The organism is Pseudarthrobacter oxydans, assembly GCF_013314975.1.
Taxonomy (GTDB): Bacteria; Actinomycetota; Actinomycetes; order Actinomycetales; family Micrococcaceae; genus Arthrobacter; species Arthrobacter oxydans.
This window is the reverse complement of sequence record NZ_JABTYH010000011.1, coordinates 56476-110542: the sequence shown is the minus strand read 5'-3', so window position 1 is coordinate 110542 and position 54067 is coordinate 56476. Positions and strand designations below refer to the sequence as shown.

The window sequence follows — 54067 nt, the reverse complement described above, 5'->3', positions numbered from 1 at the left end:
GGCGTGCCGCCTGCAGGGAGGAACCACCGTGGCAGACCAGCATCCAGGAAAACCGCGCAGGCTGCGGACCTCGGTGAGGGGCCCGCTGATGTTCTCCGCGTTCTGGGCCGTGATCGCTTTCCTTGCCGTTGTCATCTTCGCTTCCGGCGGCAGCGCCCGTGCCCCCCGCTTTGACCTGGCCTTCACTGCGGCCGGCATCGCATTCATCGTCACGCTGGTGGTGGCGGCGATGCTCGCCATGAGCCACAAGGAGAATGCGGAGCATCTGGGCAAAGGCTCCGGCGTGAACCTCAGTTCAGCCCGGAAGCCGTCCCACGGCTTCGGCGCAGCTCCGGGCCCGCAGGACCCGCCGGCCGACGGCACGGACACCCGGGGCAGCCACTAGCCGGTGGCCGCCTGCCGCGCCCGGTAGGCGGCGACGTGCGCGCGGTTGGCGCAGTTGCCGGTATCGCAGTAGCGCTTCGACCTGTTCCGGCTGAGGTCGAGGACGGCAGCATCACAATCCTCCGCCTCGCAGGTCCGCATCCGGTCCATCTCCTTGCCGCGGATGACGTCCGCCAGGGCCATTGCGGCCTCGGTGCTCATCCTGTACACCAGCGGAGCCTCCGGCGTGGTGGCGTGCAGGTGCCAGTCCCAGTCGTCGTGCTTGACCAGCTGGGGCAAGGCGCGTGCCTCCCGCAAGAGGCGGTTTACCGTCTCCACCGCGGCATCTTCATCTGCCGTCCACAGCTCGGAAAGCTCGTGGCGCAGTCGGTGGACGCTTTCCAGCTCATCCCCGTCCCGGGTGCGGGACCCACTGAAGCCCTCGGCTGCCAGGAAGCGGTCCAGGTCCGCTTGGGTGGCAAGGCCCTCGCTCCCGTTCGCAGCTGAATTGACCAGGTTCACCACGGTCCGCAGTGCCACCTCAGTGTCAGGGGCAAAAACCATCTTGACTCCTTACAGCGCCGTCCCGTACTGTCATGACCATAACCCATTTTACTCCTGACAGGAGGCGACCAATGTCCGCTGCACGCCGCGCGCCCGACCGTCTGCCCGTGGCCAGGCGCGGCTTCCTCGCCTCCGGCCTGGGCATCGCACTCTTCTCCTCCGCGGTCTTCGGCCTTTCCGGGTCCTTCGCCAAGGCACTCCTGGAATCGGGATGGACTCCGGGGGCGGCTGTTACGGCGCGGCTCACCGGCGCAGCCCTGATCCTCGCCGTGCCCGCCATCCCCGCACTGAGGGGCCGCTGGCATCAACTGCCGGGCAACTGGGTGACCATCGCGCTGTTCGGGCTGATCGGCGTCGCAGCCTGCCAGCTTTTCTACTTCAACGCAGTCGCGAGGCTGTCGGTAGGCGTGGCGCTGCTCCTCGAATACCTTGCCCCGGTGATCATTGTGCTCTGGCTGTGGGCCGCCAGCCGGAAGCGGCCGCGGCTGCTGACCTTTGGCGGGACGCTGCTGTCCCTCGCCGGCCTGGTCCTGGTCCTGGACCTGACCGGCGCCGTCAAGATCGATGTTGTTGGCGTCCTCTGGGGCATGGCCGCCGCCGTGTGCCTTGCCATCTACTTCTTCATCACCGCAAAGGAGAATGACACACTCCCGCCCATCGTGCTGGCCTCGGGCGGGCTGTTTGTCGGTGCCGCCGTGATGTGGCTTGCGGCTGCCACCGGCCTGCTGCCCATGGCATTCAGCACGGCCGACACCAGGCTGGGACCCTGGATCACGCCCTGGTGGGTGTCACTGGCGGGGCTTGTGGTCCTGGCGACAGTGCTGGCCTACGTCTCCGGCATCATGGCCGCACGGGCGCTGGGCTCCAAGGTGGCGTCGTTCGTGTCGCTGACCGAGGTCCTCTTCGCCGTCGTGTGGGCGTGGCTGCTGCTCGGCGAACTGCCCGGGGCCATCCAGCTCCTGGGCGGCGTCCTGATCGTTGGGGGTGTAGTCCTGGTCCGGCTCGATGAGCTGCGGGGTCCGGCTGCCGGCCGCGCAACACGCGGGGAGGAGCCGCCCGGCCAGGAACTGCCCAGGGCAGCGTCGCCGCTGGAACACGCGAACGACGTCGAACCCGTCCCTTAGCGTGTACGGCACCGGGCGGACAGGACCTTAAACGCGCCGGGTCCGGACACCCCCTGGGTGTCCGGACCCGACTGACGGACCGTGCGCAGTGCGCAGGGACTAGTTGGAGGCCTGCTCCTGCTGTTCGGCGTTGCGCTTGGCCTTGGTGCCGGCTTCCCTGAGCGCGTCGGCAACCTTGGTCAGCATGGTGGTGTGGGTACCGGACCATTCGTCGCGGAACTTTTCCGCGTCCGGGCCCTTCCAGTTGGTGCTCTGCAGAAGGCTGTTGAGATTGGACTTCTGGTTGTCGATCTCGGTTGCACCTGCCTGAAGCTTGCTGCCCAGCTGACGAAGCTGCTGAACGTCTGCACCCCAAATAGCCATCAGTTTCTCCTCATAGAATCGTGGACCCGAACCAGGTCGGCATCCCCCTCGGCCCCCCGGCTCATCCGGAAGATCCATTGCCTAAAACCTACCCCGGCCGCTGAGGCAGCGTCGATGGGCAGCCCTGCCCATGCCGGACTCCCCATGGCCGGTGCTTGCGCGAACCGCTCCGAAGGGGGTCGATCCCAGGCGTTCCAGAGCCTAGCATGGCTGTATGTGCCGGAATATCCGAACCCTCCACAACTTCGAACCGCACGCCACCTCGGAGGAAGTGCACGCCGCCGCACTGCAGTACGTGCGCAAGATCAGCGGCAGCACCAAGCCGTCCAAGGCCAACCAGGAAGCCTTTGATGAGGCCGTCCACGAGATCGCCCACATCACCCAGCACCTCTTGGACGCCCTGGTTTCGCAGGCTCCGCCCAAGGACCGGGAAGCCGAGGCAGCCAAGGCCAGGGCGCGGGCAGCCGTACGTTACGGCGCCGCCTGAGCGCAAAGGCCGCGTCGCGCGGTCTAGCTGGCCGGCGGCTGCTTGCCGAAGCTCCGCAGGCGCAGCGAGTTGGCCACCACCAGGACCGAGCTGGCGGCCATGGCGGCCCCGGCGATCATCGGGTTGAGCAGGCCCAGGGCAGCCACCGGGATGCCCACGGCGTTGTAGAAGAATGCCCAGAAGAGGTTGGTCTTGATGGTGGCCAGGGTCCTGCGAGAGAGTTCGATTGCCTGCGCCACCTGGGCAAGGTTATTGCCCATCACCGTCAGGTCCGCGGCTTCGATGGCCACGTCCGTGCCGGAACCCATCGCAATGCCCAGGTCAGCCTGGGCCAGTGCGGCAGCGTCATTCACGCCGTCTCCGGCCATGGCCACGGTGGCACCGCCGGCCTGGAGCCTGCGCACCGCCTCCACTTTCCCTTCGGGCAGGACCCCCGCGTAGACGTCTTCCTTGGCTATGCCGACGGCGGCCGCCACCTGGGCTGCAACGGCCGCGTTGTCACCGGTGAGCAGGATGGGGCGCAGGCCCAGCCGCTTCAGGTGCGCAATGGCGGCGGCGGAACCGTCCTTGAGGGTGTCCCGGAGGCTGATGATGCCGGCAACAAGGCCGTCCACGGCAACCCAGATAGCGGTGGCGCCGGAGGCTTCCGCAGCTGCCAGTGAGGCCTGCTGCTCCTGCGGGATGGTGATGTTGTTCTGCTCCAGCCAGCCTGTCCGGCCCGCCAGGACCACCCTGCCCTCGACGGTGCCGGTAACGCCGCCGCCGGGCGCGGAACGGAAGCCTTCCACGGCAGGGAGGGTGCCGTCGTCGTCCGCTGTGGGCAATCCCGTGGTATCCGCACGGGCCGCGGCAGTGATGGCCCTGGCCACCGGGTGCTCAGACGCTGCCTCCACGGCCCCCGCCACGCGCAGCACCTCGCCTTCCCCGAAGTTCCCGAAGGCAACCGTCGCGTCCACGGCGAGAACGCCGGTGGTCACGGTCCCGGTCTTGTCCAGCAAAATGGTGTCAACGGTGCGGGTGTCCTCCAGAACCTGCGGCCCTTTGATGAGGATGCCCAGCTGGGCGCCGCGCCCCGTTCCCGTCAGCAGGCCAACCGGGGTGGCGAGGCCCAGCGCGCACGGGCAGGCAATCACCAGGACGGCGACGGCGGCGGTGAACGCCGAGCGGAGGTCGTCGCTGCCCACGTCCGGTCCCGTGAAGAGGAGCCAGAGGACGAACGTGAGCGCGGCAATGGCCAGGACCACCGGAACAAAGACTGAACTGATGCGGTCAGCGAGGCGGGCGATGGGTGCCTTGCCGGTCTGCGCCTGCGACACGAGCCGTGCCATTTGGGCAAGGGTCGTCTCGGAGCCAACGCGGGTTGCACGCACCAGCAGGCGGCCCGAGGTGTTGATGGTGGCGCCCGTGACACGGCTTCCCGGGCCTACCTCCACGGGCACCGATTCGCCGGTCACCAGTGAAGCGTCCACGGCCGAGTCCCCATCCGTCACCACGCCGTCGGTGGCGATCTTTTCGCCGGGGCGGACCACCAGGACATCATCCACCTGCAGGAGGTCGGCCCGGATGCGCTGTTCCTTGCCGTCACGGAGGACGGTGGCATCCTTGGCGCCCAGGTTCAGGAGTGCATGCAGGGCATCGCCGGCCTTTTGCTTGGCATTGGCCTCAAGGAAGCGGCCCAGGAGCAGGAACGTGGTGACGACGGCGGCCACCTCAAAGTAGAGGCCGCCGGTTTCCATGCCTTCCATCCCCGGATGTTCAGTCATGCGGGGATCCGCAAACAGCTGCCACGCGGAGAACAGGTACGCCGCCGTCACACCGATGGACACCAGCGTGTCCATGGTGGACGCGAGGTGGCGGGCGTTGACCGCCGCGGCCCGGTGGAACGGCCACGCTGCCCACGTCACCACAGGCAGGGCCAGGAGGGCTGCCACCCAGCCCCAGTGCGGGAACTGGGCTGCCGGCACCATCGAGATGACGAAAACGGGGACTGTCAGAACCGCGGCAAGGATCAGGCGGGGGCGAAGCTTCGCTGCGGGCAGGTCCCCGGTTTCACCTGCAGGGCCTTGGCCCTGCTTGAGTGGCTGGCGGACGGTTGCCTTGTACCCCGCGGCTTCCACTGTTGCCGTGATCTGCTCGTCAGTGATGCCTGCCGGAACCGTCACGTGGGCTGATTCCAGGGGCAGGTTGACCGAGGCCTGCACGCCGTCGAGCTTGCCAAGTTTCTTCTCCACCCGGTTGACGCAGGAGGCGCAGGTCATGCCCTCGATGTCGAGTTCCACCACCCGGGTGGCGGGCCGGCGGAGGAGTTCCTGGTTGCTCATGGGGTTCCCTGCTTCAGTGGCGTTCTTAGGCTTCGTTGGCGACGACGAGGTAGCCGGCTTCGGCGACCGCTTCCCCGATCTCTGAAGGGGACAGCTCCGAGCTGGAGGTGATGGTCACTGTGGAGATGCCTCCGGCGTTCAGTTCCACCGACACCTCTTCGACGCCGGCCAGCGCTTCGAGTTCTTCGCTGACCGCCGAAACGCAGTGGCCGCAGGTCATTCCCGAGACGCTGACCCGTGTGGTGGTGGGGGAGGTGGTGCTCATGGCTGCTCCTTCAGGTTTGCCGGCGGTAACCGGCGCTTGTTGGGTAGGTTCTTTGTCAGCGGAGCAGCCGGCCGATGGCGTCGGCGGCTTCCTTGACCTTGGCGTCGATAGCGTCGGCACGGGCTGCCGGGTCCGGTTCGGAAGCCGCGCCCACTACGCAGTGGCCGATGTGCTCTTCCACCAGGCCAAGGCTGACGGCGTGCAGGGCCTTGGTGACGGCCGCAACCTGGGTGAGGATGTCAATGCAGTACTTGTCCTCATCCACCATGCGCGCGATCCCGCGGACCTGGCCCTCGATGCGCTTGAGCCGGCGGAGGTAGGCCTCCTTGTTGCCCGTATAGCCGTGCGGCGGCTGCAGGTCCGCAGTGTGTCCGCTGACTGCTTCTTCGATTCCGCTCATGACCACACCATATACCCCCTTGGGGTATACCCACAAGTACCCCTGGGGGGTATATAGTACTCGGGGCGTCTTCCCAACCCGGGCACAAAAAAGCTCCGGAGTGCGTTATTGGGGGATACGCACTCCGGAGCAGCTTTTGGGCAATACCCGGGTTCCATCCTGCTGGAACCCGTCTTGCTTGAATCAGCTTACTGGCTGGTAGTCCGGTCCGCCAGCACCCCGAATAAGTACTTTCGCTTTAGTTTCACGGCCGGTCGTCGTGGGCAGGCATCCGGTAGGGAACTATGAGGACAGGCCTGCTCTGGTGGTGCGTGAGCCAGGCACCCACGGACCCGCTGAGGGCTTCTGCCAGGCGATGGGAGAAGCCACGCTCAGAGGTTCCCACGATGATCATCGGCGCGTCGTTTTCGGCTGCGAGCCGGGCGAGGGCGCGGGCGGGATCCCCGGCGAGGGTCTGCAGGGTCCATTCCGCCGCCGCAGTACCGGGCGGGACGCCGGCCACCGCCGCTTCGATTGCGGACTTGAGTTCCAGCGCCACGGCACCGATGTTTGCGTCGTCCGTGTCGGGGTGCAGGGAGAGCCGGTGGGCGGGCCGCGCAGGGTCCCAGTCCACCAGGAAGCTGGCCTCGTCCACATAGGCGCAGAGCAACCGCGTCCCCAGGCGGGCGGCGAGTGAGACGGCGGTCTGCAGGACCTCAACGTGCTGTCCGGGTGCGATGCCCACCACCAGGGGAGGGTTGCTGTTCATCTGTTCCGGGCTCATAGCTTATTTTCAGCCTCCTTGAATGCTCTTGGATAGGGCGGGTGGAGAGCGCGTGCCTTTCGGGCCGTCAGGGAATGGCGGGCGAGGCCGTGACAACCACGTTTTTTCCCCACGGGTCCTCCGTGTAGCAGCTGATCAGGACCAGCCGGTTCGGCACGATCTCCCAAACGGGGCTGTCCTTGAGGGTGGCCTTGAGGTACGTGGTGACGGTGTCCACCTGGTAGGCGATGGTGCCGGCAGCCGTGTCCACCTCAAACCGGTCACCCACTGCTGCCGCTGAACTCAGGTGGTTGAAGGGTGCCTCCGCGCCGTCCCAGCTGTGTCCGATGACGTAGGTGGTGTTGGCCGAACCGTGGCCGGGGGTGCCGAAGGGCGCCAGCCAGTAGCCGTCCTTGGTTTCGGGCGGCACAACGGTCTGTTTGGCCCGGGCGTCGCTGTCCAGGTCCAGGCGGTGGACAGGGACGTCGAAGCCGGCGGACGGGTACCGGATACGGAGCGGCTCGGCGGCTTCGGGCAGCAGGGGGGCCGGGGCAGGACTGGCGGTGGAGTCGAAAGGCGCGGCGGTTCCTTCCGCTGGACCCGTAACCGCGATGGGCGCCGGGTCCGTGGCCGGGACGCCGGCGGCGGTTGGCTTCGCCGCCGTTATGGACCCCTGCGCGCTGCCACCAGGGGCTGAGTGCGTCAGGAGCGGTGCGCCGAAGCTGATGGACAGGAACGCCAGGATGCCGCACATGAGAATGGCCAGGTCCCCACGGTTCCAGCGCCGCGGTGCGCGCTTCGCGCCCACTGCGTGCCGGCTGGGGACCTTGGCCATGGTGCTCCTCGATATTTTGACGAAGGGAGGAATAGACGAGAGGAGGGAAGGCGCCCCGCCGGGCACTGGCGGGACGCCTTCCCTGTCAAGGGCCGCGGCCCGGTCCGTGCTCACCGAGCCACGAGCCGGGGGCTGCGGTGTGGCTGTGTCAGCCGGCCGGGGTGAACGGACGGGACCGGCGGCGGAGAGCCACTGCCGCTCCCGCTGCCGCCAACGCTCCCAGCCCGGCCAGCCATGACGGAATGCTGCCGGAACCACCGACGGCGGTCTGGGCGTTGTACCCCTGGTTGGTACCGAGGCTGGTGGCCCCCGTTACAGCGGTTGGCTGCTGGACGGCTGCCCGCGGAGCAGGCGCAACAGGTGCCGCTGCCTGCGGAGCCGCACCGGGCGCTGCTGCCGGCGGAACCACCACGGACTGTTCGGCAGCAGGAGTCAGCGCGGGTGCCTCCCCGGCGGGTGTCTGAACAACCGGTGTTTCCACCACCGGCGTCTCTACAACCGGTGTTTCCACCACCGGCGTCTCCACAACCGGTGTTTCCACCACCGGCTCCTCCTCAGCCGGCTCCTCCGGCAGTGTTTCGCCCGGCGGCAACGCCGCGCACTTCTCGACGTAGAGAAGTTTTCCGGCGTTGGTCCAGTTCTTGCCGGGCGACTCGGAGGTAGGCGGAATGATGTCCAGCGGGTGCTGGTCGTGGCCATTCAGGCCGTTGATGTTGAATTCCAGCGGCGTCCAGCTGCTTCCGTCGCTGTGGCAGACGATGACTCTTTCAGGCGCTGCCATGGCCGGTGCCGTAACGCTGAGCAGGCCCAGTCCCACGACCCCCACAGTCACAAAGGTACGTTTCATTGTTTTCTCCCCAGGTTTGAATGGTGAAACGGACCATGATGAGGAGGCCAGCACTTGCGCCGAATGCCCCAGCAACACGGTCAGCTTGCTTGAGTTTTCAGGCTAGGGGTGGGGGCTGGAGGCGGTCCTGAGTAGGGGGTACTCGTCTTTTCCGGCGACCGGACGATGCGGTTACTTGCGGGTACCCGCATCATCGGGGTCGCCCTGCACTGGCTACCTGCCTCCCGCGGGTGTATCTTGTCCGCGCATCCGCCCGGGCCTAACGTTGGAACATACGAAAGGTGCATGAAGTCATGGAAATCTACATGTGGTGGCTGGACCTGGACCTGGCAAGCAAGGAATGGCTGCGGGAAAACCTTCGGGCCGAGGAGTTGCCCCTTCCGGTGCTCCAGGGGATTGCGGAAGCGGGCGGCCCCCATCCGGACAATCCAGCGGCCGTCCTGACCCCGGCCGACTGGGACTTTATCGAAACCCAGTCGGAGTTCGTGGACTAGGATTCGGCAGGCCCGCGGTGACACAAAATAACCATTGCGGGCTGCTGTGCTCGGTGGTTGCATGGTGGGCATGGCAACCGCAGAGAGTTTTGTCTTAGCGATCGGGACCAAAAAGGGCCTCTGGCTGGCCACCAGCAGTGACAGGCAACAATGGTCTTTCACTGGCCCGCACTTCCTCATGAGTGAGATCCCCAGCATCGGCATAGACACCCGGGAGGGCCGGACCCGGATCATGGTGGGCGTCCGCAGTGAGCATTGGGGGCCCACCGTTGCGCACTCCGATGACCTGGGTGCCACCTGGTCTGAGCCCGAGCAGGGCGCCGTCAGGTTTCCGGAGGACACGGGTGCCGCGCTGGAGCGCATCTGGCAGATTTATCCGGACGCGGAGGAACGTCCGGGCGTCGTCTGGGCGGGAGCGGAGCCCATTTCCGTGTGGAAATCCACCGATGGCGGTGAACACTTTGAACTGAACCGCGGGCTGTGGGACCATCCCCACCGCAGCGAGTGGGGCGCGGGCTACGGCGGTGCCGCCGCGCACTCCATCGTGGTCCATCCGGCCGGGGAGACGGTGCACGTGGCCATGAGCACGGGAGGCGTCTACCGGTCGCTCGACGGCGGCACCTCCTGGGAGCCGCGCAACCGCGGCATTTCGGCCTACTTCATGCCCGACCCCAACCCGGAGTTCGGGCAGTGCGTCCACAAGATCGCAGCGGATGCCGCCGTCGACGGCCGCCTCTACGCCCAGAACCACCACGGCGTCTACCGCACGGATGACAACGCGGACAGCTGGAACTCCATCGCGGAGGGACTGCCGGCGGATTTCGGCTTTGTGATGCTCACCCATCCCCGCCGGGAGGGCACGGCGTGGGTCATCCCCCTGAAAGCGGACGGCGAACGCATTCCGCCGGACGGCGAGCTGGCCGTCCACCGCACGGACGACGCCGGGTCCACTTGGAAAAGGCTCAGCAACGGCTTGCCCGCCGGGGAATACAACAGCGTCCTGCGCGATGCTGCCTCGGTGGACACAGCGGAGCCGGCCGGGGTCTATTTTGGGACGCGCGGCGGCTCGGTCTACGCGAGTGCGGACGAAGGGGCGACATTCCGGGAGGTTGTGTCCCATCTCCCGGATGTGCTCTGTGTCCGGGCAGCCGTGATCTCAGGTGCCTGACAGCAGCGTGCGGGAAATCAGGGTGGTGCTTCCCAGCGTCCTGCAGCCGCTGGCCGGCGGGCAGTCCGTCCTGACTGCGCCCGCCGACGGGCCGGTTTCGGTGGGAAAGCTCCTCGATGCGGTGACCTCGGACTTCGCAGTGCTGGCCCGGCGGCTCCGTGACGAGACCGGCGCGCTGCGGCGCTTCGTGAATGTGTACGTCGGCGGGGACGAGGTGCGGCGGTTGCAGGGCCTGGAAACCGAGGTGGCTCCAGGCCAGGAAGTACTGGTCATCCAGTCGGTAGCCGGGGGTTGAACGGCTATGGTGCCGAAGGTTCCGGTGCGGCGGGCAGCCCTTGCTGGCTACACCCGGGCCGCGGATCCCGACAGTTTCAGGCGAGCCGCCAGACGCTGCATTCGTCCGTATTGATCGCTTTGCGCAGGCCGGTGAGCCGGTCCAGGATCCAGACCACGCCGATGCCGGGCGCGGTTTCCTGGACACTTCCGCGGCGGATCACAACGTCGTCGTAGGAAGGGCCCACGGAGAGGCGGGCTTCGATCTCGTCGCCGCGGTGGAGCTGGTCCAGGGCGCGGACTCGTGTCACATGTGGTGTCGCTTTCTGCTTCATGGCGGGGCCTCCTGGCTGGGGCTGGTGCCGGCTCTTGCCTGCAGAATCCAGTGTGCCGGGGCAATGTTGCGCCCGCGTTTCCCCGCGGTTAGGCGCGGGTTAGTTCTTCGCGCCGGAGCTGTTTCCCGAACCGAATTTCCCGGGCACCACGGCAGAACAGGCGGGCAGGGCCCGACGGCGGTGCGGCCTTAAGGGGCCCTACGGCAGTTCCACGCTGGCGCGGTATGCCGCCAGGAAGGTGGAGATGCGGTGCACAGCCTCCCGGATGTCCAGGACGGACGGAAGGATCACGAACCGGAAGTGGTCCGGCGTCGGCCAGTTGAACGCGGAACCGTGCGAGACGAGGATCTTCTGGTCCTTCAGCAGGTCCAGGACAAACTGTTCGTCGCTGCTGATGGGGTAGAGCTCCGGATCGAGGCGGGGGAACAGGTACATGGCGCCCGCCGCGGGGACACACGTCACGCCCGGTATCTCGGTCAGGAGCTGGTAGGCGAGATCGCGCTGTTCACGGAGCCTGCCTCCGGGCCGCACCAGGGCGTCGATGCTCTGGTAGCCGCCAAGGCAGGTCTGGATGGCATGCTGGGCCGGAACGTTGGGGCACAGCCGCAGGGAGGCCAGCAGTTCCAGTCCTTCCCGGTAGGCGGCGGTGGCGGCAAGTGGCCCGGTGACGGCAACCCAGCCTGCCCGGTAGCCGGGCATGCGGTACGCCTTGGACAGCCCGCTGAACGTCAGGCAGCAGACGTCCTCGGCCACGGCCGCGGTGTGGATATGCTGGGCCTCCTCATACAGCACCTTCTCGTAGATCTCGTCCGAGAACAGGACCAGGTGGTGTTTCCGGGCCAAGGCCGCGAACTGCTCCAGGATGTGCCGCGGATAGACGGCGCCCGTGGGGTTGTTGGGGTTGATGATCACAATCCCCTTGGTGCGGCTGGTGATCTTGGCCTCCACGTCGGCCATGTCCGGCCACCAGTTCTCCCCTTCGTCGCAGAGGTAGTGCACCGGCTTGCCCCCTGTCAGCGTGACCGCGGCGGTCCACAGCGGGTAATCCGGTGCCGGCACCAGGATCTCGTCGCCGTTTTCCATAAACGCCTGCAGGCACATGGAAATGAGTTCGCTGACGCCGTTGCCGATGAAGATGTCCTCCACCCCGATCTGCATCAGGCCGCGCGTCTGGTAGTACTGCGAGATGGCGGTCCGCGCTGAGAAGATCCCCTTCGAGTCGCTGTATCCCTGGGCGCCCCTCAGGTGGTGAATCATGTCCACCACCACGGACTCCGGCGTTTCCAGGCCGAACGGCGCGGTGTCCCCAAGGTTCATCTTGAGGATCCGGTGCCCTTCCGCCTCCATGGCCTTGGCGGCCTGGAGGATGGGTCCGCGGAGTTCGTACCGGACGTTTTGGAGCTTGCTGGAGTGCTGCATGGGGCGCATGGTTGATTTTTTCACACCCGGACGGCGACGGCGTCCCGTCTACGGTCCGGGCGCCTGGCCGTGGTGCGGTTCCGGCACAGTTGCGTGGTGCTTCAAGGCTGCCTGCTGCCTACCGCCGGCGGTCCCGGCGCACGCCGCGGACGCCGAGGGTGATCCCACCGGCCACGAGCACAGCACCGATGCCCTGCAGGCCCGGGGAATCATCGGCGCCGCCGAGCACGAAGACGGCCCCGCCGAGCACCACGACGAGCAGCGGGACCACCCACCTCATGGTGCCAGCCTGTCGCCTTTGCGGTGGAGGCGGTACCAGCGGTAGCCGTAACGTTCCAGTTCAACGGCGAAGCCGCCGTCGGGATCCAGGGTGATGTTGTCGCCGTCGAACAGGTCCAGCAGGGTGGCGTCCCGGAACGCATTCGCTGGCCCGTCCTCCGGGCCCACTGTGCCGTTAACCGTCACGGGGGCCTCCCCGAAGTTGTGCAGCAGCACCAGTGTGCCGCCGTCCGAACTGCAGGTGTGGGCAAGGACTGCAGGCTCTGGCTGGTCGATGATGGCGAACTCGCCCCAGCCCAGCTCCGCCGATTCGCGGTAGCGGCGGATCAGCGTGACCATGAAGTTGAACAGCGAGCCGGGATCCCTCTTCGCGGCCGCGGCGTTGACGTGCTCGGGACCGTATTCTCCCCGGGCCAGCGGCGCCACCAGGTCCGATACCTTGGCCGTGGAGAAGCCGGCGTTCTTTTCGCCGTTCCACTGCATGGGGGTGCGCACGGAAGCCCGGCCTTTCTGCCGGAGGTCCTCTCCCATGCCGATCTCCTCCCCATAAAAGAGCACCGGAGTGCCCGGCAGGGCGAACATCAGCGAGTACACCATGCGGATGCGCCCTGCGTCGCCGCCAAGCATCGGGGGAAGGCGGCGGCGCAGGCCGCGGCCATAGATCTGCATGTTCTTCTCTGGCCCAAACGCGGAAAAGACCTCTTCCCGCTCACCGTCGCTGAGCTTGTCCAGAGTGAGTTCGTCGTGGTTCCGCACGAACATGGCCCACTGGTTGTCCGGGTGCAGCGGCGGCCTGCCCTTCAGCGTCTCCGCCAGTGGACGGGCGTCCTGGCGTGCCAGCGACAGATAGATGTGCTGCATGGACATGAAGTCGAACTGCATGTTGAGTTCGTTCCCGTCCGGACCGCCGAAGTACTCAAGCTGCTCCTTGTACGGCAGGTTCACCTCGCCCAGGAGGATGGCGCTGCCGTTGCGCCGGCTCACGAAGCTGCGCAGTGCGGCCAGGTACTCATGCGGATCCAGGTTCGCGGCCTCGTCCTTGGGCTGGCCGCGGGTCTCCAGGAAGAAGGGCACCGCGTCCAGGCGGAAGCCGTCCAGGCCCAGTTCCAGCCACAGGCCCATCGCCTTGGCAATCTCGTTCCGGACGGAGGGATTGGTGACATCCAGGTCCGGCTGGTGCTTGGCGAACATGTGCAGGTACCACTCGCCGGTGGCTTCATCCTTTTCCCACAGAGAGTCCTCCTCGCCAGGGAACACCACCTCCGAGGAGGTGTCCGGGGGAGTGTCGCTCCGCCACACGTAGTAGTCGCGGTATTTGTTGTCCTTGGATTTCCTGGCCTCGACAAACCAAGGGTGCTGGTCCGAGGTGTGGTTCACCACGAAGTCGGCGATGACGCGCATTCCACGGTCCTTGGCCGCCCGGATGAACTCCACAACGTCCCCCATGGTGCCCAGCCGGGGATCCACGGCGAAGAAGTCCGTCACGTCGTACCCGTCGTCGCGGTCCGGGGAGGGGTAGAACGGCATGAGCCAGATGCAGGTCACGCCCAGTGCGGCGAGGTAGTCCACGCGCTGGGTCAGTCCGGCAAAATCGCCGGTGCCATCGCCGTCGTCGTCAAAGAACGTCTCCACGTCCAGGCAGTACACCACGGCGTTCTTCCACCACAGGTCCGAAGTTTCGGCGAGCCTCATGCGGGTGCCTGCGCCGGCGCCTGGACCTTCGAGCCCTGCAGCTGCGGAAGGACATCTGCTGCAAACGCATCAATGAACGGGGCCTGCTCCTGCCCCACGAAGTGCAGGTAGAGCTCGTCGAAGCCCAGGGCCGCGTACGCCCCCAGCCACTCGGCGTGCTGGTCCAGGCTTGCCGAGACGTTGACCGCCTTCCGGACCTGGTCCTCGCCGATGTGCCCGCTCACGCCGTCGAAATGCCCGGCCGTGGGAAGGTCCCACGGGACCGGCGGGGCGAAGGTGTTGGTCCGCCACTGGTCCAGCGCAATGGCTGCCGCGTCCTGTTCACGGGGGGCCCAGGACAGGTGCACCTGCAGCGCGGTCCTGCCGCGGCCGCCGTTGTCCCGGTATGCCGCCAGCATGTCCTTGAGCTTGCCGGCCGGCTGGTTGATGGTGACCAGGCCGTCCGCCCAGGCTGCAGAGCGGCGGGCGGTCTCCACACTGATGGCCGGTGCGATAATCGGCGGCGGGGAGTCCGGCACGTCCCAGATCCGGGCCTGTTCAACGGTGACAAGGCCGTGGTGGGTGACCTCCTCACCGCGATGCAGCCGGCGGATCACCTCAACGCACTCCTCCAGCCGGCGCTGCCGTGTTTCCTTCGGCGGCCAGGCGTCACCGGTGACGTGCTCATTCATGTTCTCGCCGCTCCCGGTGGCCATCCAGAACCGTTCCGGAAACATGCAGGCCAGGGTGGCCGAGGCGTGGGCGATGATGGCGGGGTGGTACCGCTGGCCCGGGGCGGTCACCACACCGAAGCGCAGGCTGGTGGTGGCCAGCGCCGCGCCCAGCCAGGACCAGGCGAACCCGGAGTGGCCCTGCCGGGCGGACCACGGCTCAATATGGTCAGAGCACATGGCGGCATCGAATCCTGCCTGTTCCGCGTGCTGGACGTCCTTGAGCAGCTGGGCGGGACTGATCTGTTCGTGTGAGGCGTGGAAGCCGACGGTAACCATCGTTAACCTCTACCGTCCGCAGGGGTGCCGTGTCGAGGGCTGGCCTGCCCGGCGCCACTTGTCAGATAAGTTTGAAGCCTGTATTACTGCGCATCCCGGAATTCCTGCGCAGGCGGCGGAGCTGGAAGGACGTACCACTCGTGGGCGGTGTGCTGGTGGGGCTGGCGGTAATCGGCGCCGTCATCGCCGTGGGCTACATTGCTGCGCGCTGCGGGCTGGGCGGGGAACCCACGGTCTCGGCGCTCACCCGCACTGCCTTCTTCATCACCAACCCCGTCCTGCTGTTCACGGTGGTCCTGGAATCGGACCTCACCGTGGTCTTCTCCGCCTACGTTCCGTTGGCCATTCTGACGGCGTCGGCCACGGCGCTGCTGTACGTGCTGGCCAGCAGGCTGTGGTTCCGGCGGCCGCTGGCTGAGACCGCCGTCGGCGCGATGGCCAGCTCCTACGTCAACGCCAACAACATCGGCATCCCCATCATGCTGTACGCCCTGGGCGACGCCACCCCGGTGGCACCGGTCCTGCTGGTCCAGCTCCTCCTCTTGGCGCCCGTGGTCCTTACCCTGCTGGACCTCTCCGCCGCCGGCCGGGTGTCGCCCAGGCTGCTGCTCTCCCAGCCCTTCCGCAACCCGATGATCATCGCGTCCCTGCTCGGCGTGGTCCTGGCCGCGTTCCGGGTGGAACTTCCTCCTCCTGTGATGGCACCCCTCACCCTCCTGGGCGGGGCTGCCGTTCCGGTGGTGCTGCTCGCCTTCGGCATGTCCCTGCACGGCACCCGGATGCTGCGAAGCGGCGGGCACACGGCCGAAATCCTGACGGCCACGGCGCTGAAGTCCGCGGTGATGCCCGCGGTGGCGTTCGCCGTCGGACGCTTTATCTTCAACCTGGACCAGCACATGCTCCTGGGCGTGGTGCTGATGGCCGCCCTTCCCACAGCCCAGAACGTGTTCCTGTTCGCCGGCAGGTACGGGCGCGGGGTCGCAGTGGCCCGCGAAACGGTCCTGCTGTCAACGGCGGCAGCGGCGCCGTTCCTGATCCTCATCGTGTGGCTGCTGGCGGGGTGAGCCCGCGGGGCGGGGTTACGCAGGGGCACGTCCCCGGGCAAGAATGGGCAGCATGGAACTTCCCGTGATGCCGCCCGTCCCGCCCATGCTCGCCAAGGCCGTCAGCGGCATTCCTGGTGTTGCAGGGGGCGGGGACCTCAGCTATGAGCCGAAATGGGACGGATTCCGGTCCATCATCTTCCGGGACGGCGATGAGCTGGAGATCGGCAGCCGCAACGAGAAGCCCATGACGCGCTATTTTCCCGAGCTTGTTGAGGCGCTGAAGGAGAACCTGCCGCCACGCTGCGTGGTGGACGGCGAGATCATCCTGGTCGGTTCCTCCGGCGACCGCCTCGATTTCGACGCCCTGCAGCAGCGCATCCACCCCGCAGCCAGCCGGGTCAAGCTGCTCGCTTCCCAGACACCGGCCTCCTTCGTGGCGTTCGATCTTCTGGCCCTCGGTGACGACGACTACACCGGCCGGCCCTTCACCGAACGGCGTGCGGCCCTGGAAAAGGCGCTCGCGGCAAGCAAGGCCCCGGTCCACCTCACCGCCGCCACCACGGACAAGGAGACGGCGGAGCAGTGGTTCCGCCAGTTCGAGGGCGCCGGGCTGGACGGCGTTGTGGCCAAGCGCCTGGACGGCCGGTACGAGCCGGACAAGCGGGTGATGTTCAAGACCAAGCATGAACGCACCGCTGACTGCGTGGTGGCCGGTTACCGCCTGCACAAGAGCGGGCCGGATGTGGTCGGTTCGCTGCTGTTGGGGTTGTACAAGGACGACGGCGGCCTGGCCAGCGTGGGCGTGATCGGCGCCTTCCCCATGAAGCGGCGCAAGGAGCTGTACGAGCAGCTCCAGCCGCTGGTAACCACCTTCGATGACCACCCGTGGGCGTGGGCCAAGCAGGAGGAGGGGGAACGGACGCCGCGCAACGCCGAGGGCAGCCGCTGGAGCGCCGGCAAGGATCTGTCCTTCGTACCACTCCGCCCGGAGCTGGTGGTGGAGGTGCGGTACGACCACATGGAGGGGGAACGGTTCCGGCACACGGCCCAGTTCAACCGCTGGCGGCCGGACCGGGACCCGGAATCGTGCACGTACGCGCAGCTGGAGGAGCCGGTCAGTTTTGACCTGGCGTCGGTGCTGGAGGCCGGCCGGCCCTAGGTTTTGGGGAGGCCGCCGGCGTCCCCGGCCACCCGACGTCGTGCCTGCTGCCCCGGGCGGCGCCGGAACAGCCCATTTTTCAACGGGGAAAAGCCCGCCATATGGGGGGAATGGCGGGCTTTCCGGTTCCAAAACCGGGCTGGACGGTACTTCCAGCCGGGCGGGGTTCTACTTGAGGCCGAGCTGCGTGGTGGGGGTCTTGTAGGACTCCTTGGCAGTCAGGGCGGAGATGGCCGCGATGCCGCAGATCACGGCGGTGAAGATGCTGATCTGGACCCAGCCGCCGGGCCTGATCCCGCCCATGGCCGCCACGATTGCAGGTGCGAACCCTGCCATCAGGAAGCCCAGCTGGGTGCCGATGGCCAGGCCGGAGAAGCGGACCTTGGTGCTGAACATCTCGGCGTAGAAGGACGGCCAGACGGCGTTGGAGGCTGCGTAGCCGCAGGAGAAGAAGCCGATGGCGGACAGGAACATCAGCGGCACGCTGCCGGATTCCAGGCTGAGCAGGAAGACGGGCGTCAGGATGGCGCTGGCCACAGCCCCGTAAATGAAGACGGGCTTGCGGCCGATCCTGTCAGCCAGCATGCCGAAGATCGGCTGGGTGCCCAGGGCCACGAAGTTGGCGCCGACCACGAGCCAGAGGGTGGTGGTGCCGTCGACGCCCGCCACGGTCTTGGCATAGCTGATGGCGAGGGTGCCGAACACGGTGGAGACGGCGGCGATGAAGGCGCAGCAGATCACGCGGAGGACGTCGCGCCAGTGGGCCTTGAGCAGGTCGGCAACCGGGAGCTTGGAAATTTGGGCGGTCTTCTGGGCTTCCTCGAAGGCCGGCGGCTCGTGCAGGGTGCGCCGGATGAAGAAGGCAACAACAACCACCACGGCGCTCAGCCAGAACGGGATGCGCCAGCCAATGCCGTACTTGATCTCGTCCGGGAGGGCCAGGACGGGGATGAAGACCAGGGCTGCGAGGATCTGGCCGCCCTGGGTGCCCGTGAGGGTCCAGGAGGTGAAGAAGGAGCGCCGGTTGTCCGGGGCGTGCTCAAGGGTCATGGAGGAGGCTCCGGCCTGTTCCCCGGCGGCGGACAGGCCCTGGCAGAGCCGGGCCAGCACCAGCAGGGCGGGAGCCCACCAGCCAACCGTGTTGAAGTCCGGCAGGCAGCCGATGAGGAAGGTGGAGGCACCCATCAGGAGGAGGGTGAACATCAGGACCTTCTGCCGGCCCACCCTGTCACCGAAGTGCCCCAGGATCACGGCGCCCACGGGGCGCGCCACGTAGGCGAAACCGAACGTGGCGAAGGACATGATGGCCGCGTTCGCGTCAGCATTGGGGAAGAAGACCGTGGGGAAGATCAGGGCTGCTGCGGATCCGAAAATGAAGAAATCGTAATATTCGACGGCGCTGCCCAGGAAGCTGGCGAGGGCTGCCTTCTTCGGCGTCCCGGCCGGGGCGGCAATGCCTGGCTCGGCGGACGGAAGTGTCTGGCTCATGGAGTTCCTTAGATGTGACGACTTTGTCGCGGATGGATCAGGGGGGGGCTCGCGGCCGGCGCTGCCTTCAGGTGGAGGCGCGGCTCGGCATTGGTGCGGGATAACCCGGGCAGTAGCCACATGGTGGGAGCTACTTGTGCGATACAGCAATAGTGACTGTGAGTGCGGTCACCTGTCAAGAAAATAATCACTATCTAGAAATAACTCTCACTATGTGGGAGCATCGATCCATGAGTGTGAACCAAGCCACAGCGGACAACGACGTAACTGCTGGCACCCCTCCTGAGGCCAAGGCGGCCAAAGCGGACCGCACGGACATGGTGGGGAAGGCCCTGGGCCTCCTGGTCCTCCTGGGCGATGAGCCGCGCGGAGCCAGTGCCGCAGAGATCTCCCGACGGGCCGAGCTGCCCTTCAGTACCACCTACCGCCTGCTGGGGTCCCTGACCCGCGACGGCTTCGTGGACTACGAACCGGACGGCCGCCGCTACCACCTGGGCCTGCGGATCTTCCAGCTGGGCCAGCGGGTCTCCAACCACCACGGCTTCGCCGGCACGGCCATGCCGGTCCTCCGCCGGGTCACCGAACAGACGGGCGAGGCCACCATCCTCAGCGTCCGCGACGGCCACCACCACCTCACGGTCAACAAGGTGGACGGTCCGCAGATGTTCCGGGTGACCAGCGACCCCGGCCACCTGGGCTCCCTCTCCACTACCGCCGTCGGAAAAGTGCTGGTTGCCTTTGCGGAGGACGCCGACCGCGAACGGCTGCTGGAGGATCTCCCGCTGGAGCAGCTCACGGAAAAGTCCATCACGGAGCGGGACGCCTTCCGCGCGGAAATCGATAAGGTCCGGCGCCAAGGATATGCCGTGATGGACGAGGAAAACGAGATGGGCATGCGTGCCGTCGCCGTTCCGCTTCTCAACTCCCAGGGCCACGCCTTCGCTTCCCTGGCAACGGCGGTCCCCGTCTTCCGCATGGGCCTGGAGGAACTGGCGGCGTGCGTCCCGCTGCTGCAGGAGGCGGCCGCCGAGCTTGCGGCCCGCCTGCCGCAACGCTGACTCGGCTATTTGTTCGTATGTAGAACAACAGTGCGCTGATAGAACAAATGATGTACCGTAACTTTCAACACCGCAGCAGCAGCACCCGCCTGGCGCACTGCTCCTGCCCGGTGCCGTACCAAAGGAGCTGCACGGATGAGTAATCGAACTGAGTCCTACCTGGTGGGACTGGTCGGCGATGGTGTGATGCCGTCACTCACCCCGCCCATGCACGAGCGCGAAGGGGATGTCCAGGGCCTGCGCTACCTCTACCGGCCCATCGACCTCGTGGAACTCGGCCTTCCCGGCGACTCGGTGGGAGAGCTGCTGCGCAGTGCCAGGAACCTCGGCTTCAACGGCCTGAACATCACGCACCCCTGCAAGCAGCTGGTCCTGCAGCACCTGGACGAGGTGACGCCGGACGCCGTGCGGCTCGGTGCGGTCAATACCGTGGTGATCGACGGCGGCCGGTTCATAGGTCACAACACAGACTTTTCCGGCTTTGCCGCAGCCCTCTCCTCAGGACTTCCCGGCGCCAGGCTGGACCGGGTGGTCCAGCTGGGCGCCGGCGGGGCAGGTTCCGCCGTGGCCTACGCCCTCCTCACCGCCGGGGTCCGCCACCTGGACCTCGTGGACATGGATGCTGCCCGCAGCGCCGCCCGGGCAGCCGAACTGGCCGGCTTCTTCCCGGACAGCACCGTTGTGGCGCGCACGACGGCGGAGCTGCCGCAGCTGATGCCGCTGGCCGACGGCCTGGTGCACTGCACCCCCGTGGGGATGGCCGCCCACCCCGGCGTTCCGCTGGACCTGGAGCTGCTGGAGTCCCGGCACTGGGTGGCGGACATTGTCTACCGCCCCATCGACACCGAGCTCGTCCGGGGCGCCCGCGCCAAGGGCTGCGAGGTCCTGGACGGCGGCCGGATGGCAGTGGGCCAGGCCGCAGATGCCTTCCGCATCTTCACGGGCCTGGAACCCGATCCGGACCGCATGCGCTCGCACTTCCTGGAGCTCGTGGCCGCAGAAGAGGTGGCTGCCTGATGCGCACCGGAATCGCCACCGTCTGCCTCTCCGGCACCCTGAAGGAGAAGATGCAGGCCTGTGCCATCGCAGGGTTCGACGGCATCGAAATCTTTGAACAGGACCTGGTCACCTCACCGCTGGGCCCCGGGGACGTCCGGTCCATGGCAGCAGACCTTGGCCTGGGGCTGGACCTCTACCAGCCATTCCGGGATTTCGACGGCGTGGCCCCGGACCTGCTGAAGGCGAACCTCCGGCGGGCGGAAGCGAAGTTCAACCTGATGTCCCGCCTGGGCATGGACACCATCCTGGTCTGCTCCAACGTTGCCACGGCCACGATCGACGACGACGCCGTCCGCGCCGAACAGCTCGCCCAGCTGGCCGGACTTGCCGGCGACCACGGCATCAAGGTGGCCTACGAGGCCCTGGCCTGGGGCAAGCACGTGAACGACTACGAGCACGCCTACCGCCTGGTGGAGATGGTGGACCACCCCAACCTGGGAACCTGCCTGGACTCTTTTCACATCCTGTCCCGCGACTGGGACACCGCGCCAATAGAAAAGCTTGACCCGGAGAAGATCTTCTTCGTCCAGGTTGCGGACGCCCCGAAACTCACCATGGATGTGCTGTCCTGGAGCCGCCACTACCGCGTGTTCCCGGGCGAGGGGCAGTTCGAGCTGGCCAAGTTCATGGGCCACGTGGTCCGGGCCGGCTACTCCGGCCCGGTCTCCCTGGAGGTCTTCAACGACGTCTTCCGCCAGTCGGATGTGGACCGCACAGCCGTGGACGCCATGCGCTCGCTCATCTGGCTGGAGGAACAGAGCGCCAAATGGCTGGCAGGCAGCGCGGAAGCCGCAGAGGGCGGCAGTGCTGCCTCCCGCCGTCGTTATCCCATGGAACTCGCCACGCTGCCCAAGGTCAGCGAACCGGCGGGCTTCAACTTCGCCGAGGTCAAAGCGGACGATACCGCCCGGCTTGAGAAGCTCCTGGGCCAGCTCGGCTTCGGGTTCGAGGGCAGGCACCGCACCAAGGACGTGCAGCTGTGGACCATGGGCCAGGCGCGCGTGATCATCAACGAGCAGGCGGCATCGCACGCCGAACCGTCGATCGCCGCCTTGGGGTTCGACGTCGATTCACCCGTGATTGCCTCGGCCCGGGCGCAGCAGCTCAAGGCTCCCGTAGTGGCCCGCAAGGTCCAGGCCGACGAGGAAGTCTTCCAGGGCATCTCCGCGCCCGACTCAACGGAAATCTTCCTGTGCCAGGGCAGCCCGGACGGCACGGCAGCCTGGACCCGTGAATTCGGGGAAGGCCTGGAACACCGCACTCCTTCCGGCGGGCCGGGTGCGGCTGCGGTCATCGACCACGTCAACCTCGCCCAGCCGTGGCAGCACTTCGACGAGGCCGTCCTGTTCTACACCAGCGCCCTGGCCCTGGAACCGCAGCCCTTCGCCGAAGTGCCCAGCCCCAGCGGGCTGGTGCGCTCGCAGGTGATGACCACCTCCGACGCCGCCGTCCGGCTGGTGCTGAACCTGGCGCCGGTGCAGCAGGCCCGCAGCGAAGTCCGCAAGACCTACCAGGAGCACATCGCGTTCGCCGTAAAGGACCTCGTGGCCACTGCCCGGGCCGCCCGGGACCGGGGCCTCGAATTCCTGCAGATCCCCGCGAACTATTACGAGGACCTGGACGCCCGGTTCGACCTCGACCCCGGTTTCCTGGCCACCCTGCAGGAACTCAACCTCCTCTACGACCGCGATGCCGACGGCGAATTCCTCCACTTCTACACCGCCACGGTGGGCAGTGTGTTCTTCGAAATGGTGGAACGCCGCGGCGGCTACAACGGGTACGGGGCGCCCAACGCCCCGGTCCGGCACGCGGTCCAGTACGACTCGCTGCACCGGACCTGAGCCGGCCGCCGAACTGACCAACTGCCCCCACGAATCACAACGAAAACCAGAAAGGAGCCAGCCGTGCCGGAAGAAACCAACGCCCAGCTTGATACCGACGAGTCTGTGCCGCCCGCCGAGCCGAAGGCCGCACACATGCCCCTTGACCGCGCCATTGAAACCCAGGCTGACCTCAGTGCAGAGATCAACGCCCTGGGCGAAGCCTACGCACGGGCCCTCAAAGAGGGTTCCCCCGCCGAAACCCAGCCGCGGCTGGACTACCCGCCCTACCGCTCCAGCATCCTGCGGCACCCCACCAAAAGCCTGCACCACGCGGACCCGGAAACCATCGAGCTGTACTCGCCGGCCTTCGGCCACCAGGACGTGCACGCCCTTGAGTCGGACCTGACCATCCAGCACAACGGCGAGCCCCAGGGCGAGCGGATCATCGTGGCAGGCCGGGTCCTGGACGGCGACGGCCGCCCCGTTGCCGGTCAGTTGGTGGAGATCTGGCAGGCCAATTCCTCCGGCCGGTACATCCACAAACGCGACCAGCACCCGGCGCCGATCGACCCGAACTTTACGGGCATCGGCCGCTGCATCACCGGCCCGGACGGGTCCTACCGGTTCACCACCATCAAGCCCGGGGCGTACCCGTGGAAGAACCACCTGAATGCCTGGCGCCCGGCGCACATCCATTTCTCCCTGTTCGGAACCGAGTTCACCCAACGGATCATCACCCAGATGTATTTCCCGGGCGACCAGCTGTTCCCGCTGGACCCGATCTACCAGACCATCGTGGACCAGGACGCCCGCGACCGGCTGGTGGCCACCTACGACCACAGCCTCACCGAGCCCGAGTGGGCCCTTGGGTACAACTGGGACATTGTCCTGACCGGGCCCAAGCGGACCTGGACCGAAAACGAGGCACTTGGTGCCGCAGGCGACGAGGAATAGGCAGAGGACCAGTCAGATGAACAACCAGACCAAACTCGTCCCCACCCCCGGCCAGACCGTGGGCCCGTTCTACGGCTACGCGCTTCCGTTCGACAAGGACAACGAACTCCTGGCCCCCGGCTCACCGGGCTCCATCCGCCTGCAAGGCACGGTGTATGACGGAGCCGGCCACACCATCCCGGACGCCATCCTGGAAATCTGGCAGCCCGACGCCGAGGGCAACGTCGTCCAGAAGACCGGCTCCCTGGTCCGCGACGGCTACACCTTCACCGGCTGGGGCCGCGGCGCCGTGGGGAACTCGGGAGTCTTCACTTTCACCACCGTGAACCCGGGCCCGACGTCGCCGGGTTCGGCGCCCTTCATCTCCGTGGCCATCTTCGCCCGCGGACTCACCAACCGGCTCTTCACCCGCATCTACCTCCCGGAGGACACCGAGGCCCTGGCCAACGACCCCCTGCTGAGCTCCCTGGACCCCGAGCGCCGCAAGACGCTGATCGCCCGCCGCGACGCCGACGGCGGCCTCACCTGGGACGTCCGCCTTCAGGGCGAGGGCGAGACAGTCTTCCTGGACTTCCAGTGACCGGGTCCGCCGGCCTGGGAGATGCGGGCACCTTCGGGGAGGAGGGCGACGCCGGCCTGCTCAGTCCCGTCTCGGCGTCACCCCTGGTGGGTGCGCTGACGGGCGACCGGGCCGTGCTGGCGGCGATCCTCGCCGTCGAGTCCGGCTGGGCCGCCGTGCTCGAGAAGGCGGGCCTGGCGCCCGCCGGTTCCGCCGCCGTCGTCTCCGCAGCGGCCGAGCCTGGCAGGTATAGCGTGGCAGGCATAGCCCGACGCGCCCAGGGCGGGGGCAACCCGGTGATCCCGCTGCTGGCGGACCTTCGGAAAAACGTCCAGGCGCTGGACGGCACCGGCATCGGCGCCGGAACGGCAGTCCACACGTCCCTGACCAGCCAGGACGTGCTGGACACGGCCTTGATGCTGCTGGCCCGCAACACCGTTGAAGCGCTGCTCGGCGACCTGAAGCGCACCTCGGCGGCACTTGCCAGTTTGGCCGAAGAGCATGCGGACACGCTGTGCGTGGGCAGGAGCCTCACCCAGCATTCGCTCCCCTTCACGTTCGGGCTCCGGGCTGCGCAATGGTTCCATGGCGTCGCCGCCGCGGGACGCCAGCTGGAGGGCCTGGCCTATCCGGTCCAGTTCGGCGGCGCTGCGGGAACCCTGGCCGCCGGAACCGTCCTGGCCTCCGGCTCATCAAGCACCCCCTTCAGCCTGGCGGATGCCCTGGCGGCACAGCTGGGCCTCGCCGCCGCCCCGGCGCCCTGGCACACCAACCGGCTGGTAGTGACGTCGCTGGGCAACGCCCTCGCCGCCGTGCTGGACGCGTTCGGCAAGATCGCCGCGGATGTGCTGTTCCTGAGCAGGCCCGAGGTGGGCGAGCTGGCCGAACCGCGCGCCGCCGGCCGCGGAGTCTCCTCTGCCATGCCGCAGAAACAGAATCCCGTACTGTCTGTCCTGGTCCGCAGCGCGGCGCTGCAGGCACCCCAGCTCGTGGCCCAGCTGCACCTGGCGGCAGCCAACTTCAACGATGAGCGCCCGGACGCCGCGTGGCACACCGAGTGGCCGGCGCTCCGGCAGCTCCTGGCCCTGGCACTCGGGGCGGCCGGACACATCCGAGAACTCACGGGCGGCCTTCAGGCCTTCCCGGACGCGATGCGCCGCAACCTGGACCTCGCCGGTCCGCTGCTCCTGGCCGAGGGAGTGGGCGCGGCGGTGGCGCCCCTGCTGGGGGCAAAGGACGGCCTCACCGGGAAGGAACAACTGCAGGCCGTGGTGGACCAGACCCTGCAGGCACCCTCCGGGGAGCAGGCTGCCACCTACCGCAAGCTGCTCCGCGACGCCGTGCCGGCCGGGGTGCTCACCGACCTCCGGCTCGAGGAACTCCTCAATCCCGCCAGCTACCTGGGCGCGGCGGCAAACATTTCCCGCCGTATCCTGGCCGCCTTCCCGGAATACGCGGCGCCCCCCGAATCATCCCTTACCGACGCGAACGGAGACCCCCGTGGCTAAACCTGCCCTGAAAGCAGCCCTGCTCTCGCCCCAGCGCCCGCTGGGTGACCATCCGCTGCTGGTGGTGGGACCCTCCCTGGGCACCTCCACCGTCCTGTGGAACCGCACCGCCTCGGTCCTCGGCAACGATATCGACGTCGTGGCCTGGGACCTGCCCGGCCACGGGGTCTCACCGGCAGCCACCGGGACCTTCGATGTTGCCGCCCTGGCTGATGCCGTGGTTGACCTTGTGGACTCCATCGCCCCCGGAGAGGCCTTCCACTACGCGGGCGTCTCCCTGGGCGGCGCCACCGGCCTGCAGCTGGGCATCAAGCACGGGGAACGCCTCAAGAGCCTGTCCGTCCAGTGCAGCGGCGCCAAGCTGGGAACGCCCGAAGGGTGGCTGGAACGGGCCGAGACGGTCCGCAGCCAGGGCACCCCGGTGATGATCCAGGGCTCGGCGGAACGCTGGTTCGCCCCCGGTTTCATGGAGCGCGAACCGGAGCTCAGCAGCTTGCTCCTGCATGCCCTGCGCGATGCCGACCGGTTCAGCTACGCCTTCTGCTGCGAGGCACTGGCCGCGTTCGATGTCCGGGAGGACCTCGGCAGCATCCGGGTGCCCACCCAGGTCATCGCGGGGGCGCTGGACGGGGTGGCGCCGCCGTCGTTCGCTGAAGAAGTGGCGGCCGGCATCACGGCCGGCGGCGGGACGGCCACCGCTGTCACCCTGGAGGGCGTGGCCCACCTTGCCCCGGCAGAAGCCCCCGCCCACGTGGCCGAGCTGATGCGCAGCCTCATCACCTGGACCGAATCGCAGGGGGCAGCCAAGTGAACGGCACCGGCGCGAAGAACCCCGAACGCAACGGCGCCGTCCAGCCCGGAGCCACCAGCCAGGACATTTACGACGGCGGCATGAAGGTGCGGCGCGAAGTGCTGGGCGACGCGCACGTGGACCGGGCCAACGCCGCCAAAGACGAATTCACGGACGACTTCCAGGACATGATCACGCGGATCGCGTGGGGCGGGATCTGGACCCGGCCCGGCCTCACCCGGCAGATGCGCTCCGCCGTCACCATTACCGCCATGGTGGCGCACGGGCACTGGGAGGAGCTGGCCATGCACATCCGGGCTGCCCTCACCAACGGACTCAGCAGGGACGAGATCAAGGAAATCCTGCTGCAGACCGCCATCTACTGCGGAGTGCCCTCCGCGAATACGGCTTTCAAGACCGCCCAGCAGGTGTTCAAGGACATGGACGCGGACACCCCACCCAACTAAGTAGCAGCAGATGTCGCTCTGGGCCCCCAAAACGACATCAACTGCTACCTGGTTGGGCAGACCAGTCAAGAATGTAGAGGAACAGTGATGAACCAGGCTTTTGTGTACGACGCCGTGCGCACCCCGTTCGGCAAATTCGGGTCCGGCCTTGCCGCCGTCCGCCCGGATGACCTTGCCGCGCATGTGATTAAGGAATCGGTGAAGCGGGCCCCCGGGCTGGACCCGGAGCGGATTGATGAGGTGGTGTTCGGCAACGCGAACGGTGCCGGTGAGGAGAACCGGAACATCGCCCGGATGGGCACGTTGCTGGCCGGCTTGCCGGTCTCGATCCCGGGCACCACGGTCAACCGGCTGTGCGGGTCTTCGCTGGACGCGGCGATCATCGCGTCCCGGCAGATCAACGCCGGTGACGCCGAGCTAACGCTGGTGGGCGGCGCGGAATCGATGTCCCGGGCCCCCTGGGTGCTGCCCAAGACCGAGAAGCCCTACCCGGCCGGGGACATGACCCTGGCCTCCACCACGCTGGGGTGGCGGCTGGTGAACAAGGCCATGCCGAAGGAATGGACGATTTCCCTGGGCGAGGCCACTGAGCGGCTGCGCGAGAAGTACGGCGTGAGCCGCGAAGCGCAGGACGAGTTCGCGGCGGCCTCGCACAACCTCTCCGCCGCGGCGTGGGACGAGGGGTTTTACGACAACCTGGTGGCCCCGGTACCGGGCACGGACCTGGTCCGGGACGAGGGCATCCGTGCCGGTTCCTCGGCGGAGAAGCTCGCCGGGCTGAAGACCGTGTTCCGGACCGAGGACGGCACGGTCACCGCGGGGAATGCTTCGCCGTTGTCCGACGGCGCCTCCGCGGCCTGGGTGGGGTCCGAGGCTGCCGCCGGGCTGCTGGGCCTGGACCCGCTGGCCCGGATCGCCGGGCGCGGCGCGCACGGCAATGATCCGCAGTTCTTCGGTTACGCCCCGGTGGAGGCGGCGAACAACGCACTCGCGAAGGCGGGCATCGGCTGGGACCAGGTGGGCGCCGTCGAACTTAACGAAGCGTTCGCCGCGCAGTCCCTGGCGTGCATCAACGCCTGGGGCATCGACCACTCCATTGTGAACCGGCACGGCGGCGCGATCGCCATGGGCCACCCGCTGGGGGCTTCCGGAACCCGCATCCTGGGCACCCTGGCCCGGTCACTGCAGGCGTCCGGGGAGCGCTGGGGCGTGGCCGCGATCTGCATCGGCGTGGGCCAGGGCCTCGCCGTCGTCCTCGAAAACGTCACCGCCTCCGCAGGCACCAGCACAGGAAAGGCCTAGGCAATGCTGAACTTCGTAGAGTCGGTCCAGGAGGCCGTCTCCGGAATCAAGGACGGTTCCACCGTGATGATCGGCGGGTTCGGCAACGCCGGGCAGCCGTTCGAGCTGATCGACGCGCTGCTGGACTGCGGCGCCACGGACCTGACGGTGGTGAACAACAACGCCGGCCAGGGTGACCAGGGCCTGGCCCTGCTGATCAAGGAAGGCCGGGTGAAGAAGATGATCTGTTCCTTCCCGCGCCAGTCAGACTCCTGGCACTTCGACGCCAAGTACAAGGCCGGGGAAATCGAGCTGGAGCTCGTGCCGCAGGGCAACCTGGCCGAGCGGATCCGGGCCGCCGGGGCCGGGATCGGCGGGTTCTTCACCCCCACCGGGTACGGCACCATGCTCGCCGAGGGCAAGGAAACCCGGATCATTGATGGCCGCGGCCAGGTGTTCGAGACCCCCATCCACGCCGACGTCGCACTCATCAAGGCGCTCAAGGCGGACGGGAAGGGCAACCTGGTGTACCGCAAGACCGCCCGGAACTTCGGGCCGATCATGGCCGCGGCGGCCAGGCACTCCATTGTCCAGGTCTCTGAGATCGTGCCTGTCGGGGCTCTGGATCCGGAGAACGTGGTGACTCCCGGAATTTACGTCAATACTGTGGTCCGCGTTCCCGCGGCAGCCGGCAGCACCACTGGTACTGAAGAGAAGGTGGCCTGAGATGGGCGTCATGGAATCGAGCATCAAGACCTCCGAAGCCCCGCTGAGCCGGGACGACCTCGCCCGCCTGGTGGCCAGGGACATCGCCCCCGGCTCGTTCGTGAACCTCGGCATCGGCCAGCCCACCCTGGTGTCCAACTACCTCACCGAGGACCAGGACATCACGCTCCACACGGAGAACGGGATGCTGGGCATGGGCCCGGAGGCCAGGGGCGAGGAGATTGACGAGGACCTCATCAACGCGGGCAAGATCCCCGTCACCGAGCTCCCCGGCGCCTCCTACTTCCACCACGCCGACTCCTTCGCGATGATGCGCGGCGGGCACCTGGATATCTGCGTGCTCGGCGCGTTCCAGGTATCAGTCACCGGCGACCTCGCCAACTGGCACACCGGGGCACCCGGCGCGATTCCCGCCGTCGGAGGCGCCATGGACCTGGCCACCGGCGCCAAGGACGTGTTCGTGATGATGACCCTGCTCACCCGCGAAGGCGCGTCCAAGATCGTGGAGTCCTGCACCTACCCGCTCACCGGCGTCGGCTGCGTCACCCGCGTGTACACGGACAAAGCCGTCTTCCTCACCGGGCCCGGCGGCATCACCGTCCGCGAAACGTTCGGCTGCACTTTGGAGGAACTCCAGGAACTGGTGCCTGTTCCGCTCAAGGCGGCCGCCGCGGCCTGAGGCGGCCCTAGGATTGGTAACCATGACCGACGCAGCATCAGCGGGTGCCCCTCAGGCCAGTGACCAGTACGTCCAGTCCCTGGCCCGCGGGCTCGCCGTCATCCGTGCATTCGATACGGACCACCCGATGATGACCCTGACGGAGGTGGCAGCCCGCACCGGGCTGACGCGCGCCACTGCCCGGCGGTTCCTGCACACCCTGGTGGAGCTGGGCTACGTGCGGACGGACGGCAAAACCTTCGCGCTGACGGCCAAGGTGCTCCAGCTGGGCTACGCGTACCTGTCCGGGCTGTCGCTGCCGCAGATGGCGCAGCCGCACCTTGAGGAACTGTCCCTGAAACTGGGGGAGTCCACCTCTGCGGCGGTGCTCGACGGGACGGACATCGCCTACATCGCCCGGGTGACCACCCGCCGGATCATGAACGTGGGCATTACCGTGGGCACCCGCTTCCCGGCGTACGCAACGTCAATGGGCCGCGTGCTGCTCGCCGGGCTGCCTCCGGCGGACCTGAAGGCCTACCTGGCCACGGCCGAGATCAAGCCGCTGACCCCGCGCGCCCTGGGCACCGCCAAGGACCTTCTGCCAGTCCTTGAGACGGTCCGGGCGCAGGGCTGGTGCCTGCTGGACCAGGAGCTGGAGCTGGGCCTGATGTCCGTGGCGGCCCCTGTGTACGACAGGTCCCGGGTAGTGGCAGCCGTCAACGTGTCCCTGCAGGCCCAGTCCGTGGCCGCCAAGCCGGGCCCTGACGCCTTCCTGGCCTCGGTGGCACAGGAGATCATTGCGACGGCGAAACTCATCTCCGCCGATCTCAGCGCCCGGGGTTAGCCGCCCCAAGGGGGTGGACGCCGCCCGCGCCTAGCTCCCCTGCCGGAGCAAGGACAGGAAATGCTGCCTCATGCGTGCGCGGTCCGGTTCCACGCCCGTGATGAGGCGGAAGGCGTCCACCGCCTGGCCCACGGCCATGTGGCCGCCGTCCAGCACACGGCACCCTTTGGCGCCGGCGGCCTTGACCAGTTCGGTTTCGATCGGACGGTAGACGATATCGGCCACCCAGTGCCGGGACTGGAGCAGGTCCCCGTCCAGGGGCATGCCCGGATGGGCGTGCATGCCCACGGGAGTGGCATGCACCAGGCCGTCAGCCTCGGACATCAGATCCCCTATCTCGCCGATCGGCCGCCACTCGATGTTCCTGCCCGGAAAGATCCGCGCGAGGGCCTCGGCCCGCTCCCGGGACCGGGCGGGATCCAGGTCCAGGACGCACAGGTGCTGCGCTCCTGCCGCCAGGAGCGCATAGGCCGTAGCGGCCCCGGCGCCGCCCGCGCCCAGCTGCACAACATGTCCAAGGGATGCTCCGGGGAGGCCTTCCTCGAGGGCGGAGCCAAATCCGGAGTAATCGGTGTTGTGGCCGATGAACTTGCCATCACGGATAAGGACGGTGTTGACCGCTTCCAGCCGCGCCGCATCGTCCGAAAGATCATCAAGGTACCTAAGGACAACCTGTTTGGCTGGAACGGTGATGTTAAAAGCATTGAAGCCCAGGTCGCGTCCGGCCGAGAGCAGGGTGCCCGCGTCGTCCGCCGGACGTGCCAGGACGGTCAGGTCGACGGTCCGGTAGATGTACCGCAGCCCGTGATGGTCGGCTTCCCGCTCGTGGAGGGCGGGGGTCAGGGAGTGCGTGGTTCCTTCGCCGATCAACCCCACCACGTACGACTCCGCCGGAGTACTCATTCTGTCCACCTTCCGGCCCCGCCAGTGCGAAGCGTCCTTGGGTCGGATTGCCTGGTCACAATTTCGGCCGCGGCCTTGTTCCGGGCCTCGATGTGAACTAGATTACAACTACTGTACGTCTTATGCACACATGTTCGTAATGCGCACAAAGTCCCAGGCGAGGCGCACTGTCGGAGAAGACAGCCGGCAGCCTTGTCGGAGTACGGGTATCAAAGGAGAAAACCGTAGTGAAAACCCTTCTAAAATCACTCGCAGTGGGCACGGCGGGGTTGCTTGCGCTGACCGGCTGCGCCTCGGGCAGCAACAGCAGTTCCGAAGCCGACTTCCCTGCACAGGACATCCGGCTGACCGTTCCGTGGGCCGCAGGCGGCTCGGGGGACCTGACGGCCCGTACCATCGCACCGCTGCTGGAAAAAGAGCTGGGCGTCGAAGTCATCGTCGAAAACAAGCCGGGAGCCAACGGATCGGTGGCCTACAACTGGCTGAAGGACCAAAAGCCGGACGGATACAACCTCTCGATGATGGGCGTAGAGGTGGCCACCCTGCAGTTCCAGGATTACGACATCGACCCGTCCAACTACGCGCCGATTGGCCAGGGCCTGGCCGGACCCGGTGCCATCGCTGTCCCGGTGGACAGCCCCTACAAGTCGCTCAAGGACCTCGTCGCGGACGCCAAGGCCAACCCCGGCAAGGTCACCTACTCCAGCCCGGGCGTCGGCTCGGTTTGGGATTCCCCCGCCCAGGGCCTCCAGGAACTGGCCGGAATCGAACTCACATCTGTCCCGTTTGACGGCTCAGCCCCGGCAGTTGCTGCTGCGGCGGCCGGTGACGTCGATTTCTCGATCGATGCGATCGGCACGCAGAAGAACCAGGTGGACGCAGGCAAGCTCCGTTACCTGGCCATGCTGACCGAGGAACGGGATCCAAAGAACCCGGATGTCCCCACCGCCAAGGAAGAAGGAATCGACCTGCAGAACGCTTCATGGGTGGGAATCATGGCTCCGGCCGGTACGCCCGAGGAAGTGGTCAGCAAGCTCTCCACCGCCATGGGCAAGGCTGTTGAGGACCCGGAATACAAGAAGGTCATCGAAGGGTCCAACCTCGTGCCTACCTTCAAGGACGCGGAGGAGATGAAGGCTTTCCTTGACGAGGAAGCCGACCGTTACGGACCGTGGATCAAGCTCGCGCAGGGCAAGTAGCGCAGGGCACACACTTCGAGGCAGACGGGCCGGCCGGCCTTCCGCTGGCCGGCCCCTACTGAGGAACCGCAATGAACGATCACACAGCAACAGGGCCGCCGGCAGGCCTCAACCCAACAGACCCTGAGCAGGACCACGCCGAAGCCCATATCCACCCGGCGTCCGAGGTGCTGGTCACGGACCGCGCGCACCGGCTCAGGGAACTGGTTCCGGCCGCCGTCACCATAGGCCTCGGCGTTCTCATTCTGGTGCTCGCCCAGGGCATCCGTTCGGGGGTCCGGGTGGAACTCGGGCCTCCCTTCTGGCCCACCATGCTCGCATGGAGCCTTATCGTCCTCGGCGTCCTGCAGGTGGTGGTCAACGTGCTGCGCGGGGTCAGCCGGGCAAACCTCCCTGATCCGCTCAGCGGCTGGGGCATCGGCCGGATGCTGCTGACGGCCGTGATCCTGGTGGGCTACCTCCTGCTATGGAACGTCCTCCAGTTCTGGTTGATTACGTTCGCAACGAGCGTCGCGCTGACGGCCCTCTACGGCGGCCGGGGCTGGAGGCCGCTGCTCGTGTTCCCGGCCATCGTTACGGCCGTCCTCCATTTCCTTTTTGTCGTCGCATTGCGGGTGAACCTATGATCCAGATCGCTGCCTCGCCCGTCACGGACGGCATCATGACCGTCCTCCAGGTGGATACCCTTCTCTACATAGGCCTGGGCATCCTGGTGGGCATGCTCGTGGGTGCCTTCCCGGGTGTGACTGCCACCATGGCCGTGGCTCTGGCCAGCGGTTTCACGCTGACGCTGGAACCCATCCAGGGCCTCGCCGTGCTGCTGACCATCTACGTGGCCGCCCAGTTCGGGGACCGGGTGCCGGCCATCCTCATCAACACCCCGGGCACCCCTGCCTCCATTTCCACAACCTTTGACGGCTATCCGCTTGCCCTGAAGGGACAGGCGGGCCTGGCCCTGACGACGTCCGCCTTCGGCTCGGCCTTCGGCATGCTTTTTGGCATCCTCATCCTGGCGGTCGCCGCGGTGCCCCTTTCGGAATTCGCCCGCCAGTTCGGGCCGCCGGAAATGTTCGCGCTGGTGGTTTTTGGCCTGACCATGATGGTGGGTGTCTCCTCGGGACGGATCCTCAAGGGCCTTGCCGCCGGAGCCTTCGGTCTCCTGCTGGCCACCGTGGGCCGTGATCCCATCACCGGTGACGCCCGCTTCACCCTCAATGTCCTGGAACTGAACGGCGGCGTGCCCTTCATCCCGGTCATCATCGGGTTCTTCGGCGTGGCGGAAGTCCTCAACCAGATTCTCACCAGGCGCAGGCACCTGCACCAGGTCAAGCCCGTCACCCAGCTGGGCCAGTGGATGCCGGGACGGAAACTGATGCAGCGGCTGCTCAAGCCAATGGGAATCGGTGCGGTGACCGGATCCGTCGTCGGCCTTGTCCCGGCCGTGGGCGGCGACATCGCAGGCATCATCGCGTGGGACAACGCCAGGAAAGTCTCCAAGCACCCGGAGGAGTTCGGCAAGGGCTCCCTTGAGGGCCTGACTGCCGGCGATACCTCCAGCACGGCAACCCTGGGCGGCAGCGTGACCACCACCATGGCGCTCGGCGTCCCCGGTGATTCCGTCATGGCCGTCATGATCGGATCCATGATGATCTGGGGCATCCAGCCGGGGCCCAGCCTCTTCAGCAGCCGGCCGGACCTTGTCTCCTCGCTGGTCACGATCATGCTGATCGCCACCATCCTGACCCTCGGGCTGAGCCTCCTGCGCATGCGCGGCATGGTCAAACTGCTTGAACTGCCCAGCCACTACCTGTGGGTCATCATCCTGATTTTCTGCATGGTGGGGACGTATTCCATCAACAACAGCGTCTTCGATGTGTTCATGATGATGATCTTCGGGGCCGTGGGGCTGTTCATGCTGCGGTTCGGTTTCCCTGCAGGACCTGCTGTTCTGGGCCTGATCCTGGGCCCCCTGGCCGAGGCAAACCTGCGCCGCGCGCTCATCACCGACGGGTGGGCATCCGTCTTCACCAGCCCCATTGCGCTGGTGCTCCTTGCCATCTCTGCCGCCGCACTGGTTGTCCCTCCCCTCCGCGCGCAGCTGAAGCGGCGCAAGGCAGTGGGCGCCGGAGCGGACCAGGCGAAGGTTTCGAGCTAGCTACGCTCAGGGACACCGGGCCCACCGAGGCGGGCCCGGTGTCCTGTATTTTTTCGGAAGGGCAGGAAGTCCATGGAAGAAGAACATCCGGCGTACTTTGTGAAGTCGGTCGGGAAGGCCTTTGACGTCCTCAGGGCGTTCACTTCGGAAACCCCCCGCCTGACCGTCTCCCAAATCGCGGCGGCGACGGACATAACGCGTGCCTCTGCCCGGCGGTTCCTGCTGACGCTGGCGGACCTGGGGTACCTGCGGACGGATGGACAGACTTTTGAACTGACCGCCCGTTCCCTGGAGCTGGGTTCCTCCTTCCTCTCCATCCTGTCCCTTCCCCGGGTGGCCGAGCCGCACCTCAAACTGCTGGCGTCCGAGCTCGGCGAGACGGCGTCCCTTTGCGTGCTTGATGGGGCGGACGTCGCGTATGTCGCCTGTGTCCCCTCCCCACGGCTCCTCAACGTGTCCATCAGCGTGGGCACCAGGTTTCCGGCGTGGGCGACGTCCATGGGCCGGGTGCTCCTCGCCGCACTGCCGGCCGGCAGGCTGGAGGCGTACTACGAATCGGTCCACCTGCAGCGGTTTACCGAGCACTCCGTCGGCAGCCTCGAGGCCCTCAAGGACGAGGTCAGCCTTGCCCGGAGCCAGGGGTGGTCCATGGTGTCCCAGGAACTGGAGAACGGCCTCCGCGGCGTTGCCGTTCCCATCTGGTGCGGAGACGAGGCTGTCGGCGCTGTCAACGTCTCATTGCAGACACACCGCGCCGCCCAGGACGTGATCGAACAGGCAGTTGTCCCGCTCCTCCAGGAAACAGCGCGTGAGATAGGGCTGGACTACCAGGGCCGGCCGGCAAAACGCCTCGGCGGCGTGGAAGTGCTTCGGCCCGCGATGGCGGACACGCCAGGCTGACGCGGCCCGGGCGGACACGCCAGGCTGACGCGGCCCGGGCGGCACGCACGCCCGCGGCGCCGGCGAACCGGCCGCCCTTGCCCCGGAGCGGCAGCAGTGCCACTGTGGCTTATGGCCACCGAAGCCGACGTCCGCAGGATTGCCCTGGCGATGCCGGGCGTCACGGAGCGGCCCAGCTGGGGCCAGCCCGCATGGTTCGCCAGGACCCTGATGGCCCGCATCTGGGAACCCGGAGTCCTCACCGTCAAGACTGGCGAACGCGAGGCCCTGGCGGGAACGGAGCCGGAAACATACTTCTGGACCCCGCATCACGAGCGTTCCCCCCAGCTGGTGCTGGTGCGGCTGGACGGGATCGGCGGGGAGCTGCTCGCGGAACTCCTGCAGGATTCCTACCGGCTGGCGGGCGGGGAACAGAGCAACCGCAAGCGGCCGTAAGGTAACTGTTTGCCACCCAAGCAGGCCGCACTACTCCCGCGGCACCGGTGCGGGCCATAGACTCAAGCCAACTACGTGCAGCAGCGCCGCTCCGCGAAGCCGGCTGGTCCAGGTCAACCAGGAACGGCCCGGCAGGGCGGCGCTCGCGCATCCATGCAGCGAGGGGAGTCAGCGGGTGAAACTGGGCATACCGCGGGAACGCCGGGAGGGTGAACGGCGGGTGGCCGCCACGCCGGAAACGGTCAAGCAGCTGGCGGCGCTCGGCGTCGAGATACTCCTCGAGGAAGACGCAGGCGCGGCGGCCGGGTACCCGGACCTCGCGTACAGCCAGGCGGGTGCACGCATTGTCTCCGAGCTCGATCCCGCCCAGCTGGACGTCCTTGCCCACGTCCGGCCCCTCGACCCGGACACAGCCCGGTCCCTGAAAAGGGGAGCCGCCACCGTGGGGCTCGCATCGCCGTCGTCCGAACTGCCAACCGTCCAGGCGCTCGCCGACGCCGGCGTCACATCCTTCGCCCTGGAACTCGTGCCCCGCATCTCCCGGGCCCAGTCCATGGACGCACTCAGCTCCCAGGCCCTTGTGGCCGGGTACCGCTGCGTCCTTGAGGCGGCGATCCGGCTGCCCCGGTTCTTTCCGCTGTACATGACCGCCGCCGGCACCGTCCCGCCCGCCCGGGTGCTGGTGCTGGGGGCCGGGGTGGCGGGCCTGCAGGCCATCGGCACAGCCAAGCGCCTCGGAGCGCGGGTCTTCGCCAACGACATCCGCCCCGCCTCCGCGGACGAGGTAGCCTCCATGGGCGGCACCTTCATCCGGCTGGACCTCGAAACGGCGGAGGCCGCCGGCGGCTACGCCCGCCAGCTCAGTTCCGACGCCGGCACCCGGCAGCGCCAGCTGCTGGCACCGCATGTGGCGCAGGCCGACGTGCTGATTACGACGGCGGCCGTCCCCGGCAGGCGGGCACCGCTCCTGGTCACACGGGAGATGGTGCAGGGCATGCGGGCCGGGTCGGTGGTTGTCGACCTCGCGGCCGAGTCGGGCGGCAACGTGGAAGGCGTCGTGGCGGGCCAGGACGTTCCCATACCCACCGCTGACGGCTCCGGCAACGTCTTGCTGGTCGGCCTGAAGGACGCACCCTCCGCCATGGCGTCGGATGCTTCGCGCCTGTACGCGAAGAATGTCGCCAACCTGCTGGTGCTGATGGTCAGGGACGGTGCGCTCGCTCCCGATTTCAGTGACGAGGTCATCGCCGGGGCCTGCCTCACCCACGACGGCACGGTGCGGCACCAGCCGACGGCGGACCTGCTGGCCGAGCGGGCCGGCTCCCGGCGGGAAGGGGCGCTCTGATGGACGGTATGAGCCTGCTGACCATTACGGTCCTGGCCGTCTTTGTCGGCTTCGAGGTGGTGTCCAAGGTCTCCAGCACCCTGCACACCCCGCTGATGTCCGGCGCCAATGCCATCCACGGCATCATCCTGGTGGGCGCCATCATCGTCGCCGGCCAGGCTGCAGACCCCTGGGTGCTCGCCGTGGCGCTCCTCGCCGTTGTCCTTGCCACGGCCAACCTGGTGGGCGGCTTTGTAGTGACCGACCGGATGCTGCACATGTTCCATGCGCGCAAAGAGGCCGGCACCAGGCAGGCCACCCGGAAGGCGGACGGCAAATGAACCTCCTGGATCCTGTGTGGACGTCGCTGCTGTACCTGGTCGCCGCCGTCTTCTTCATCCTGGCGCTGCGCGGGCTCAGTTCCCCGCGGACCGCCCGCCGCGGCAACCTGATCGGCGCCGCAGGGGCGCTGATCGCCGTCGTCACCGTGTTCCTGTCCTCGCGGCTGGAGAACATCCCCTGGATCCTGGCGGCCATTGTGGTGGGGTCGGCCGTGGCCGCCCCTGTGGCCCGGCGGGTCAAGATGACGCAGATGCCGCAGCTGGTGGCCCTCTTCAACGGCGTGGGCGGCGGCGCCGCAGCGCTGGTGGCGCTCCTGGAACTCAGCCATGCCGGCGATCCCTGGGTGCGCCTGGCCATCGTCTTCACCCTCCTGGTGGGTGCCGTGTCCTTCGCCGGTTCGGGGGTTACGTTCGCGAAGCTCCAGGAACTGATGACCACCCGGCCGGTGGTGTTCCCCGGACTGCCGGCGGTGATGGCCGCGGTGCTGCTCGCCGCCGTGGCGGCGGCCGCCGCCGTCGTTTTTACCGGCTCCCTTCCGCTCGCGTCGCTGTTGCTGGTGCTGGGACTGGCCGCCGGCATCCTGCTGGTGCTGCCGGTGGGCGGTGCCGACGTCCCCATCGTCATCTCGCTGCTGAACGCCTTCACCGGCCTTGCCGTGGCAGCCTCCGGCCTGGTGCTGGGCAACGTGCTGCTGGTGGTGGCCGGCACGCTGGTGGGCGCCTCGGGCACCATCCTCACCCGGGCCATGGCGGCGGCTATGGGCCGCAGCGTGGCGGGCATCCTGTTCGGAGCGTTCAGGGGAGGTTCGACGGCGGGATCCACCGCCGTGAGCGAGCGTCCCGTCCGTTCCTCCAGCGCGGAGGACGTTGCGGTCCTGCTCGGCTACGCGCAGCGCGTCATCATTGTTCCCGGCTATGGACTGGCCGTGGCTCAGGGCCAGCACACCGCGGCCGAGCTCGCGCTGGCCCTGGAAAGCCGCGGCATTGAGGTGGACTTTGCCATCCATCCCGTTGCGGGCCGGATGCCCGGGCACATGAACGTGCTGCTGGCCGAGGCCAACGTGCCGTACGAGTCGCTCAAGGAAATGGGGGAGATCAACCCGGAGTTCAAGACGGCCGATGTGGCGCTGGTGGTGGGCGCGAACGACGTCGTGAACCCGGCCGCCAAGACGTCCGCGGGCTCACCCATTTACGGCATGCCCATCCTGGAAGTGGCGGAGGCCCGGCAGGTGGTGTTCCTCAAGCGTTCCATGCGGCCCGGGTTCGCCGGGATCGAGAATGACCTGCTGTACGAGCCGCAGACGTCGTTACTGTTCGGCGACGCCAAGGACTCGCTGGCCCAGGTGCTCGGGGCCGTCAAAGCACTGTAGCCGCGTACCCAGTGCGGGGCTGCTGCCGGCCTGCGCCGAACCCCGGGCGGGGCAGGCTAGTCTTCTCTCAGACGTAGCCATTTCACTTGCCACCAGAGGACACCATGACGGCCAACAGCTCCACCTCACCCCAGCGCGCCGCAATCATCGTCAATCCCGCCAAGCCGGTGGATATCGATGTGCGCGGCCTGGTGGCAAAGCACTGCGTGGAGAACGGCTGGGGCGAGCCGCTCTGGTTCGAAACCACCAAGGAGGATCCCGGCGTCGGCCAGGCTAAGGAAGCGCTCGCGCAGGGGGCGGACATTGTGATCGCCGCCGGCGGCGATGGCACCGTCCGGTGCGTGGCCGAGGTGCTGTCTGGTGGGGATGTGCCCATGGGGCTGCTCCCGCTGGGTACCGGCAACCTCCTGGCCCGCAACCTCGGCATGGACGTCACTGATTACGACGGCGCCATGGCCGGGGCCCTGATCGGCACCGAGCGGAAGATCGACGTGGTCCGTGCCCGCCGCAGCGACCCGGACATGGAGCAGCTGTTCCTGGTGATGGCCGGGGTGGGCTACGACGCCACCATCATGGCCGACACCAACGAGGAACTGAAGGACAAGGTGGGCTGGCTGGCGTACGTGGACGCCGGTATCCGGAACCTGCCCGGCAATCCGGTCAAAGCCACCATTGTGATCGACGGGAAGCCGGCTGTCCGCCGCGGCGTCCGCAGCGTCATGGTGGGCAACTGCGGCAAGGTCCAGGGCGGCCTGGAGATCTTCCCCGAGGCAAAGGTGGACGACGGCCTGCTGGACGTTGCCGTGCTGGCGCCCCACCACGGCAAGCTGGGCTGGCTCTCGGTGGTTGCCGGGATGATCGGCAAGGGCCGGGGGAAGGACACAGCCGTGGAGTACTTCCAGGGCAAAACAGTGGAGATCACCCTGGAAAACAAGGACGACTACCAGCTGGACGGCGACCACGAAGGCCAGAGCAAGCACGTGGTCATGACCATGGACCCGGCCGCCCTGACCCTCCGGATGTAGGGCTTCCTACCTGCTTGGCCGGGACGGAGCAGGCCGGTGCGCCAGGATCTCGGCGAGCTCCGCGAGGCGGTGGGCCCGGGCTGATTCAGCGGGAGTGAACGGTTCCCCCGGCCGCACAAAAGTGATGGGGCCGTGCCAGGCCGTCGGGATCTTAAGCCGGGTGCCGGCGTCGTGCCTTTCCAGCAGCGCCTCGGCAGGGGAAAGGATCCGTGCCCGCAGGAGCTCAGCCACGGCCAGCGGAAGCTCGTCCGGCGCATCAGCGATCCGCGCCGCCAGGCTCAGCGCCTTTGTCTGCCCGTCCGCCATCGCCAGCGCGGTGGTTGGCCACACGTGGGAGTGTGTACCGCCGGCCAGGTGCAGCGCCTCCAGCAGCTGGTATTCATCCACGTCGCCGGGCGTGGACAGCACAAACTCGTCCAGCACGCCGCCGGCCACCGGATGGACGTGGATGCTCAGGATATTGGTGTCCAGCCGGGCCAGGGCCTTGGTGACTTTCTGCAGCGCCCCCGGTTCATCCTGCAGGACGGTGCGTGCCCGCCACAACGCCGGCGCCCCGGTAAGCCGGCGCCGGTGCCGCAGCGCCGGTGCGTGCAGCCATCCGCGAAGCACCCGCGCCGCGGAGGGCTCAGCCACCCAGATGACCAGGACAGTGGCGGTAACGGTCAGCACAAGGACCTTGGCCAGGTAGGGAAGCGGGGTGTCCACCACCAGGGCGTGGACCAGGAGCTCGATCGGCAGCATCACGGCCACGTTGGCCAGGGTCAGCCGGGTCCTTGTTGGTTCGGGCATCAGGCCGCAGACTTCGCAGCTCAGTTCAGACGCGGGGGTCTTGCTTGCACCGGGCTTCATGGTCCAAGGATCGCGTGGTGCTGTTTCGGCGGTGTTGCCCGGCCGTTCCGATCGTGCGAAGCATGGCGGGCGTAGGATTTTTGATGGAACGTCAGCGCGGCCGCCCGTCTCACCAAAAACAGATCCCAGACGCCCGGCACCGCAGGAAGGCCCCGCTCCACGTGAAGATGCTCGCCGAGATGTTCAGCATTGCCCCCGCCAACAAGGACCACCACCCGGCCCTCAGATGCGCGGTGGGTGTCTTCGTGCCGCTCTTCACGCTTGTGCTGCTGGGCCGGCTGGACCTTGCCATCTTCGCGTCGTTCGGGGCTTTCACCGGCATCTACGGCCGCGGCGAACCCCACGGCATCCGTTTCGCGCTGCAGCTGCGGGCCGGTTTGCTGATGCTGCTGGTCATTCTCCTCGCAGCGCTCGCTGCCCGGGCCGGCGGAGCCTGGGGGCTGGACCCCGCCGGGACCACGTGGCTCCTGGTCCTGGCCACCACGCTGGTGGCAGGCGGCTGTTCGGTGGCTATCTCGTGGTTCCGCCTGCGCCCGGCCGGGTCCCTCTTCCATATCTTTGCGTTCGCGGCCATTGCCTCCATCCCCAACCAGCCGCCGCTGTGGGAGGGCATGCTGGTAGCCGCCCTCACCACCGCCTTCTGCCTGCTGATCGGGTTCTCCTCCCGGATCCTGCCCAGCCGCCGGACAGCATGGTCCCGGCCGCGCCCCATCCGCCGCACGCCCGACGAGAAGCGCGCTGCCCTGCTTGAGGGCTTGGGCTACCTGGTGGCTGCCGGGCTGGCCGGTGCGCTGGCCACCTGGGCCGGCAGCCGCCTTGGGTTCGGCCACAACTACTGGGCCATGGTGGCCGCCGTCGTTCCGCTGGTGGGCCACACCACCCGCCACCGGGTCCGCCGCGGGGTGCAAAGGATCATCGGCACCGTGCTGGGGCTTGTGGTGATGGCGGGCATCCTGCTGCTGGGCCTGCAGCCGTGGCAGACCGTCCTGGTCATGGCGCTGTGCCAGTTCGGCGCCGAGATGTTCATCATCCGGCAGTACCTGCTGGCCCAGATCTTCGTCACGCCCCTGGCGCTGGTGTCCACCCTCCTCGTGGTCCCCGCATCGCCAACCATCCTGCTCCGGGACCGCATCATTGAAACGGTGATCGGCGCCGCCGTCGGCATCGCCGTGGTCCTGGCCCCGGGCGGGTGGCGCCGCCTCCGTGGACGCACGACGGCGGCACCGGCCAACGTGCCATAGCCGCCTCACCTGCCACGAAGGTAGGCTGGAATCGTCCCATTCAACGGAAGCGGTGCGTGCGGTGGCGAATTCTGCCTCGGGTGATTCGGTGGTGGACCGCATTGTCCGCCTGCTTTCCGCCTTCCCGGAGGATGTCAGCGCCCTGCAGCTGTCCGAACTGGCCGAACGCTCGGGCCTGCCGCTCACCACAGCCCACCGGCTGGTCCGCCAGCTCGCGGCCCACGGCCTCCTGGACGCCGGCCCCGGCGGCCTGGTGCGCCCCGGCTTGCGGCTCTGGGAACTGGTCAACCGCACCGCACCCACCCTTGCCCTGCGGCAGGCGGCCATGCCGTTCATGGAGGACATCCAGCAGGTCCTCAACCAGAATGTGAACCTGGCCGTGCTGGACGGCTGGGATGCGCTTTTTGTTGAACGGTTGTCCCGCCTCGGGTCCGTGGCCAACCGGGCCAGGGTGGCCGGCCGGATGCCCGTCCATACCTCGTCCGCGGGACTGGCGCTGATGGCCCACCAGGACAGGCTGCTGCAAAGCCAGTACCTGGACCAGTTCGCGGACCCGGACGGGAAGGTCGCCACCGATGCTGTCCGGGTGTTGCTCAGCGAAACGTTCCACCAGGGCTTTGCCCAGCTGAAGGGCGTGGTGGACCCGGACACGTGGGGGATCGCCGTCCCCGTGCTGGACCCCCGCCAGCGCGCGGTGGCCTCGCTCGGCGTCGTGGTCCCTTTGCGCGAGATGCGCCTGCAGGCACTGGTGCCCGCACTGCAGACAGCAGCCAGGGGTATTGCGCGCAGGCTGAACGACGCGTAGTCCGCCGCCCAGCGTCCGGCTCCTTCTGTTGAACGGAATTCATGTAACGCCGCTCACCTGCCGGAGCGCACACTGTTGGCAGAAGCACCACACGGCCGCGCAGCAGCGGCCCCGCAACGAAGCGAGAAAACCATGCCCCGCACCATCATCACCACCCAGGTGGCCATCATGGGCGCAGGCCCTGCCGGCCTGATGCTGTCCCACTTGCTGGCCAAGGCCGGCATCGAGTCCACCGTCATTGAAGTCCGCAGCCACAAGGACATCTCGGAGACCGTCCGGGCGGGCATCCTGGAGCACGGCACCGTCAACATGCTCGTGGACAGCGGCGTCTCGGACCGGGTGCTGCGCGACGGCGACCGGCACGACGGCATCGAACTGCGGTTCAACGGCGAGAGCCACCGCGTGGACTTCAAGGACCTGGTGGGGGAGTCCGTCTGGCTCTACCCGCAGACCGACGTGTTCCTGGACCTCGCCGCCCGCAGGAAGGCCGACGGCGGCGACGTCCGCTACAGCGTCACGGACACCACCGTGCATGACCTGGAAGGGAAGCCAAGGGCCTGGTTCACGGACGCCGAAGGGGTGGAGTTTGAGATCCAGGCCGACTTCCTGGTGGGTGCCGACGGGTCCCGCAGCCACTGCCGCTTCCAGATACCCGAGGCCAGCCGCAAGTGGTACTTCCACGAGTACCCGTTTGCCTGGTTCGGCATCCTGGCCGAGGCTCCGCGCAGCGCTGACGAGTTGATCTACGCCAACTCCGCCAACGGTTTTGCCCTGATCAGCCAGCGGACCGAGACCGTCCAGCGCATGTACTTCCAGTGCGATCCCAAGGAGAACGTGGCGGAGTGGGATGACGACCGGATCTGGGCGGAGTTCCGCAGCAGGGTCAACGGCAACGGTTTTGAGCTCAAGGAGGGCCCGGTCATCGACAAGATGGTCCTGCCCTTCCGCAGCTTCGTTCATACGCCCATGCGCCACGGCAACCTGTTCCTCGCCGGCGACGCCGCCCACACGGTCCCGCCCACTGGCGCCAAAGGCCTCAACCTCGCCATCCACGACGTCAAGATGCTCTTCGAGGGTCTGGATACCCATTACAACTCTGGCTCTGACCACCTGCTGGACTCCTTCAGCGACCGCGCCCTGGAGCGGGTGTGGAAGGCGCAGCAGTTCTCCTACTGGATGACCACCATGCTGCACACCCCCGCCGATGCGGACGACTTCTCCCGGGCACGCCAGCTCGGCGAGCTCAACTCCGTGGTGTCGTCCAGGCACGGCATGGCCTACCTGGCGGAGGCCTACACCGGCTGGCCCGGCCACGCCTGACACGCTCCGGGGAAAGGGGCGACGGCGGGAGGCGCCTTAGGGGGCGAGCAGCCGGCGGACTGCGGCTGCGATGGACGCGGCATCAGGCCGCTCGTCCCGCCTGACCGTGAGCAGGTGGAGCAGGACGCCGTCGCCGTAATCCGCCAGGTCCCGTGCCCGGGCGGCTGCATCGGGCACCCCCAGCGCGGTGAGGGCCGGGACCAGGCCGCCCACCAGCCGGAAATGCCCGGCAGTCACCGCTTCCGGCCGGTCCAGCGAAAGGGCCAGCCGGGCGCGGGTCAGGCCCGCGTGCTCGCCGGCCAGCGCCAGCAGCATGGAAGCCAGTTGGCCCGCAAGTTCCTCGAGGTTCCGCGGCGGACCAGCCGCTCCCTGGTCCCGGAGCAGCTGGGTGTCCAGGTGCTCCAGGCGGTCCAGCACCGCTTCCACCAGGGCGGTTCGGTTGCGGAAATAGTTGGAGGTGGTCCCTTCCGCCACCTGCGCGGCGGCGTCCACGGCCCGGTGGGTAAGGCCCTTCATTCCTTTGTCAGCCACGACGGCCAGGGCGGCATCAAGGAGATGGGTCCGGCGGTCAGGCATGCGCCCAGTGTAATTGACCCCTTCCGGATCACTACAAAAGTAGTAAAATTACGTGCATGGACACAATCTCGATTGTTGGCGGCGGCATTGCCGGCCTGGCGCTGGCCGCGGCCCTGGACCACAGCCGGTTCCAGGTGACGCTGTACGAGAAACGGCCTGGGCTGCCGGCCGTGGGCCACGCGCTGGGGATGTGGCCCAACGCCCAACGTGCCCTTGCGCGGCTGGGAGTCCTTGAAGAGGCGCGGGCGGTCAGCCCGGTGCTCGGCAGCGGATCGGTCCGTGACGCCCAGGGAGAGCCCTGGATCACCGTCAACGCGGGGGAGATGTTTGGCATTTCCCGGGCTGACCTGCTGCGGTTGCTGGACGGTGCCGTCCCGGGAACCGTCCGCCGGATCACCAGCACCGTCAGGTCACTTCCCGACGACGGCAGCCTAGTGGTCGGTGCTGACGGCGTGCACAGCGCAGTCCGGCGGGAGGTCTGGGGCGCCGGAACGGAGGCCCGCCTCACCCCGTATCTCGCCCTCCGCGGGACCCTGCCTGCTCCGGTCAGCCAGGACGAGGTGGGCGAATACTGGGGCCGCGGCGACCTGTTCGGCATGGCTGCCGCCCGGGGAGGGTCCTTCTGGTGGGCCAGCTACCGGTCCGCGATGGGCCCGTACGGAATTGACGCAGCATCAGCCCTGGAATACGCCCGGGAGCGCTATTCCAGCCACGCGCCCGCCATCCGCCGCACGCTGGCCGCAGCCACGCCCGAAGCATGCCTGGTCCAGCGGATCTGGACAGTTCCACATCTTGGCTCCTACGTCCGCGGGCGGACCGTGCTCATCGGCGATGCCGCCCACGCCATGCTGCCCACCCTGGGGCGCGGCGCCTGCGAGTCGCTGGTGGATGCCGTAACACTGGCTGACCTCCTCAACACGCTGCCCGAAGGCCACGCACTGCGTGCCTACGACCGGCAGCGTCGGCCAAGGACCCGCGCCCTCAGCCTGGCGTCCTCTGCCATGGGGCGCGTCGCCTTTGCGGACGGTGCCCAGCCGCTGCGTGACGGCCTCCTCAAGCTGGCCCGACGGCGGAACGCCCGCGCCGCCGTCGTCAGCGGTTCCGCCGGCTGATCAGCGCACGGGAGCTGCAGGCTGCGCGGCGTCCTCCCCGGCCACCGGCGTTCCGGGAAGCCCCGGACCGGGAACCTGGGAGGCCGGCGGGACGGCTGGCAGCTTCTTCTTCCGGGACCGCTCCCGGCTGGAGCGGCCATAGACGAGATACATGGTCACACCGGTGATGACCATCAGCAGCACCGTGTAGACGAACGTGTTGGCGACTCCGTCAACGCCCTCCGCGCCGTCGGTATTGGCCTTGATGACCAGGCCCAGCGGCTGGACCAGGGGGTGGGCCAGGAAGATCGCGGTGTCGTAGTCGTCCAGCAGGCTGTTGAAGTTCAGCGCCGTGATGGCGGCGGCCGCCGGGAGCACAAGCGGCAGGAGGATCCGCCGGAAGACGTACAGGGTCTTGGCGCCCATGATGGCCGCAGCCTCCTCCAAGGAGGAGTTGACCGAGGCGAAGGACGCCTTGAGCATGCGCAGCGTGAACGGGATCTTGACTGTGACAAAAGCGATCAGCAGGATCACGGTGGTCCCGGTGAGGACTGCCCCGCCCACCAGGGGATTGGGGTGGTCGTAGCTGATGATGAGGCCCAGGGCCAGGAGCGCGGACGGCAGGATCCACGGAATGTGGAGCAGGTATTCGAAGACCGAGGCTACCCAGTTCTTGTACTTCTGCAGCAGCCGGGCCACAAACAGGAGCCCGCCCACGGCGATCAATGCCGCCAGGGCGCTGTACACCACGCTCACAATGAACGGCCGCAGCCCGGACTGCTGGGTCAGGACCCGCTGGTAGTTCTCCAGCGTAAGGCTGCCAAACGCCAGCTCGCCCGTCTGGATCGCGGCGCCGTCGGCAAAGGAGTACAGCACAATCAGCACCACCGGCAGCGTGTACACCGCAAACAGCAGGTAGGCCACCGCGTGGACCACCACGTTGGCCACAGGGTTGGTGATGTCCTGCTTCTGCAGCGCCGAGGACACCTTGGACACCGAAAAGTACGTGCCGCCCTTTTCCAGCCGGGACATCACGGCGAGCATCAGGATGGTGGCCAGGCCCAGGATCACGGCCAGCAGCGCCGCCAGGTCCCGCGAGGTGGGGCTGTTGGTGAACGTCAGGATCATCGGGGTGATGGTCTGGAAGTCGCGTCCGCCGAGCACCTGCGGAGCGCTCAGGGCGCCGAGCCCGGTCAGGAAGGACAGGATGGTGACGGCGAACAGGGTCGGCTTAAGCATCGGCAGCACGATCCGCCGCAGGATGGTCCAGGTGGACGCCCCCAGGTTCCGGGCCGCTTCAATGGTCTGGTAGTCAACGCCTTTCAGGGCGTTGGCCACGAACAGCATGTGGTTGGTGGTGGTGGCGAACGTCATCACTACCAGGACGGCGAAGAAACCGGAGAACCACGCGGGGTCCATGCCGGGAAACACCTTGACCAGCAGGGACGTGACAATTCCCTTGTCCCCGTAGATGAACTTGTATCCGGCAGCCAGGACGATGCCGCCGTAGATGAAGGTGGACGCATACCCCAGGAAAAGGATCCTGGAACCGCGGATCCGGAAGTAGTGCGTCACCAGGACAATGAACACGCCCACCAGGTTCACCGTGATGGACAAGGCCACCGCCAGCAGGAAGCTGTTGCCCAGCGCCTTCATGGCGCGCTGGGACGAGAAGAGCTTTTCCGCGGCCCGCCCGGAAAAGCTGCCGTCCGGGAAGAACGTCGCGATCAGGACGTTGATGTTGGGCCAGACCAGGAATGCCGCGATGAACCAGGTCAGGACGGCCCCCACGATCAGTACGAAGGGGGAGCGGACCATGGCGCGAACCGCCGTGCTGCTCATGGCAGGACTGCTGCAGGGTCCCGCTGCCGAAGGGCGGCGCCTGTGTCCGGGTGGTACTGCAGAACGTGGGCAGGCTGCAGGTACACAGTGGTTTCGGTGCCGGGTCCGTGGTGGGCGCCGCCTTCTTCCTTCACCAGGAGGCGGATGTCGGCGCCGTGGCTGCGCACCACGTACCGGCTGTGAAGGCCGTGGTAGGTGCGGGACACCACCGTGCCGGGAAGTCCGACGGCGGCCCCTCCTTCAGTCGCGGGACTCAAGGACGCCTTTTCCACCCGCAGGTAGGAGTTGGCGTCCGGGCTGAGCCCCGCCCCTGAGAGCCGGTTCAGCTCCGCTACGAACTCCGGCGTCAAGGCCGAGCTGTCCCCGATGAAGTTGCAGACGAACTCCGTGGCCGAATGGTCGTAGATCTCCTGCGGCGTCCCCACCTGCTCCACCACGCCCTTGTTGAACACGGCTACCCGGTCGCTCATGGCCAGGGCCTCGTCCTGGTCGTGGGTGACGTACACCGTGGTGATCCCGAACTCGCTCTGCAAGTCCTTGAGCTGCTGGCGGAGCTGGTGGCGCAGCTTGGCATCCAGGTTGGACAGCGGCTCGTCCAGCAGGAGGATCTTGGGCCGCAGCACCAGGGCCCTCGCCACCGCCACGCGCTGCTGCTGCCCGCCGGACAGCTCAGCGACGTTCTTGGACAGCTGTTCATCGCTGAGTTCCACCCGCCGGGCAATGTCCCGGACCAGGCGGTCGCTGTCCGCAGGTTTTTCCTTCCGGACCCGCAGCCCGAAGGCGATGTTTTCCCACACGCTCATGCTGGGGAAGAGGGCATAGTTCTGGAACACCATGCCCACCTGCCTCTTGTCGCTGGGAAGCCGGGTGACGTCCTTGCCGTCAACGTGCACTGTGCCGCTGGAGGGCTGGATGAAGCCCGCCAGCGTGCGCAGCGCCGTCGTCTTCCCGCAGCCGGACGGCCCCAGGAGGGTGAAGAACTCCCCCGGGAGTACGTGCAGGTCAAGGCTCGGGATGGCGGTGAAATCACCAAAGGAAACTTCGATGTTGTCCAAGCGGATCATGGCAAACCTGTCTGGTGAATCGAAACGGGGTGGACGGAGCCGGGTTACGTCATGTACTCGAGTTCGATCTTTTCCACCCAGGCGCCCATGTTTTCCTGCACGAAGTCCCAGTCGATGTCCTGCTGCTTGAGGTCCGCGAAGAAGTCCACCACCTCCGGATTGGCCTGGGCCGCGGCCTCCTTGTTCACCGGCATCGCGTTGAACTGCTGGGCAAACTCGCCCTGCACTTCGGCGCTGCCGAACCAGTCGATGAACTTCTGGGTCTGTTCCTTCTTTTCCGTGCCCTTCACCAGGGCGATCTGTTCCACGGCCAGCGGGACGCCAACGGACGGGACCACTGTTTCCACGTTGACGTTGAAGGACTTTTCGCGCTCGGCGATGATCGAGGACGGCATCTGGCCCATGTCCACTTCACCGGACGCGATCCGGGCAAAGAGGTCGGTCTTCGCAACGGCGGGGCTGCCGTTCTGGAAGTACTGCTCCACCTGCTTCCAGCCTTCGTCCGAGACCCCAAGGTCGCCGGAGTCGTCCTGGTAGCGGCTGAGGATGCCGGCGAAGACCAGTTGTGCCGTTGCGGTGCCCAGGCCGGTTACCCGCTCGTAGCGGTCCTTGAACTCGTCCTTGGTCCACAGGTCGGTCCAGTCCTGCGGCGCTTTGTCCGCCGGGATCTTGTCCGAGTTGTAGCCGAGGAGGATGGCCTGCTTGACCAGCGGCCAGTATGTTTCACCGTCGCCCAGTTCCTTGTCCACCTCGCCCGCCCACGACGGTTCGTAGGCCTCCAGGGCGTCCTCGGCCTGGATCTGCGAGAAGTACATGTTGTTGAGCCCGAACGCGACGTCGGCGATCGGGTTGTTCTTCTCCGCGATCAGCTTGTTGGTGGCATCAGCACCGCCCGCGCCGACGATCTCGATCTTGAAGCCGGCCTCGGCGGCCTTGGCGGTCCACCATTCCCCGCGGCCCTCGCCGTTGGAGTTGGTGTAAACCACCAGGGTGTCCCCGGATCCGCCAGCCGGGGCTGAGGAGGCATCACCTGACGCCGCGGGCGATGCGCCACCTCCTCCGCATCCGGCAAGAAGGGTGACGGCGACGGCGGCGGCAACCAAAGTCTTCAATGTACGCACGATCTGGACTCATTTCTGGACTGGAATCGGAGCATGTCCGGCAAGCCTAACGCCGGGCAGGCGGAATTCACGGCTGTTATGGCTATCGATTCGATAAACAGCCCGGCTGGTTACTCTGGTCCAGTCAAAGGAACGGCCGGGGGCGTGCGGGTAAACAGGCGGTGAAGCGTCAGCGGTTACTGTGCGTCTCCAGTGAGTGTCTCCGTCAGGTGGTGGGTGGGGATCCTGTCCCGGTCGTAGGTGATTTCCGTGTAGCCGTGCGGCTCCGGCCTCCCTGACGGGCTGAGGTTCACGAAGACGATTTCCTCGATGGTGAGGATGCTCTGGCGGGTAATCATGTTGCGGACCTCGGCGCGCATGGTCAGGGATGTCCGGCCGAAGCGCGTGGCAGTCAGCCCCATTTCGATCAGGTCGCCCTGCACCGCGGAGCTGACAAAGTTAATCTCCGAGATGTACTTCGTGACGGCGCGCCCGTTACCCAGCTGGAGGATCGCGTAGATGGCCGCTTCCTCGTCGATCCACTTCAGCAGGCTGCCGCCGAACAGCGTCCCGTTTGCGTTCAGGTCCTCGGGCCGGACCCACTTGCGGGTGCGGAAGGTGATGTCTGCTGTTTCCATAGGGCGAGGTTAGCCGAGGCGCTGCAGCGGCACCCACTGTGACGACGTCCGCCCCGGGTGACGGGACGCCGGCCTAGGCCATGGCGGTCTGGGCGGCGCTGCGGGCATTGATGCTCTTGGCGTAGCAGTACGAGTGCGCCACCCCAATGTAGGGCCCAAAGTTGGGAACGGCCTCAAATCCCGAGTTTTCGTAGAAGTTCCGGCCGTCCGGCTGGGCAGATCCCGCTTCGGCCTTGATGCGCGTGTAACCAAGCTTGAACGCTTCTGCCTCGAGGGCCGCCAGTATCGAGCTGGCCACGCCTGAGCCGCGGGTGTAGGGGAGGACATACAGGCGTTTGATCTCCGCGGTGGTGGCGTCGATCATCCGCAGCCCGCCGCACCCCACGGGTTGGCCCGAGCCTTTGTCGTAGGCCACCAGGAAGACGGCACAGTCCGCGCTCGACGGCGGCGGGCCGGGTTCGTGGTCAGGGGTACCGAAGCGGGCGTCGAGTTCGGCCTGCTGCGCGCGCCTCAGGTCAGCGCCTACGGGGTTTGACCAGGGCACCTGCCTGATGTTCAACCGCGGGTTGGTCTGCATTCTGCCTCGCTTCGCCGAAGGGTTATGCAAACCTAGGCTAGGAGGGGGCGGTTACGCCGGTGTTTCCTGCCGGTTAGTTCCCGGAGAACGCATCGCGACCCGCCTCCTGCAAGTTACTTGGCTGCCTAGTTATCAGCTGGTCTAATATGATTGCATGCGTTCTACGGGTAATGAGGGTTCCGGGTATTGGTACGGGCCCGACGGTCAGTTGGATTACAGCGCCGCGGTGTTGAAGTCCCTGCGGGACTACCGGACCGCTGAAACGGCGGTCCGCCGCTCCACCCGCGACTCCATGGGAATGGGGGAGACGGATATTCTGGCCCTTCGCTACCTGCTGCGGGTGCAGGCCTCCGGAAAGTCCGTCGTGCCCAAGGACATCAGCCAGTTCCTCGGCATCACCAGCGCTTCCACCACATCCCTTATCGACCGGCTCGTGGCCAGCGGGCATGTCCGCCGCGAGGCCCACCCCACCGACAGGCGTTCCGTCATTGTGGTCCCCACCGTCGAGTCCGACAGGGAGGTGCGCCTGACCCTTGGCAATATGCACCGCGAAATGATGGCGGTAGCCGAGGGCCTCTCGGCGGACGAGGCGCGGGTTGTGGTGGAGTTTCTGGGCCGGATGACCGAAGCGCTCCAGAAGTCACACCCGGACGAAAAAAGTATCTAGCCTGACTAGCTAGATTGACTAGCAATATGTATGCTTACGAATAATCCCGAACATTTACCTCCGGAGTCGTGAGCGTGTTGGTTACCTTTACTGAGCTTTTGCCCTTGGAGTCTTCTGCGACGAGCCCTGCCTCCAGCACGCAGTGGCCGTCGGACGGCGCGGGCAGCGGCGCCGCCTTCCATTGCGGAACCGCTATGGACCTGGTTACTCCCGCTGTGGGGCCAGCCGCCGTCGTCTACTCGTTCGAACCTGAGGATGGCGGTCCCGTCCAGCTCCCGCCCGTGTGGCGCTGCGGTTGCGGCTTCCAGCTGGACGCGTGGATCCGCTCCCCTTATGCCCGCGCATTCCAGGCCGGAACCGCTGTGGACCTGCCGAACACCGCGGCCCTCTCCGCATGAGCGCCCCCTCCCCGGCGCACAGGCAGCCACCAGGCGAGCACGCCCTGGGCGGGCCCGTGGTGGCGGGCCGCTACCAGCTCAGGGACCTCCTGGGCCGCGGCACGCTGGCCCAGGTTTTCCGGGCCGCCGACCTTGACGGCGGCCCGGATGTGGCCGTCAAAGTGGCAGTTGACGACTCCGCGAAGCATTTCGAGAGGATCAGCAATGAGGCCGCGGTCCTGGCCGCCCTCAGCCACCCTTCGATTGTCAGGTTTATCGGACTGGGTGTTGTCCCCGCCGGAACACCGCTGGCGGGGCGGCCGTTCCTGGTGGAGGAGCTCGCCCTGGGCCCGAGCCTTTCGGAGGCGGTCCGCAACAGCCGGCACCATCCCGACGCCGTCGCCGGCTGGGCGCGCGGGCTCTTCGAAGCCCTGGCCCACCTTCACGGAGAAGGGCTGGTCCACCGGGACATCAAACCCGCCAACCTGATGCTGAGCGGCCTGCGGCGGAGCCCGGTGCGCATTGTCGACTTCGGCATCGTCGCGGCCGCAGGCTCACCTGCGGAACCGGGTGTCTCATCAGGAACTGTGCACTACATGAGCCCCGAGCAGGCCTCGGGAGGACCCGTTCGTCCTTCCTGGGACGTCTACGCTATGGGTCTGGTGCTCCTGGAGCTCCTCACCGGATCCAAGGCGTTTCCCGGGACGGCCATCGAGTCGCTCGTGGCCAGGACCCTCCGCAGTCCCCAGGTGCCGGATTCCTTGGGTCCCGGCTGGTCTTCCTTCATCCGGTCCCTGACCGCTATGGACAGTGCGGGAAGGCCGACGGCGGCGGAGGCCGCGGGCATGGCCGCGCGGCTCATGCCCGTACCCGTCGACCAGGCCAGCAGCCCCTGCCGCAGAATGGCGGTTTTTCCCGCCCGCCGGATCCGGCAGCTGACCTAAGACCCGGCGGTGTCCTGCCCGGTGGGGTCTTCCGCGGTGGGATCGGCCAGGGCGAGACCGCCCACCGGGCTGCCGTCCCAGTGGAGCAGTTTCCAGCCGCGGTCCGGGTCGCCTTCCAGCGCCACGATCCCGGTATTGGCCAGCACATGCCGTGCCGCGAACTCATGGTCCGCGTCCTCCGCCCGGCGTCCCGCCCAGGTCCGGATGGCAGCGCCATGGCTCACGACGGCCGCCGCCTCGTGCCGCTGGTCGAGCGCCCGCTCCACCACCCGGCGGATGGCGGCGTCAAAGCGGTCAAAGAAGGTATGGCCGTCAGGGCCGGCAGGCATCCTCCGGTCCAGGTCCCCCGCCGCCCAGGAGAAGACAGTTCCCATGTAGCGCTTGTGGGACTCCTCGTCCGTGAGCTTCTCCAGGGACCCGGCTTCGATCTCGTGCAGGCCGTCCAGCACCTCGACCTCCAGGCTATGCAACCGGCCCAGCGGTGCAGCTGTGATCTGGGTCCTGATCAGTGTGGACGCATACAGGGCGCCGATGGGTTCGTTCGCCAGCGAGCGGGCCATCGCCTCGGCCTGGCGTTTGCCCAGTTCTGTGAGGCCGGGCCCCGGGTGCTCAGTGTCCAGCTGGCCGAGCACGTTACCGGGGGTTTGTCCGTGGCGGATGAGCAGCAACTTCATGCTTCCAGTCTCGCACTTCCGGCACGGTTGGATGACCCGCACCGGAAGGCGCCGGGCCCCTTGGGAGCCCGGCGCCGCCGTCGTACTCTACTGCCATCCGCGGTACTGCAGCGGGAGCTACTTGAGGTGGTCCACCAGCTGGTCCGCGATGCCGGTGTACTTGCCGGGCGTCAGCGCCAGAAGCCGGGCCTCGGCTTCTGGTGACAGGCCGAGGCTCTGTACGAATTCCTGCATGCGGGCGGCGTCCACCCGCTGGCCGCGGGTGAG

The 54067-nt window shown here is 67.3% G+C and carries 60 protein-coding genes (1 of these 60 cut by a window edge); 36 read left to right on the top strand and 24 right to left on the bottom strand.

Going from position 1 to position 54067, the window contains the following annotated elements; translation table 11 throughout:
* The first annotated feature begins 28 nt into the window (after positions 1 to 28).
* Complete coding sequence (locus tag HTS88_RS09710; RefSeq protein WP_174177806.1) at positions 29 to 385, top strand: hypothetical protein; 357 nt, start codon at positions 29 to 31, stop codon at positions 383 to 385.
* Here HTS88_RS09710 and HTS88_RS09705 read toward each other — a convergent pair.
* Positions 382 to 927, bottom strand: a complete 546-nt coding sequence (locus HTS88_RS09705; RefSeq protein WP_174177804.1) for a CGNR zinc finger domain-containing protein — start codon at positions 925 to 927, stop codon at positions 382 to 384. The genes HTS88_RS09710 and HTS88_RS09705 overlap by 4 nt on opposite strands.
* Before the next feature lie 71 nt (positions 928 to 998).
* Here HTS88_RS09705 and HTS88_RS09700 point away from each other — a divergent pair, with 71 nt between their 5' ends.
* The gene (locus tag HTS88_RS09700) at positions 999 to 2051 is read left to right on the top strand and encodes an EamA family transporter (protein ID WP_174177802.1); all 1053 of its coding nucleotides are present in this window, start codon (positions 999 to 1001) and stop codon (positions 2049 to 2051) included.
* 99 nt (positions 2052 to 2150) lie between these two features.
* Here HTS88_RS09700 and HTS88_RS09695 read toward each other — a convergent pair whose 3' ends face one another.
* Positions 2151 to 2414 (bottom strand): WXG100 family type VII secretion target, encoded by a 264-nt coding sequence (locus tag HTS88_RS09695; RefSeq protein WP_174177800.1) that lies wholly within the window; start codon positions 2412 to 2414, stop codon positions 2151 to 2153.
* 214 nt (positions 2415 to 2628) lie between these two features.
* Between HTS88_RS09695 and HTS88_RS09690 the strand changes: the two genes are divergently transcribed.
* The gene (locus HTS88_RS09690) at positions 2629 to 2901 is read left to right on the top strand and encodes a DUF2277 domain-containing protein (protein ID WP_174177798.1); all 273 of its coding nucleotides are present in this window, start codon (positions 2629 to 2631) and stop codon (positions 2899 to 2901) included.
* Between the two features lie 23 nt (positions 2902 to 2924).
* On the opposite strand, the gene HTS88_RS09685 is transcribed toward HTS88_RS09690, so the two are convergent.
* The 6 genes from HTS88_RS09685 to HTS88_RS09660 all read right to left on the bottom strand — a co-directional run bounded on the left by HTS88_RS09685 (position 2925) and on the right by HTS88_RS09660 (position 8311).
* Positions 2925 to 5222, bottom strand: coding sequence for a heavy metal translocating P-type ATPase (locus HTS88_RS09685; protein WP_174177796.1), 2298 nt, complete (start codon positions 5220 to 5222; stop codon positions 2925 to 2927).
* A 25-nt stretch (positions 5223 to 5247) separates the two neighbouring features.
* On the bottom strand, positions 5248 to 5487 hold the full coding sequence (locus HTS88_RS09680) for a heavy-metal-associated domain-containing protein (protein ID WP_174177794.1): 240 nt from the start codon (positions 5485 to 5487) through the stop codon (positions 5248 to 5250).
* A 55-nt stretch (positions 5488 to 5542) separates the two neighbouring features.
* Positions 5543 to 5887 carry a metal-sensitive transcriptional regulator gene (locus HTS88_RS09675; protein ID WP_174177792.1) on the bottom strand — a complete coding sequence of 115 codons (345 nt, stop codon included), beginning with the start codon at positions 5885 to 5887 and terminating at the stop codon, positions 5543 to 5545.
* A 244-nt stretch (positions 5888 to 6131) separates the two neighbouring features.
* Entirely contained in the window at positions 6132 to 6650 is a 519-nt protein-coding gene (locus HTS88_RS09670; protein WP_174177790.1) for a universal stress protein, read from the bottom strand.
* Positions 6651 to 6717: 67 nt separating this feature from the next.
* Positions 6718 to 7464, bottom strand: a complete 747-nt coding sequence (locus tag HTS88_RS09665) for a class F sortase (protein ID WP_174177788.1) — start codon at positions 7462 to 7464, stop codon at positions 6718 to 6720.
* A gap of 148 nt (positions 7465 to 7612) precedes the next feature.
* Positions 7613 to 8311 (bottom strand): hypothetical protein, encoded by a 699-nt coding sequence (locus HTS88_RS09660; protein ID WP_174177785.1) that lies wholly within the window; start codon positions 8309 to 8311, stop codon positions 7613 to 7615.
* Between the two features lie 293 nt (positions 8312 to 8604).
* Between HTS88_RS09660 and HTS88_RS09655 the strand changes: the two genes are divergently transcribed.
* The 3 genes from HTS88_RS09655 (at position 8605) to HTS88_RS09645 (ending at position 10268) form a co-directional block, all read left to right on the top strand.
* Positions 8605 to 8805 carry a hypothetical protein gene (locus tag HTS88_RS09655; protein WP_066280037.1) on the top strand — a complete coding sequence of 67 codons (201 nt, stop codon included), beginning with the start codon at positions 8605 to 8607 and terminating at the stop codon, positions 8803 to 8805.
* 61 nt (positions 8806 to 8866) lie between these two features.
* On the top strand, positions 8867 to 9973 hold the full coding sequence (locus HTS88_RS09650; protein WP_174177783.1) for a WD40/YVTN/BNR-like repeat-containing protein: 1107 nt from the start codon (positions 8867 to 8869) through the stop codon (positions 9971 to 9973).
* 7 nt (positions 9974 to 9980) lie between these two features.
* Positions 9981 to 10268, top strand: a complete 288-nt coding sequence (locus HTS88_RS09645) for a MoaD/ThiS family protein (RefSeq protein ID WP_174177838.1) — start codon at positions 9981 to 9983, stop codon at positions 10266 to 10268.
* A 76-nt stretch (positions 10269 to 10344) separates the two neighbouring features.
* Here HTS88_RS09645 and HTS88_RS09640 read toward each other — a convergent pair whose 3' ends face one another.
* From HTS88_RS09640 to HTS88_RS09620, 5 genes are all read right to left on the bottom strand, one after another.
* Positions 10345 to 10581 (bottom strand): hypothetical protein, encoded by a 237-nt coding sequence (locus HTS88_RS09640; RefSeq protein WP_066272548.1) that lies wholly within the window; start codon positions 10579 to 10581, stop codon positions 10345 to 10347.
* Positions 10582 to 10779: 198 nt separating this feature from the next.
* Positions 10780 to 12009, bottom strand: coding sequence for a pyridoxal phosphate-dependent aminotransferase (locus tag HTS88_RS09635; protein ID WP_066272546.1), 1230 nt, complete (start codon positions 12007 to 12009; stop codon positions 10780 to 10782).
* 109 nt (positions 12010 to 12118) lie between these two features.
* Positions 12119 to 12280 (bottom strand): hypothetical protein, encoded by a 162-nt coding sequence (locus tag HTS88_RS09630; protein ID WP_174177781.1) that lies wholly within the window; start codon positions 12278 to 12280, stop codon positions 12119 to 12121.
* A complete protein-coding gene (locus HTS88_RS09625) occupies positions 12277 to 13971 on the bottom strand; it encodes an alpha-amylase family protein (protein ID WP_174177779.1) in 1695 nt (564 codons plus the stop codon). The genes HTS88_RS09630 and HTS88_RS09625 overlap by 4 nt, the downstream gene beginning before the upstream one ends.
* On the bottom strand, positions 13968 to 14960 hold the full coding sequence (locus HTS88_RS09620; protein WP_174177777.1) for a TIGR03885 family FMN-dependent LLM class oxidoreductase: 993 nt from the start codon (positions 14958 to 14960) through the stop codon (positions 13968 to 13970). Before HTS88_RS09620 ends, HTS88_RS09625 begins: the two co-directional genes overlap by 4 nt.
* Positions 14961 to 15100: 140 nt before the next feature.
* On the opposite strand from HTS88_RS09620, the gene HTS88_RS09615 reads away from it, so the two are divergent.
* Complete coding sequence (locus HTS88_RS09615; protein WP_174177775.1) at positions 15101 to 16024, top strand: AEC family transporter; 924 nt, start codon at positions 15101 to 15103, stop codon at positions 16022 to 16024.
* Between the two features lie 52 nt (positions 16025 to 16076).
* Positions 16077 to 17165: an ATP-dependent DNA ligase gene (locus HTS88_RS09610; RefSeq protein WP_174177773.1), complete on the top strand. Its 1089-nt coding sequence runs from the start codon at positions 16077 to 16079 to the stop codon at positions 17163 to 17165.
* Between the two features lie 168 nt (positions 17166 to 17333).
* On the opposite strand, the gene HTS88_RS09605 is transcribed toward HTS88_RS09610, so the two are convergent.
* Positions 17334 to 18653, bottom strand: a complete 1320-nt coding sequence (locus tag HTS88_RS09605; protein ID WP_174177771.1) for an MFS transporter — start codon at positions 18651 to 18653, stop codon at positions 17334 to 17336.
* Between the two features lie 230 nt (positions 18654 to 18883).
* On the opposite strand from HTS88_RS09605, the gene HTS88_RS09600 reads away from it, so the two are divergent.
* The 12 genes from HTS88_RS09600 to HTS88_RS09545 all read left to right on the top strand — a co-directional run bounded on the left by HTS88_RS09600 (position 18884) and on the right by HTS88_RS09545 (position 30383).
* Entirely contained in the window at positions 18884 to 19711 is an 828-nt protein-coding gene (locus tag HTS88_RS09600) for an IclR family transcriptional regulator (protein WP_174177769.1), read from the top strand.
* A 135-nt stretch (positions 19712 to 19846) separates the two neighbouring features.
* Positions 19847 to 20728, top strand: coding sequence for a shikimate dehydrogenase (locus HTS88_RS09595; RefSeq protein WP_174177767.1), 882 nt, complete (start codon positions 19847 to 19849; stop codon positions 20726 to 20728).
* Positions 20728 to 22611, top strand: a complete 1884-nt coding sequence (locus HTS88_RS09590; RefSeq protein WP_174177765.1) for a bifunctional sugar phosphate isomerase/epimerase/4-hydroxyphenylpyruvate dioxygenase family protein — start codon at positions 20728 to 20730, stop codon at positions 22609 to 22611. Before HTS88_RS09595 ends, HTS88_RS09590 begins: the two co-directional genes overlap by 1 nt.
* A gap of 63 nt (positions 22612 to 22674) precedes the next feature.
* Entirely contained in the window at positions 22675 to 23547 is an 873-nt protein-coding gene (gene pcaH / locus HTS88_RS09585) for a protocatechuate 3,4-dioxygenase subunit beta (RefSeq protein WP_174177763.1), read from the top strand.
* A 16-nt stretch (positions 23548 to 23563) separates the two neighbouring features.
* Positions 23564 to 24127 (top strand): protocatechuate 3,4-dioxygenase subunit alpha, encoded by a 564-nt coding sequence (gene pcaG / locus HTS88_RS09580; protein WP_174177761.1) that lies wholly within the window; start codon positions 23564 to 23566, stop codon positions 24125 to 24127.
* Positions 24124 to 25614 carry a lyase family protein gene (locus HTS88_RS09575; RefSeq protein ID WP_343044917.1) on the top strand — a complete coding sequence of 497 codons (1491 nt, stop codon included), beginning with the start codon at positions 24124 to 24126 and terminating at the stop codon, positions 25612 to 25614. Before pcaG ends, HTS88_RS09575 begins: the two co-directional genes overlap by 4 nt.
* Complete coding sequence (locus tag HTS88_RS09570) at positions 25607 to 26425, top strand: alpha/beta fold hydrolase (RefSeq protein ID WP_174177759.1); 819 nt, start codon at positions 25607 to 25609, stop codon at positions 26423 to 26425. Before HTS88_RS09575 ends, HTS88_RS09570 begins: the two co-directional genes overlap by 8 nt.
* Positions 26422 to 26871, top strand: a complete 450-nt coding sequence (gene pcaC / locus HTS88_RS09565) for a 4-carboxymuconolactone decarboxylase (protein ID WP_174177757.1) — start codon at positions 26422 to 26424, stop codon at positions 26869 to 26871. Before HTS88_RS09570 ends, pcaC begins: the two co-directional genes overlap by 4 nt.
* Positions 26872 to 26958: 87 nt before the next feature.
* On the top strand, positions 26959 to 28173 hold the full coding sequence (locus tag HTS88_RS09560) for a thiolase family protein (RefSeq protein WP_174177755.1): 1215 nt from the start codon (positions 26959 to 26961) through the stop codon (positions 28171 to 28173).
* A gap of 3 nt (positions 28174 to 28176) precedes the next feature.
* Entirely contained in the window at positions 28177 to 28878 is a 702-nt protein-coding gene (locus tag HTS88_RS09555; protein WP_174177753.1) for a 3-oxoacid CoA-transferase subunit A, read from the top strand.
* 1 nt (position 28879) lies between these two features.
* Positions 28880 to 29557, top strand: coding sequence for a 3-oxoacid CoA-transferase subunit B (locus HTS88_RS09550; protein ID WP_174177751.1), 678 nt, complete (start codon positions 28880 to 28882; stop codon positions 29555 to 29557).
* 22 nt (positions 29558 to 29579) lie between these two features.
* Positions 29580 to 30383 (top strand): IclR family transcriptional regulator domain-containing protein, encoded by an 804-nt coding sequence (locus HTS88_RS09545; RefSeq protein ID WP_174177749.1) that lies wholly within the window; start codon positions 29580 to 29582, stop codon positions 30381 to 30383.
* A gap of 30 nt (positions 30384 to 30413) precedes the next feature.
* Here the strand turns inward: HTS88_RS09545 and HTS88_RS09540 are convergent, their stop codons facing one another.
* Positions 30414 to 31286, bottom strand: a complete 873-nt coding sequence (locus HTS88_RS09540; RefSeq protein WP_174177747.1) for a shikimate dehydrogenase — start codon at positions 31284 to 31286, stop codon at positions 30414 to 30416.
* Positions 31287 to 31513: 227 nt separating this feature from the next.
* Between HTS88_RS09540 and HTS88_RS09535 the strand changes: the two genes are divergently transcribed.
* The 9 genes from HTS88_RS09535 to HTS88_RS09495 all read left to right on the top strand — a co-directional run bounded on the left by HTS88_RS09535 (position 31514) and on the right by HTS88_RS09495 (position 40035).
* Positions 31514 to 32485, top strand: a complete 972-nt coding sequence (locus HTS88_RS09535; RefSeq protein ID WP_174177745.1) for a Bug family tripartite tricarboxylate transporter substrate binding protein — start codon at positions 31514 to 31516, stop codon at positions 32483 to 32485.
* A gap of 71 nt (positions 32486 to 32556) precedes the next feature.
* Complete coding sequence (locus HTS88_RS09530; RefSeq protein ID WP_174177743.1) at positions 32557 to 33111, top strand: tripartite tricarboxylate transporter TctB family protein; 555 nt, start codon at positions 32557 to 32559, stop codon at positions 33109 to 33111.
* Positions 33108 to 34640, top strand: a complete 1533-nt coding sequence (locus HTS88_RS09525) for a tripartite tricarboxylate transporter permease (RefSeq protein WP_217432406.1) — start codon at positions 33108 to 33110, stop codon at positions 34638 to 34640. The genes HTS88_RS09530 and HTS88_RS09525 overlap by 4 nt, the downstream gene beginning before the upstream one ends.
* 72 nt (positions 34641 to 34712) lie before the next feature.
* Positions 34713 to 35540, top strand: a complete 828-nt coding sequence (locus HTS88_RS09520) for an IclR family transcriptional regulator domain-containing protein (RefSeq protein WP_174177741.1) — start codon at positions 34713 to 34715, stop codon at positions 35538 to 35540.
* Positions 35541 to 35651: 111 nt separating this feature from the next.
* Positions 35652 to 35975 carry an MmcQ/YjbR family DNA-binding protein gene (locus tag HTS88_RS09515; RefSeq protein WP_174177738.1) on the top strand — a complete coding sequence of 108 codons (324 nt, stop codon included), beginning with the start codon at positions 35652 to 35654 and terminating at the stop codon, positions 35973 to 35975.
* Positions 35976 to 36150: 175 nt separating this feature from the next.
* Positions 36151 to 37320, top strand: a complete 1170-nt coding sequence (locus HTS88_RS09510) for a Re/Si-specific NAD(P)(+) transhydrogenase subunit alpha (protein WP_174177737.1) — start codon at positions 36151 to 36153, stop codon at positions 37318 to 37320.
* Positions 37320 to 37640, top strand: a complete 321-nt coding sequence (locus HTS88_RS09505; RefSeq protein ID WP_174177735.1) for an NAD(P) transhydrogenase subunit alpha part 2 — start codon at positions 37320 to 37322, stop codon at positions 37638 to 37640. The genes HTS88_RS09510 and HTS88_RS09505 overlap by 1 nt, the downstream gene beginning before the upstream one ends.
* Complete coding sequence (locus HTS88_RS09500) at positions 37637 to 39010, top strand: NAD(P)(+) transhydrogenase (Re/Si-specific) subunit beta (RefSeq protein WP_174177733.1); 1374 nt, start codon at positions 37637 to 37639, stop codon at positions 39008 to 39010. Before HTS88_RS09505 ends, HTS88_RS09500 begins: the two co-directional genes overlap by 4 nt.
* Positions 39011 to 39114: 104 nt before the next feature.
* On the top strand, positions 39115 to 40035 hold the full coding sequence (locus HTS88_RS09495; RefSeq protein ID WP_174177731.1) for a diacylglycerol/lipid kinase family protein: 921 nt from the start codon (positions 39115 to 39117) through the stop codon (positions 40033 to 40035).
* 6 nt (positions 40036 to 40041) lie between these two features.
* Here HTS88_RS09495 and HTS88_RS09490 read toward each other — a convergent pair whose 3' ends face one another.
* Complete coding sequence (locus tag HTS88_RS09490) at positions 40042 to 40884, bottom strand: ACT domain-containing protein (protein WP_174177729.1); 843 nt, start codon at positions 40882 to 40884, stop codon at positions 40042 to 40044.
* Positions 40885 to 41045: 161 nt separating this feature from the next.
* On the opposite strand from HTS88_RS09490, the gene HTS88_RS09485 reads away from it, so the two are divergent.
* The 3 genes from HTS88_RS09485 to HTS88_RS09475 all read left to right on the top strand — a co-directional run bounded on the left by HTS88_RS09485 (position 41046) and on the right by HTS88_RS09475 (position 44250).
* Complete coding sequence (locus tag HTS88_RS09485) at positions 41046 to 42125, top strand: FUSC family protein (protein WP_174177727.1); 1080 nt, start codon at positions 41046 to 41048, stop codon at positions 42123 to 42125.
* Positions 42126 to 42186: 61 nt separating this feature from the next.
* Positions 42187 to 42930 carry an IclR family transcriptional regulator domain-containing protein gene (locus tag HTS88_RS09480; protein ID WP_174177725.1) on the top strand — a complete coding sequence of 248 codons (744 nt, stop codon included), beginning with the start codon at positions 42187 to 42189 and terminating at the stop codon, positions 42928 to 42930.
* Positions 42931 to 43062: 132 nt separating this feature from the next.
* Complete coding sequence (locus tag HTS88_RS09475; protein WP_174177723.1) at positions 43063 to 44250, top strand: 4-hydroxybenzoate 3-monooxygenase; 1188 nt, start codon at positions 43063 to 43065, stop codon at positions 44248 to 44250.
* Between the two features lie 36 nt (positions 44251 to 44286).
* Here the strand turns inward: HTS88_RS09475 and HTS88_RS09470 are convergent, their stop codons facing one another.
* Entirely contained in the window at positions 44287 to 44826 is a 540-nt protein-coding gene (locus tag HTS88_RS09470; protein WP_174177721.1) for a TetR/AcrR family transcriptional regulator, read from the bottom strand.
* 56 nt (positions 44827 to 44882) lie between these two features.
* On the opposite strand from HTS88_RS09470, the gene HTS88_RS09465 reads away from it, so the two are divergent.
* Positions 44883 to 45938, top strand: coding sequence for an FAD-dependent monooxygenase (locus HTS88_RS09465; protein WP_174177719.1), 1056 nt, complete (start codon positions 44883 to 44885; stop codon positions 45936 to 45938).
* On the opposite strand, the gene HTS88_RS09460 is transcribed toward HTS88_RS09465, so the two are convergent.
* The 5 genes from HTS88_RS09460 to HTS88_RS09440 form a co-directional block, all read right to left on the bottom strand.
* Positions 45939 to 47759, bottom strand: a complete 1821-nt coding sequence (locus tag HTS88_RS09460) for an ABC transporter permease (protein WP_174177717.1) — start codon at positions 47757 to 47759, stop codon at positions 45939 to 45941. It abuts the gene before it with no gap.
* Positions 47756 to 48823, bottom strand: coding sequence for an ABC transporter ATP-binding protein (locus HTS88_RS09455; RefSeq protein WP_174177715.1), 1068 nt, complete (start codon positions 48821 to 48823; stop codon positions 47756 to 47758). Before HTS88_RS09455 ends, HTS88_RS09460 begins: the two co-directional genes overlap by 4 nt.
* A gap of 44 nt (positions 48824 to 48867) precedes the next feature.
* Positions 48868 to 49944 (bottom strand): extracellular solute-binding protein, encoded by a 1077-nt coding sequence (locus HTS88_RS09450; RefSeq protein WP_174177713.1) that lies wholly within the window; start codon positions 49942 to 49944, stop codon positions 48868 to 48870.
* Positions 49945 to 50120: 176 nt separating this feature from the next.
* A complete protein-coding gene (locus HTS88_RS09445; RefSeq protein WP_174177711.1) occupies positions 50121 to 50561 on the bottom strand; it encodes an acyl-CoA thioesterase in 441 nt (146 codons plus the stop codon).
* Between the two features lie 73 nt (positions 50562 to 50634).
* Complete coding sequence (locus HTS88_RS09440; protein WP_174177709.1) at positions 50635 to 51138, bottom strand: GNAT family N-acetyltransferase; 504 nt, start codon at positions 51136 to 51138, stop codon at positions 50635 to 50637.
* A gap of 154 nt (positions 51139 to 51292) precedes the next feature.
* Between HTS88_RS09440 and HTS88_RS09435 the strand changes: the two genes are divergently transcribed.
* From HTS88_RS09435 to HTS88_RS09425, 3 genes are all read left to right on the top strand, one after another.
* The gene (locus tag HTS88_RS09435; protein ID WP_174177707.1) at positions 51293 to 51805 is read left to right on the top strand and encodes a MarR family winged helix-turn-helix transcriptional regulator; all 513 of its coding nucleotides are present in this window, start codon (positions 51293 to 51295) and stop codon (positions 51803 to 51805) included.
* 104 nt (positions 51806 to 51909) lie between these two features.
* The gene (locus HTS88_RS09430) at positions 51910 to 52203 is read left to right on the top strand and encodes a hypothetical protein (protein WP_246256130.1); all 294 of its coding nucleotides are present in this window, start codon (positions 51910 to 51912) and stop codon (positions 52201 to 52203) included.
* Positions 52200 to 53126 carry a serine/threonine-protein kinase gene (locus HTS88_RS09425; protein ID WP_174177705.1) on the top strand — a complete coding sequence of 309 codons (927 nt, stop codon included), beginning with the start codon at positions 52200 to 52202 and terminating at the stop codon, positions 53124 to 53126. The genes HTS88_RS09430 and HTS88_RS09425 overlap by 4 nt, the downstream gene beginning before the upstream one ends.
* Here the strand turns inward: HTS88_RS09425 and HTS88_RS09420 are convergent.
* Both HTS88_RS09420 and purB read right to left on the bottom strand, forming a co-directional pair.
* The gene (locus HTS88_RS09420) at positions 53123 to 53800 is read right to left on the bottom strand and encodes a histidine phosphatase family protein (RefSeq protein ID WP_174177703.1); all 678 of its coding nucleotides are present in this window, start codon (positions 53798 to 53800) and stop codon (positions 53123 to 53125) included. The two genes, HTS88_RS09425 and HTS88_RS09420, sit on opposite strands and share 4 nt — an antisense overlap.
* Positions 53801 to 53917: 117 nt before the next feature.
* A protein-coding gene (gene purB, locus HTS88_RS09415; RefSeq protein WP_174177701.1) for an adenylosuccinate lyase crosses the window boundary here: on the bottom strand, positions 53918 to 54067 show its end. 1293 nt of this gene lie beyond the right edge of the window; 150 of the gene's 1443 nt are visible here — the last part of the coding sequence; the start codon falls outside the window, past its right edge — the gene reads right to left on this strand; it ends in the stop codon at positions 53918 to 53920.

What these genes read in the sequence shown, in the direction of transcription:
- HTS88_RS09705 (WP_174177804.1), bottom strand. Translation starts at nt 927, where the DNA reads ATGGTTTTTGCCCCTGACACTGAGGTGGCACTGCGGACCGTGGTGAAC.
- HTS88_RS09700 (WP_174177802.1), top strand. Translation starts at nt 999, where the DNA reads ATGTCCGCTGCACGCCGCGCGCCCGACCGTCTGCCCGTGGCCAGGCGC.
- HTS88_RS09695 (WP_174177800.1), bottom strand. Translation starts at nt 2,414, where the DNA reads ATGGCTATTTGGGGTGCAGACGTTCAGCAGCTTCGTCAGCTGGGCAGC.
- HTS88_RS09690 (WP_174177798.1), top strand. Translation starts at nt 2,629, where the DNA reads ATGTGCCGGAATATCCGAACCCTCCACAACTTCGAACCGCACGCCACC.
- HTS88_RS09685 (WP_174177796.1), bottom strand. Translation starts at nt 5,222, where the DNA reads ATGAGCAACCAGGAACTCCTCCGCCGGCCCGCCACCCGGGTGGTGGAA.
- HTS88_RS09680 (WP_174177794.1), bottom strand. Translation starts at nt 5,487, where the DNA reads ATGAGCACCACCTCCCCCACCACCACACGGGTCAGCGTCTCGGGAATG.
- HTS88_RS09675 (WP_174177792.1), bottom strand. Translation starts at nt 5,887, where the DNA reads ATGAGCGGAATCGAAGAAGCAGTCAGCGGACACACTGCGGACCTGCAG.
- HTS88_RS09670 (WP_174177790.1), bottom strand. Translation starts at nt 6,650, where the DNA reads ATGAGCCCGGAACAGATGAACAGCAACCCTCCCCTGGTGGTGGGCATC.
- HTS88_RS09665 (WP_174177788.1), bottom strand. Translation starts at nt 7,464, where the DNA reads ATGGCCAAGGTCCCCAGCCGGCACGCAGTGGGCGCGAAGCGCGCACCG.
- HTS88_RS09660 (WP_174177785.1), bottom strand. Translation starts at nt 8,311, where the DNA reads ATGAAACGTACCTTTGTGACTGTGGGGGTCGTGGGACTGGGCCTGCTC.
- HTS88_RS09655 (WP_066280037.1), top strand. Translation starts at nt 8,605, where the DNA reads ATGGAAATCTACATGTGGTGGCTGGACCTGGACCTGGCAAGCAAGGAA.
- HTS88_RS09650 (WP_174177783.1), top strand. Translation starts at nt 8,867, where the DNA reads ATGGTGGGCATGGCAACCGCAGAGAGTTTTGTCTTAGCGATCGGGACC.
- HTS88_RS09640 (WP_066272548.1), bottom strand. Translation starts at nt 10,581, where the DNA reads ATGAAGCAGAAAGCGACACCACATGTGACACGAGTCCGCGCCCTGGAC.
- HTS88_RS09635 (WP_066272546.1), bottom strand. Translation starts at nt 12,009, where the DNA reads ATGCGCCCCATGCAGCACTCCAGCAAGCTCCAAAACGTCCGGTACGAA.
- HTS88_RS09630 (WP_174177781.1), bottom strand. Translation starts at nt 12,280, where the DNA reads ATGAGGTGGGTGGTCCCGCTGCTCGTCGTGGTGCTCGGCGGGGCCGTC.
- HTS88_RS09625 (WP_174177779.1), bottom strand. Translation starts at nt 13,971, where the DNA reads ATGAGGCTCGCCGAAACTTCGGACCTGTGGTGGAAGAACGCCGTGGTG.
- HTS88_RS09620 (WP_174177777.1), bottom strand. Translation starts at nt 14,960, where the DNA reads ATGGTTACCGTCGGCTTCCACGCCTCACACGAACAGATCAGTCCCGCC.
- HTS88_RS09610 (WP_174177773.1), top strand. Translation starts at nt 16,077, where the DNA reads ATGGAACTTCCCGTGATGCCGCCCGTCCCGCCCATGCTCGCCAAGGCC.
- HTS88_RS09605 (WP_174177771.1), bottom strand. Translation starts at nt 18,653, where the DNA reads ATGAGCCAGACACTTCCGTCCGCCGAGCCAGGCATTGCCGCCCCGGCC.
- HTS88_RS09600 (WP_174177769.1), top strand. Translation starts at nt 18,884, where the DNA reads ATGAGTGTGAACCAAGCCACAGCGGACAACGACGTAACTGCTGGCACC.
- HTS88_RS09595 (WP_174177767.1), top strand. Translation starts at nt 19,847, where the DNA reads ATGAGTAATCGAACTGAGTCCTACCTGGTGGGACTGGTCGGCGATGGT.
- HTS88_RS09590 (WP_174177765.1), top strand. Translation starts at nt 20,728, where the DNA reads ATGCGCACCGGAATCGCCACCGTCTGCCTCTCCGGCACCCTGAAGGAG.
- pcaG (WP_174177761.1), top strand. Translation starts at nt 23,564, where the DNA reads ATGAACAACCAGACCAAACTCGTCCCCACCCCCGGCCAGACCGTGGGC.
- HTS88_RS09560 (WP_174177755.1), top strand. Translation starts at nt 26,959, where the DNA reads ATGAACCAGGCTTTTGTGTACGACGCCGTGCGCACCCCGTTCGGCAAA.
- HTS88_RS09555 (WP_174177753.1), top strand. Translation starts at nt 28,177, where the DNA reads ATGCTGAACTTCGTAGAGTCGGTCCAGGAGGCCGTCTCCGGAATCAAG.
- HTS88_RS09550 (WP_174177751.1), top strand. Translation starts at nt 28,880, where the DNA reads ATGGGCGTCATGGAATCGAGCATCAAGACCTCCGAAGCCCCGCTGAGC.
- HTS88_RS09545 (WP_174177749.1), top strand. Translation starts at nt 29,580, where the DNA reads ATGACCGACGCAGCATCAGCGGGTGCCCCTCAGGCCAGTGACCAGTAC.
- HTS88_RS09540 (WP_174177747.1), bottom strand. Translation starts at nt 31,286, where the DNA reads ATGAGTACTCCGGCGGAGTCGTACGTGGTGGGGTTGATCGGCGAAGGA.
- HTS88_RS09530 (WP_174177743.1), top strand. Translation starts at nt 32,557, where the DNA reads ATGAACGATCACACAGCAACAGGGCCGCCGGCAGGCCTCAACCCAACA.
- HTS88_RS09525 (WP_217432406.1), top strand. Translation starts at nt 33,108, where the DNA reads ATGATCCAGATCGCTGCCTCGCCCGTCACGGACGGCATCATGACCGTC.
- HTS88_RS09520 (WP_174177741.1), top strand. Translation starts at nt 34,713, where the DNA reads ATGGAAGAAGAACATCCGGCGTACTTTGTGAAGTCGGTCGGGAAGGCC.
- HTS88_RS09515 (WP_174177738.1), top strand. Translation starts at nt 35,652, where the DNA reads ATGGCCACCGAAGCCGACGTCCGCAGGATTGCCCTGGCGATGCCGGGC.
- HTS88_RS09505 (WP_174177735.1), top strand. Translation starts at nt 37,320, where the DNA reads ATGGACGGTATGAGCCTGCTGACCATTACGGTCCTGGCCGTCTTTGTC.
- HTS88_RS09500 (WP_174177733.1), top strand. Translation starts at nt 37,637, where the DNA reads ATGAACCTCCTGGATCCTGTGTGGACGTCGCTGCTGTACCTGGTCGCC.
- HTS88_RS09495 (WP_174177731.1), top strand. Translation starts at nt 39,115, where the DNA reads ATGACGGCCAACAGCTCCACCTCACCCCAGCGCGCCGCAATCATCGTC.
- HTS88_RS09490 (WP_174177729.1), bottom strand. Translation starts at nt 40,884, where the DNA reads ATGAAGCCCGGTGCAAGCAAGACCCCCGCGTCTGAACTGAGCTGCGAA.
- HTS88_RS09475 (WP_174177723.1), top strand. Translation starts at nt 43,063, where the DNA reads ATGCCCCGCACCATCATCACCACCCAGGTGGCCATCATGGGCGCAGGC.
- HTS88_RS09470 (WP_174177721.1), bottom strand. Translation starts at nt 44,826, where the DNA reads ATGCCTGACCGCCGGACCCATCTCCTTGATGCCGCCCTGGCCGTCGTG.
- HTS88_RS09465 (WP_174177719.1), top strand. Translation starts at nt 44,883, where the DNA reads ATGGACACAATCTCGATTGTTGGCGGCGGCATTGCCGGCCTGGCGCTG.
- HTS88_RS09460 (WP_174177717.1), bottom strand. Translation starts at nt 47,759, where the DNA reads ATGAGCAGCACGGCGGTTCGCGCCATGGTCCGCTCCCCCTTCGTACTG.
- HTS88_RS09455 (WP_174177715.1), bottom strand. Translation starts at nt 48,823, where the DNA reads ATGATCCGCTTGGACAACATCGAAGTTTCCTTTGGTGATTTCACCGCC.
- HTS88_RS09445 (WP_174177711.1), bottom strand. Translation starts at nt 50,561, where the DNA reads ATGGAAACAGCAGACATCACCTTCCGCACCCGCAAGTGGGTCCGGCCC.
- HTS88_RS09440 (WP_174177709.1), bottom strand. Translation starts at nt 51,138, where the DNA reads ATGCAGACCAACCCGCGGTTGAACATCAGGCAGGTGCCCTGGTCAAAC.
- HTS88_RS09435 (WP_174177707.1), top strand. Translation starts at nt 51,293, where the DNA reads ATGCGTTCTACGGGTAATGAGGGTTCCGGGTATTGGTACGGGCCCGAC.
- HTS88_RS09425 (WP_174177705.1), top strand. Translation starts at nt 52,200, where the DNA reads ATGAGCGCCCCCTCCCCGGCGCACAGGCAGCCACCAGGCGAGCACGCC.
- HTS88_RS09420 (WP_174177703.1), bottom strand. Translation starts at nt 53,800, where the DNA reads ATGAAGTTGCTGCTCATCCGCCACGGACAAACCCCCGGTAACGTGCTC.